Here is a 57,434-nt window from a genome sequence, read left to right as displayed (position 1 = left end):
AGGTGACGCCTGAAATCGAGGCGGCTGCCGGGAAGGGGTTTACGATCGCGTGGACATTTTTCGGTTATTCTCATGTCTATGAACTATTTATAGGTTTTGGTGAAATCCTGGCAGCTGTTTTATTGCTGATTCCGCGAACGGCTGCATTAGGGGCGGTTATTTTTATGCCCATTATTGTGAACATCGTCTTGATTAACTATTGTTTTGATATTGGCGTGCAGGATCTTAGCACGATATTAATGGTTATGTGTCTCATCCTGCTTTGGATGGACCGCCGCAAATTCATAGGCATTTTCAGGCAGGAACCGATAGACAGCAGGCAGGTGATGAAGCGATGACGCCCCTTATGATTACAGTGCTTGCCGGTTTGTTCGTATGCACAACCTGTTACTACTACATAAAAGAAAAATCATGAGACAACGCTCCTTCTGAGAATTTCACAAGCATCATAAAAGAACTTAGGCAGTGTGAAGAGTAAAATATGCAATGTGAGAAACACTAACAGTATCAGGAGGAGACGTATGATGAATACACTCAACATTGATTTTCAAAAAACAGCATTGGTTATCATTGATTTACAAAAGGGGATTGTGCCGATTGATCAAAGCGGCCAGGTTGTCCCGAACGCGAGAAAGCTCGTAGATGAATTTCGGAAACATAACGGGTTCATCAGCTTTGTAAATGTAGCCTTTCATGATGGAGCGGACGCCCTGAAGCCGCAAACGGATGAGCCTTCGCAGGGAGGTTCAGGGGGAATGCCGGCGGACTGGGCCGAATTTGTTCCGGAAATCGGTGTGCAGGATGGCGATTATACTGTGACAAAACGGCAATGGGGTGCTTTTTTTGGCACAGATTTAGACTTGCAGCTGAGACGTCGCGGCAGTGATACGATTGTATTGTGCGGCATCGCAACGAATATCGGGGTGGAAAGCACAGCACGGGAGGCATTTCAGCTTGGCTATCAGCAGATTTTTATTACAGATGCCATGTCCACATTTAGCGATGAAGAGCATGAAGCCACACTGCGCTTTATTTTCCCGAGAATCGGTAAATCGCGGACAACGGAAGAGTTTCTGGAACAAGTGAAATGATGTTATCGAAAAAAAGCCGGGCTGTTTTTTTAACAGCGGTGGCTTCGGGAACAATGCTGAATCCGCTGAACTCGTCTATGATCTCTCTTGCGCTCCATAGCATCCAGCATGAGTTTCACCTCTCGTTTACAACGGTTTCCTGGCTGATTTCCTCGTTTTACTTGGCGAGTGCCGTAGCGCAGCCCGTAACGGGAAAGCTCGGTGATTTGATTGGGCGGAAACGCTTGTTTTTATTCGGGCTTATTCTTGTTGCGGTTTCTGCCATCGGGGCGCCGTTTGCGCCGACGTTTATGACATTATTGGTCATGCGGCTGTTTCAATCGGTGGGGAGCAGTGCGATTTATCCGTCAGGTGTCGGCTTGATTCGGAATCATATTCATGAGCGCCAAGCTTCAGCCTTGGCTGTACTCTCTATTTTTGCGTCCGCCATGACGGCGCTGGGGCCGACAGTCGGCGGGTTTTTGATTGTATGGGGAGGCTGGCCGGCGATCTTTATCGTTAATTTGCCGTTTATTATCCTCAGCTTCTTATTGGGCCTGTATATGTTCCCGAAAGATCAGAAAAAAGGGGCAGGAATCAAAATCATTATTCGGCAGCTCGACATTCTTGGAATTGTTTTATTTGCCGGGGGAATCATTTTCCTTCTATCCTTTTTGCTGTCGTTCAGCACGTCGCCGCATGCGGTTGAAGGTGTGCTTGGCTTGCTTCTGCTCTGTGCGTTTGTCTGGCGCGAGCTGAAAACGGATAACCCGTTTATTGATGTCCGTCTGTTTAAAACACAGCGAAACCTGTCAGCCGTGTATGTTCAGTTTATTTTATTGAATGTTTTCTTCTATTGTTTATTTTTTGGTCTGCCAAGTTACTTTCAGGATGAAATGCATCTTTCTGTTCAAACGAGCGGCCTGTTTATGCTGTTTATGTCTGGAATGAGCATCGTTGTGTCACCTCTAACTGGCAAATGGATCGACCGATCTGGTGTCGTCAAGCCAATCTTTGCGGGAGCGCTTTTGATGACGGCTGGAGCCGTGCTCTTAACCATCTTTTTTATCAATGTCCAGACCATTGGTAAAGGGCTCATTCTGTCGCTCCTGGGTATAGGCTACGGACTGGGCAATGTCGCGCTTCAGGCAGCGATGCTGAAAACGAGTCCTTCCAACATGGTAGGAACGACTTCAGGCCTGTTTCAAACCTGCCGTTACCTAGGATCGATTTTGTCTTCGGTGATCCTTGGCATTCTTTTTGGTAAAGAAATCACGGCAGCCCATTTTGATATGATGGGAATCATTATGATCATAGCGGGCGGAGCAAGCCTGTTAATGGCTGTGAGATTTGCTGCATTAATGAAAACTGCATCTTAAGAAAGAGACGGGCTCTGAGGTCTGTCTCTTTTTCTTGTTTAAGCTGTTCAAATACAAACGGGAAAATTGTATATCATAGCCAGTGTTATTGTCTGACTTTTCAATTATATTAAGTGACATCTAATGTCAAAAAACATAACATATGACGACATATAGACAATATGGAAAGGGGAGCCGGCTATGAAATTAAAAGAGAGTCAGCAGCAATCCAACAGGCTGAGAAATGAAGATCTGGTGCCTTTGGGACAGGAAAAACGGACGTGGAAAGCAATGAACTTTGCCTCCATTTGGATGGGATGTATACATAACATACCGACCTACGCGACGGTGGGAGGATTAATTGCGATCGGCCTTTCGCCTTGGCAGGTGCTGGCGATCATTATTACGGCATCACTTATCCTATTTGGCGCTCTTGCCTTAAACGGCCATGCGGGGACAAAATACGGGCTGCCGTTTCCCGTGATCATTCGGGCTTCTTACGGGATATACGGCGCGAATATCCCCGCGCTTCTAAGGGCGTTTACAGCTATCATGTGGCTTGGCATCCAGACCTTTGCGGGTAGCACGGCACTGAACATTTTGCTTTTGAATATGTGGCCAGGCTGGGGAGAAATTGGCGGCGAGTGGAACTTTCTCGGCATTCACTTGTCTGGTTTGCTTTCCTTTGTATTCTTTTGGGCCATTCATTTACTTGTATTGCATCACGGCATGGAGTCGATTAAACGTTTTGAGGTGTGGGCAGGGCCTTTAGTGTATCTGGTATTTGGCGGCATGGTATGGTGGGCCGTTGATATTGCCGGAGGATTGGGCCCGATATACTCTCAACCAGGAAAGTTTCATACGTTTTCAGAAACATTCTGGCCGTTTGCTGCCGGAGTTACTGGCATCATCGGCATCTGGGCGACATTGATCTTAAATATACCTGATTTTACACGGTTTGCTGAAACACAAAAAGAGCAAATCAAAGGACAATTTTACGGTTTGCCGGGAACGTTTGCGCTGTTCGCATTCGCAAGTATTACGGTGACCTCCGGCTCGCAGGTCGCGTTCGGAGAGCCGATTTGGGATGTTGTCGATATTTTGGCGCGGTTTGATAACCCTTATGTCATCGTCTTGTCCGTGATCACACTCTGCATCGCCACGATCTCTGTAAATGTCGCGGCGAATATCGTATCACCCGCTTATGATATAGCGAATGCCCTGCCGAAATATATCAATTTCAAACGTGGCAGCTTTATCACAGCGTTGCTCGCTTTATTTACGGTTCCGTGGAAGCTGATGGAGAGCGCGACAAGCGTGTATGCGTTTCTTGGCTTAATAGGCGGCATGCTTGGACCGGTGGCAGGCGTGATGATGGCCGACTATTTTATCATTCGCAAACGTGAGCTCTCGGTAGATGACCTGTATTCCGAAACAGGACGGTATGTGTATTGGAAGGGCTACAATTACCGTGCGTTTGCAGCCACAATGTTAGGAGCGCTGATTTCGCTGATTGGCATGTATGTTCCTGTATTGAAGAGCTTATACGATATTTCTTGGTTTGTAGGTGTGCTGATTTCCTTTCTTTTCTACATTGTTCTGATGCGTGTTCACCCGCCTGCATCATTGGCAATTGAAACAGTTGAACATGCGCAGGTCCGCCAGGCTGAATAAGATCTATTTAGACGGTATATTTTCATATTTTTGAAATGGTTTTCCATAAATAGAACATTTATAATGGTTTTAGAAATCTATTCTAAAACGAAATGGGAATCGAAAATGAGAAAATGGTATTTTATTCTTTTGGCGGGTGTTTTAACGTCTGTCATCCTCGCTTTCGTTTATGATAAGACAAAAGCGAATGAGGAAGGATCTGGGGATTATCTGTATGTTTCGCCAAATGGCAGTGATCAAAATGAAGGAACAAAAGAAAAGCCGTTTCGTACATTGGCACACGCATCTGAGAAGGCTGCTGCCGGCACAACTGTCATGATTCGGGAGGGCACGTATCATGAGACCCTTGATGTAAAGCACAGCGGTACGGACGGAAAGCCTATCACATTCCGAAACTATGAAAATGAAAACGTCGTGATTAGCGGTGAATCCGTTGCGAACGCTGAATATGAAACACCGCTTATTCGTATTCACGATAAACATGACATTGCCATCAGCGGTTTAACAATTCAAGATCTTTCTGTTTCATCTGAGGAAGCAACTGCTATAGGGATTTATGTATCAGGGTCCAGCAGTCATATCGCCATTAAGGATAATCACATCCGGGGGATTAAGACAACAGCGGATGAAGGAAATGCTCACGGAATCGCAGTTTATGGGACTGGCAGCATGAAAGACATCCGAATCGAGGACAATACAGTTGAGAAACTGACGCTTGGAGCGAGTGAAGCAGTTGTGCTGAACGGTAATATCGACGGCTTCACAGTTGCAGGCAATGTGGTCCGCAACAATAATAACATCGGGATTGATCTAATTGGTTATGAGGGAACCGCGGATAAAAACGATTACGTGCGAAACGGAGTCGTAGAAAACAATACAGTTTATCAAAACTCGACTTACGGCAATCCTGCTTATGGAGATGAATACTCAGCGGGCGGGATTTATGTCGATGGAGGACACGATATCGAAATTAAGAACAACACAGTTTACGATAACGATATTGGGATTGAAGCAACGTCTGAACACAAAGGAAAGTATGCAAATGCCATTCAGATCACAGACAACAAAGTGTACAACAATGCGTACACCGGTATTTCAATCGGAGGATATGACAAAAAGCGGGGCGGCACCAGCAATTCTCTGATTGCCCGCAATATTATGTACCGGAATGACACAAAGGGACTGTACGGCGGACAGCTGCTGCTGCAGTACGATACGAAAAACAACACAATTGAAAAGAATATATTGACGGCCGGTGATTCCAGATTATTTATCGGAAACGACTTTACAGAAAACGAAGGTAATACGGTCAATCATAACGTGTACCACAAGGAAGCGGATCAAGACGGCATATGGATGTGGAAAAAGAAAGAATATGATTCATTTTCTTCGTATCGAAAAGCAACAAAAAACGATCAACAATCCATATATGCCGATCCGATGTTTCGTGATGAAGCGTCCTATGATTTTTCGTTAGATCCTGATTCACCTGCGCGGCCTGTCATTGAATAATTGCTATAAGCGGCGTTCTCTCGTTCAACCGAGAGGGCGCCGTGTTTTAATGGAAAAAAGACTGCCGGGATTTCCCGGCAGTCTGACAAGTTATTCTGCAATAGACACTTTTCCTTCAGCCTCAGCAGGTTTTTTCTGGCTCCACGTGTAGAGAAGCAGAGCAATTAAAACGAACAGCCCCGCTGTTAAATAAATGGCAGAGAAGCCGGCAGATGCTACAAACAATCCGAATACATACGATCCTACAGCAATTCCGCTGTCAAAGAAGGTAAAGAACGTTGCCGTCGCAAAACCGGAGCGGTGAGCCGGAGATTTCTGAATCGCCAATGTTTGCATGCAAGGAACGATTGATCCGTAGCCAAGACCGATAACCGCCCCTGAAAGCAGAAGCATTAAGCCGCTATGTGTGAAGGACAGCATGCAGAGTCCGACAGAGAAAATCAGGATTGATGGATAAATGACAATGCCCGGTCCGACTTTGTCGAACAATTTCCCTGTGAACGGGCGTGCAATCATCATTGTCACCGCAAAACAAACAAAGAAATATCCGCTGATATCCGAAAGGTCAACTGATTTGGCGAATACAGACAGATATGATGTGACTGTTGAATAACAGAAAGAAATAAACAAACCGACCGTCGCAATTTTGAGTGCGCCCTTTTCAAACATATCCGAGAACGCAAAACGGAATACAGTCGTACCGCTGTCCTTACTTTGCGGCACTTTTATCAAGAACGAAACAAGTAAGCCCGCAACCATAAACAGCGCAAAGGCTGTAAAGAATACAGGAAAGCTTACCACTCTCATCAAATTCAGACCAAGGAAAGGTCCGATCGCCATAGCGAGGTTCATAGACATGGCAAAGTATCCAAGCCCTTCACCGCGCCGTTTGGCTGGAATAATATCAGCGGCAATTGCACCTGTAACAGTCGTTAAAATGCTGAACCAAATTCCTTGGAAGAACCGCAATCCGAGCAGCAGGGAAAAGTTATGAATCGGCATATACAGAAAAGATGATAGGGCGAAGAGCGCCATTGATACAATCGCCATTCTTTTCTTCCCGAAACGCTCAACGATGGCTCCGGAGAAAGGCCGTGTAATGATCGCAGACAGAAGGAACAGGCTGATTAAAAGCCCGCCTTGTGATTCTGTGCCGCCAAGCTCTTGCAGCGTATAGATCGGCAATACAGTTAAAAATGTATAAAAGAACACAAACACAAATAAATTGACAAGCAGGACCATAATAAAATCCTTGGTCCATATCGCATCCGCTTTTTTCAAATGTATGTCACTTCCTTATTTTCATTGTTGTAAAAACATGCGGAATAAATGAGAAAAAGCTTCTTTGTCTTCATCCCGGAAATCAGCAAGCAGCTCTTCCTCGAATTTCAGCATTTTCACATTGATTTCTTCGTATTTTTTCTCGGCTTCTTTTGTGAGGACAACAAGTTTTTCCCGTTTGTCTTCACCTTGCCGTCTCTGAACCCAGCCGTTCTCCTCCAGGCGTTTGATCGTCCGAGTCACAGTCGGCGCTTCCACATTTAAATAGGACCAAATCTCTTTTTGAGTCATTGGTCCGATCGTACGCAAACAATATAAAACTGACCATTGGGATGAATAAAGGCCGAATGGCTCTAGCTGTTCATTGGCTTTCTTGGCAATCAGGCGGGCGCTTTGGTTGATTTGATGAATGAGGTGTCTGTTGACGTAGGACATGTCGGTCTCCTTCTAAAAAACTTACCTAAGTAACTAATTGCTTATTTCATTTTACAGGAGCGATCAATAGTTGTAAAGATGAAAATTTAGTGACGCGAAATAGTTTGCTGAATCTGAAAAAGTTCGTTTCACCCCTTGTCCTTATTGAGTTTTTAGCATATTCCCAAAAGAATGCTAATACACTGTTACAAACCTAACAAAGAGAGTGTTTGAGGTGAGGGATCGTGGGCATATTTCACAAACTTACTTTTAAAACCATACAACGAAGAAGCGGCATAATGAACGACTCTTTACAGAATACGGATCTCATTTCACACTTCTCACATCCATTTTAGGGAGGTCGAGTGGTGTGCACGATTACATCAAAGAGCGAACAATCAAGATAGGGAAGTACATCGTGGAGACAAAGAAAACCGTTCGTGTCATTGCGAAGGAATTTGGTGTTTCCAAAAGTACAGTACACAAGGATTTAACAGAGCGTCTGCCTGAAATTAACCCCGACTTGGCAAACGAAGTGAAAGAAATACTCGATTATCATAAATCCATCAGGCATTTAAGAGGAGGAGAAGCGACAAAGCTCAAATATAAAAAAGATGAAATTCTCGAAGGAGAGCCTGTTCAGCAATCGTAATCACCTGGCATTGCCTTCTTGAAATCGTTCATAAAACATCCGCAAAAATTTGTAAAGAACTTATTGTGCTTCCAACTTTTTTTCTATATTTTATGATAATATATATAATTAGGGCACAATGTGGATATTTACTGTGAAACAGATTTTCAAGGAGGATATAAATAGATGTTTGCAAGGGATATTGGTATTGACCTCGGTACTGCAAATGTACTGATCCATGTTAAAGGTAAAGGAATTGTTCTGAATGAACCTTCCGTTGTTGCACTTGATAAAAACAGCGGCAAAGTGCTGGCGGTTGGCGAAGAGGCAAGACGAATGGTTGGACGTACACCTGGGAATATTGTTGCGATTCGCCCGCTGAAAGACGGAGTTATTGCTGACTTTGAAGTAACAGAAGCAATGCTGAAACATTTTATTAACAAGCTGAATGTAAAAGGCCTGTTCTCAAAGCCGCGCATGCTCATTTGCTGCCCGACGAATATTACATCCGTTGAGCAAAAAGCAATCAAAGAAGCTGCAGAAAAAAGCGGCGGGAAACATGTGTACCTTGAAGAAGAACCTAAAGTTGCCGCTATCGGCGCGGGTATGGAAATATTCCAGCCAAGCGGTAACATGGTTGTAGACATCGGAGGCGGGACGACGGATATCGCGGTTATTTCAATGGGCGATATTGTCACCTCCTCTTCTATTAAAATGGCTGGGGACAAGTTTGACATGGAAATCTTAAATTATATCAAACGCGAGTACAAGCTGCTGATCGGTGAACGTACTGCGGAGGATATTAAGATTAAAGTCGCAACTGTTTTCCCAGACGCACGTCACGAGGAAATTTCCATTCGCGGACGGGACATGGTTTCCGGTCTTCCAAGAACAATTACAGTAAACAGTAAAGAAGTTGAAGAAGCCCTTCGTGAATCTGTCGCTGTTATTGTTCAGGCTGCGAAACAAGTACTCGAAAGAACACCGCCTGAACTTTCTGCTGATATTATTGACCGCGGCGTTATTATTACCGGCGGAGGCGCGCTCTTAAACGGCCTTGACCAGCTGCTTGCTGAAGAGCTGAAGGTACCGGTCCTTGTTGCTGAAAATCCTATGGATTGCGTAGCCATCGGCACAGGTGTCATGCTTGATAATATGGACAAGCTTCCTAAACGCAAACTAAGCTGATTTCACAAACCTCATTCTGAAAAAGAATGAGGTTTTTTTATGAAAAAGCCTTCACGAAAAGATGTTAAATGACGATAATAGGATAAAATACTGAGTTTTTATTATAGAACGAACGTTCCTATATGACAACTGGAAAAAATGCCATTTTTAGAGGTGGGAAATTTGTTAAAAGGATTATATACAGCAACATCCGCAATGATTGCCCAGCAGCGAAGAACGGAAATGCTTTCAAATAATATTGCTAACGCAAATACATCAGGATATAAAGCTGATCAAGGCTCTATGCGCGCGTTCCCTGAGATGCTGCTCAGCAGAATAGAATCAAAATCTCCGGCCGGGACATCAAGGACGGAAATCGGTTCCGTGAATACCGGAGTATATATGCAGGAGCTCAAGCCTCTCTTTACACAGGGAAGCCTGAAGTCCACAGACCAGCCTACAGACATTGCATTGATCGAAAATCAAGTTCCGATGAATGCGGAAACCAATGAAAAAGCTGCTCTTTTTTATCCGGTTCAAACAGCGGATGGAATCCGTTATTCAAAAAGCAGCACATTTTCACTAAATGAGAACAACCAGCTGACGATCAACGGACGCCCTATTTTATCGACGGATCGCCAGCCAATCACTGTTGATAATGAGAATTTTACTGTGTCTGAAAACGGTACTGTGACAACGAACGGACGCACAGCCGGCCAGATTGATGTCAGAATGGCGGAAGATGTCCGCAATCTCAAACGGGACGGAAATGATTTGTACAGCACGGCGGACGGTAATGATCTGCCAAGCGCAGCCGGAAATAATCAGGTATCCTATTCATTAAAACAAGGCGTCTCAGAGCTTTCAAACGTGGATGTGACAAGCGCCTATACAGAAATGACTGAAGCGTACAGATCGTTTGAGGCGAATCAGAAGGTTATTCAGGCTTACGATAAAAGTATGGATAAAGCAGCAAATGAAATTGGAAAAATTTAAGATAACGGAAGAAAAAACGGGGGACATCAACTATGCTCAGGTCAATGCTAACGGCATCAACAACCTTAAACCAGCTGCAGCAGCAGATTGACACAATCAGCAGCAACCTTTCAAACAGCAACACAACCGGCTATAAGGCAAAAGATACGAATTTTTCTGAGCTTGTCAGACAGCAATTCGATCAGGTTGATGAAAAAAACGAGGAAGTGGCAAAAGCCCGAAAAACGCCGCCCGGCTTGCGCCTTGGCGTCGGAGCGATGATGAATTCACGCCTGGTCTCTGATCAAGGAAGCATTCAGAAGACCGATCGCGATCTGGATATCGCATTTACGTCTCCATACCAGTATCTTCAGGTAAATGTAAATGGAAACCGCCAGTATACGAGGGACGGGGCGCTGTATGTAACGCCGTCCGCTGCGAATGCCAACCAGCTGCAGCTCGTCACTGGAAATGGGTATCCCGTACTTGATGAGAACGGCAATACAGTGAACATCGACAGCTCAATGAAGAATATCACCATCAATAAGAACGGCACCTTAACCGCATCTGACGGAAACGCGGTTCAGCGGTTTAATCTTGGCGTTGTCCAAGTGAATAACCCTCAAGAGCTGAAATCCGAAGGGAATAACCTTTTCTCTATTGATAATGCGGCAGCTTTTGAAGAGCTGAACGGCGCTAATAGACAAAACATCGGCATGCAGCAGGGCTCACTTGAGATGTCCAATGTCGATATTTCAGAACAAATGACAGATTTGATCACGTCCCAGCGTTCATATCAGCTGAACAGCAGAACGATCACAATGGGAGATCAAATGCTCGGTTTAATCAATTCAGTCAGATAATAAGAAAATGGGCGTTTTTCAATCAGCCGCGCATGATAAAAAAAGCGGCTTTTTCGAAATCGTCCTTTTTTTTGTAGTATTCCGTAATATCTTCTAACAGCACTTCTAAATCCACCCACGCCTCGATTTTTTCTAATTCAAGCACATATTCGAGCAACTGCTCATAAGGGTCTTCTGCTGATGTGTAGAGGGCTTCAAGCGTTTTTAATTTTAAATAAATGGTTTGAATGTCTACCTTTTCAGATAATTCTTTTCCTTTTTGAAGGACGGCTTTAGCTTCTGTGATGTTCCCTGTTTTAAAAAGCGCTCTGACAGACTCGTACACACAATGAAGATATGAGACTGGTGAATTCATTTCAAATTCTTGATTCTTTAATACTTTTCTAAAGTAAAGAAGCGCTTCCTGGTCTTTTTTCTCGGTCGCTTTTAAAAAGCCAAGGTTATAATAAGCGTGGCATAGCAGGTTTTCGTCATGTAGTTGCTGGGTTTTCTTAATGATTTCTTTGAAAAGCTGTTCAGCTTTTTCATAGCGTTCTTGATCAATATAATTTACGGCGAGCAAAAGTTTACAGGTGATTACCTTTTTGATATAGCCGAATTGGTGCAAATAGATGTGTAATGCCTTTTTGACGTATTGGACGGAAAGCGGCGGTGATTTCATCAAGTAATAGGCGCCGGCGGTTTGATAATATAAATCAGCGGCTTCAAACGTATTGTGAATGGCGGCCAGGTACTGTTCAGCTTTTTTAAAATGATGTACTGCATGTTTCGGAGCTGTTTTTACCATCTCATATAACCCAGAGAAAAAATACAGATAATATTTCAATTCATCATCCATTTTGTCTTCCAGGCCATATAGGTCATCGAACAATGAATCGAGTCCGTTCTGGTTTTCAAAAAGCAGCTGATGGCGGGCCTGAAACAATTGATAACGCATCCAAAGTTTTGTGTTCTTTTTGATCTTCGGAAGGTGCTGGTCAATTTTCTCTTTCAGTGTGCAAACGTGATTCATTTTGCGTTTGCTCATTGCGGAATACCACTCGTCTAACATGTTTAGCATTCTTTTTTCAATAAACTTCGAAATCATTTTCCTACCTCTTTGCTATTGGTAAAATCTATAATTATCATATCATAACTTTTGACGGCTCTCATTGACAGTTGGTTACATTTTAGCGCGGTTGAAAAAGAGATTAATTCATAATATACTTTTCAAATGTACAGATTGGATCTTTGATGATTGCTATACATACTAATGCAGATGAAGGAGATGTCAAGACAATGCTTGATACTCAGCAAATTAAAGAAATTATTCCTCACCGTTATCCGTTTTTGCTTGTGGATCGGATTACGGAAGTTGAAGAGGGCAAACGGGCAAAAGGCTATAAAAATGTAACCGCTAATGAAGAGTTCTTTAACGGACATTTTCCTCAGTACCCAGTTATGCCCGGCGTATTAATCGTAGAAGCACTCGCTCAAGTCGGAGCTGTTGCGATGTTGATTAAAGAAGAAAACCGCGGCAGACTGGCTTTTTTTGCAGGCATTGATAACTGCCGCTTTAAAAAACAAGTCAAGCCTGGTGACCAGCTTCACCTTGAGGTTGAAATCATTCGTGCCCGCGGCACAATCGGGCGCGGAAAAGGCGTTGCCACAGTTGATGGCGAAGTCGTTTGCGAAGTAGAACTGACTTTTGCCCTCGGAGAATAATTGAAAAAAGGCAGATGGCCAGCGGCACATTTGTCTTTTTTTCTTTACAAATATAGAAAAGCAGGTGATTGTATGTGGAATGAATTTAAAGCCTTTGCCATGCGGGGGAATATCGTAGACCTTGCGATTGGTGTTGTGATAGGCGGCGCTTTCGGAAAGATCGTCACATCTCTAGTAAATGATATCATTATGCCTTTGGTCGGTTTGCTGCTGGGAGGGCTTGACTTTTCAGGCCTGTCGTTTACGTTTGGCGATGCTGTAGTGAAGTATGGCAGCTTTATACAGACGATTGTGAACTTCTTAATTATATCGTTCTCCATTTTTATCGTCATTCGGACTTTGAATGGGTTAAGGCGCAAAAAAGAAGCAGCAGAAGAAGAGGCTGCGGAGGAAGCGGTGGATGCGCAGGAGGAGCTGCTGAAAGAAATCAGAGACCTGCTGAAGCAGCAAGCAAAGTCGCCGGAATAAAAAAGATGCCGTTAGAAACGGCGTCTTTTTTTATCTCAATTTTCGTTTAGGTTCGTTCTGTGTCCTTCAGTTCTTTAGGGCTTCCTGTTGTTTCAGCGAGATGAATGAGCATTGAGACAGAGGTGCCTGCATCCGGAGTGCTGCTGATCATCAACTCGCTTCCGCAAAAATGTTTCAGCCGCTGATTGATATTTTTCAATCCGACGCTGCGATCAAAATCCGTTGATAAGAGATCTATTTGTTTTTCCGGAGTTATCCCGGGACCGTTATCCTCTACTTTGATGTGATACTCATTTTTGCTTTGTTTTTTAGCTGTCAGTTTGATCCATCCTCCGCCTCTTTTCTTGCTGACACCATGAAGAACGGCATTTTCCACCAAGGGCTGAATCATTAAAGGCGGAAGGATAAAGTCAATGTCTTCATCTATATCGAAAAGAACCTCAAGCCGATTACCGAATCGCGTCTTTTCTATAGAAAGATAGGAATTGATAATCGAAAGCTCATGTCTGAAGGAACTGATGGCTGATGTATTTTGAAAGTCAAAACTCATTCTTAAATAGTTGGTAAATTCCTCTGTTACCTCCCGGGCCTTTTCAATATCCAAATGAGTGAGAGAAATAATCGTGTTTAATACATTATAAAGAAAATGAGGCTTGATTTGCGACTGGAGAAACGCCATTTCCATTCTAGTTGCTTGATTTGCTGTATGTTTCATCATGATCAGGTTTTGAATACGCACCATAAATTCAGAGTAATGATAAGGTTTTTGCAAAATGTCATTCGCTCCGGCATGAAAAGCCTTGTATTTGTCATGGGCGATAATGGCAGCTGTAATGATCAGAACCGGAAGATCAACCATGCTGAATCGTTCGCGAATTTTCATACAGACTTCGAAACCAGTCATATCCGGCATCATCAAGTCACAGCTTCAGGCCTTGCACCGGGACAATACGCTTTTGTTGAAACGAAAGCGCCAGTCGGTTATGTGCTGAACACTGAGAAAATAGAGTTTGAGATTTCTGATTCCTCTGAAGGAAAGCCTGAAGCTACAGATGCCGGGATCGCCATTAAAGCATTCCAATCAAGTGGAGAACGTCGAAAGCACGTGATTCACTTCACAATCAAGGCGGCGGATAACAATTAAAAGTGTCGATCTGGAGCTTCCGATCGTAAAAGGCACAACCAATGAAAATCTTTTGATAGGGGCGGCAACAATGCGCCCGGATCAAAAAATGGGTGAGGGAAATTATCCGTTGGCGGGCCATCATTTGAAGCAAAAGAATCTTCTGTTCGGACCTCTGGAAAACATAAAAACAGGTGCCCAAATTGTCATCACGGATTTTAAAAAGGATTATATCTATTCTGTAACATCTAAAGACATCATATCGGAAATGGGTGCAGATGTAATTGAGGAGACGAACAAAAAAGAGATTACGTTAATCACATGTGACAAGGCGGTCAAAACTGAAGGGCGCCTTGTTGTGAAAGGGGAATTGGTTGATTCTTTTGGCCATACAAATTAAATATGCAAGAGAGAAAGCACGAAAAGAAAAGCTGCCGTTCAAAACGGCAGCTTTTTTCATGCAGAACATATCTATTCAAAATGTCTATTGTGATGTTCTTCGGTTCTGTGTCTGTTTTGGGGAACATGCCCCCTCATATTTATAATTTTTGCTTAAATGCCTCAATGAGTTTTGTTCCTGTATAGCCCTCTTTTACAAGGGACTCGAGAATGGTTTCAGTGCCCTGCTGTTTTCTTGTGACCATTTGTCCGTAGAGTAAAACCTGGATGCTTTCTTCCAGCTTGACGATATTTTTCACTGCTGCTGTCAGCTGGGCGGGGCGATTGCTTTTTTTCGTGATCGTTACAAATACTTTGGCTTCAGATTGGCTGTTTTGAAGCTGTTCAAAAAAAGACATATGTTCTTTCTGTACAAGCGCCTCAATCAGCCAGTGATTTTCACCGTCTTCTTTATTTATAATCAGTCCGTCAATAAGGGGAAACTGTTCGATTGATTGTTCTTCCTTGTCCACTCGTTCCACATTCAGGTCAACCAGTTTAAAGGTTTTCATTTCTTCTCACCCCGATTACTTCCAAAGTTTTCTTGCCTTCCATTATAACATAAACGTTTTCGAGGAAAAAATCCTGCAATGCTGGGGCTAAAGAATTTTGTATGAGCGAAACATTTAATAATTTCTATTTTTTCATTATACTGTAACTGACTATGGATTACGGAGAGATGTGGTATGAATCAATTTCGTTTAAAAGAAATTTATATTGACGGCGCTCCTTCTGAAAGCCATTTGATTCAAAAGGAAGTAACATATATGTTAAGCCGTAAAGAAGTGTTTGAGGTTCATCTGAACAAAAAAGGAAGAATAAGTTTTTTATACGAAACACAAGATGGCATGGAGCAGTATAAAATCAAGCTGTCAATGCCGGAAAAAAAATTGAGCTTTCAGTGGTTTGCGTGGGATGGCTCTTCCTATGTGCGCATGAATACGCAAAACTGGCTGACAAAGCAAATCTTTTTCCGTTTTTTAAAAAGTACATATTTCTTCAAAGGAAAAAAGCAAAAGATGTTTTTAGCTGAAGGAAAAATGAAAACGAAAGATAAAAACAGAGGCTGAAAGCCATTTTTAAGCGTTTTTCTTTTCTTGTTGCATCATTTACAATACATACAACCGCAAGGAGAGGAGGAATCGCATGTTCAATCAGGTCATGCTTGTCGGACGTCTTACAAAAGATCCTGATCTTCGCTACACTTCAGCCGGTGCGGCAGTTGCACATGTTACGCTCGCGGTGAACCGCAGCTTCAAGAATGCTTCAGGTGAAATCGAAGCTGATTACGTCAATTGCACACTTTGGAGAAAAACAGCTGAAAACACGGCGTTGTATTGCCAAAAAGGTTCTCTCGTCGGCGTAAGCGGACGGATTCAGACAAGAAGCTATGAAAACGCGGAAGGCGTTAACGTGTATGTAACAGAAGTGTTGGCTGACACTGTTCGTTTTATGGACCCTAAACCCCGGGAAAAAGCTGCTGATTGACACCCCCTGCTCCTCCCGTTATCTATCCATTCACTATTATCCGGATCTTCGCATCATCCCCTCAAAATTGACCAGTCGACCAGACTGGTTCTTTCTTTTTGTCTACTTAGGAAAAATTGGTTCTCTCGACGCATTTTTACTTAAAATCACTTATTAATGTTGAATAAAATTAAACAAAAACTTATAATTACTTATAAATGATTGCTGAGAAAAGGAATGAGGGCGTGTACCAAGAAGAAAGATTAGTAGCGATTTTGGATTTTTTAAAACAGCATAACCGAATTACAACGGAGCAGATCTGTACGCTCCTGCAAGTGTCAAGGGATACAGCGCGACGAGATCTTGTGAAACTTGAGGAACAGAATGCCATCATCCGCACAAGAGGCGGCGCCATTTTACCGACTGTGCATCAGAAAATTCAAAGCTATTCCGGCCGCCTGAAAACAGTGTCTGAGGAAAAAAATAAGATCGGCAGGCTTGCAGCATCGCTTATTCATGATGGTGACCGGGTGATTTTAGACGCCTCTACAACTGTTCAGGCATGTGCAAAGCATTTGAATGCGGTTGATTGTACGGTAATCACCAATTCGATTAATCTTGCGGATGTGCTGTCCGATAAAGAGGGAATTGAAATTTATCTGCTGGGAGGCAAGCTGGAAAAGGAGCACCGCTTTCTGTACGGGTCCTCTGTGATTGAAAAGCTCTCAAGCTACCATGTTGATAAAGCGCTGATTGGTGTGGTCGGTATTTCCGAACATGGCATTACAATTGCGCATGAAGAGGATGGCATGGTGAAGCGGAAAATGATACAGCAGGCAAAGCAAGTCATCGCGCTTGCAGATCATTCGAAGCTGGGCAGCACCAGTTTTTATCAGTATGCGGAGCTGAATGAAATCGACCTTTTGATTACAGACAGGCTGCCGAATCAGGCATTTTGTGACTTGCTTGACCGAAACGGCGTTGAGCTTCTCGTGACAGAACAGGATGAAGGAAAGGACTGACAAACGTGAAATTAATTGCGATTGATTTAGATGGAACCTTACTCAACAGCAAGCATCAGGTAAGCTTGGAAAATGAAAACGCACTGCGGCAGGCGCAGCGGAACGGTATTGAGGTGGTGGTGTCAACTGGGCGCGCTCATTTTGACGTCATGTCAATCTTTGAACCGCTGGGGATCAAAACATGGGTCATCAGTGCAAACGGCGCCGTCATTCACGATCCCGACGGCATGCTTTATCATCACGAAACGATTGATACGAAACGGGCGTATGACATTCTCTCATGGCTTGAGTCGGAAAACTATTATTATGAGGTATTCACAGGTTCAGCGATTTATACGCCTCAAAACGGCAGAGAACTTCTTGATGTTGAGCTGGACAGATTCAGAAGCGCAAATCCGGAAGCGGATCTTTCTGTCCTTAAGCAGGCGGCCGAGGTGCAATACAGCCAATCGGGCTTTGCTTACATTAACTCCTTTCAAGAGCTGTTTGAAGCCGATCAGCCAATCGATTTTTACAATATTCTCGGCTTTTCTTTCTTCAAAGAAAAGCTTGAGGCAGGCTGGAAAAGATATGAGCATGCCGAAGATTTGACGCTTGTCAGTTCGGCTGAGCACAACTTTGAGCTTTCTTCCCGCAAAGCTTCCAAGGGGCAGGCGCTGAAGAGGCTTGCAAAACAGCTGAATATTCCGCTCGAGGAAACCGCTGCTGTAGGTGACAGTTTAAATGACAAATCGATGCTGGAGGCTGCGGGAAAAGGTGTAGCGATGGGCAATGCCCGGGAAGATATCAAATCGATAGCCGATGCGGTCACCTTAACCAATGACGAACATGGTGTCGCACATATGATGAAACATTTGATGTAGGTATATGTGCTGCTCCAAAAGCGCATTCTGTTGATAACCGGCGTAACGGATTTTTTGGAAATTCGGCGTGACGGCTATGAACGGAAAAAAGCTGGCTCTTTTAGAGCCAGCTTTTTTAGTCATGATTATTGCGCTGTAGCGCTTAATGTAAACAGTTCTTCGAGCTCCTGTGTGGAAAGCTCGGTAATCCAGTTTTCACTTTGGATAATTTGATCGTTCAGGGTTTGCTTGGATTCAAGCATGACATCAATTTTTTCTTCGATTGTTCCCGTCGTAATCATTTTATGAACGTGGACAAAGCGCTCCTGGCCTATGCGGTATGCACGGTCAGTCGCTTGATTTTCAACCGCCGGGTTCCACCATCTGTCATAATGGATGACGTGATTGGCGGCGGTTAAATTAAGTCCGGTGCCTCCAGCTTTGAGTGAAAGAATCAGTGTCGGATATTCTTTCCTTTGAAATTTCTCAACGAGTGTATCCCGCTCTTGCTTAGAGAGACTCCCATTTAAAAATTGCACAGGTTCCCCGAACGTTTTTTCAAGCAGCCGCTTCATCATGTTCCCCATCTGAATGTATTGCGTGAAAATCAGGCAGCTTTCGTTTTGGGCGCGAATCGCTGTCATCAGTTCCAGCAATTTTTCGAGCTTGACTGATCTGCCGGCCAGCAGCTCGGTTTGCTCTTCCTTTAAATAAAGCGCGGGATGATCGCATATTTGCTTGAGCCGTCCAAGCATGCTGAGGATCAGCGCTTTTCGCTGCATGCCGGTCAGGGATGTCATATGGTCAAAAGTGTCTTTGACGAGCTGCTCATAAAGGGATGCCTGCTCGGCTGACAGCGGGATAAATTCTTTTTCTTCCAGCTTCTCAGGAAGATTAAGCGCGACCTCTTCATCCCGTTTCGTCCGGCGGAGAAGGAATGGCCGGATTAATTGCTGAAGCTGTCCGATTCTCTTTTCGTCCCGGTCTTTTTCGATCGGCAGCACATAGCGTTTATGGAAGCCGGTCAAACTGCCGAGGTAGCCTTTATTCATGAAGTCAAAAATAGACCACAGCTCAGTCAGTCGGTTTTCCATCGGCGTGCCGCTCAGCGCGATATGGTGAAGCCCCTTCAGCTTCCTGATTGCGCGTGATTGCTTCGTATGCGCGTTTTTAATATTTTGCGCTTCATCAAGGCAGATCGTGTTCCATGTCACAGAAGAAAGCTCTTCAGTATCGGCATGTGACAGTCCATATGAAGTGAGCACCACGTCTGCGTTTTCATAATGCGCGGCGAAATCATCACCCTTTGGCCGGCGCGGCCCATAATGGAGCGCGACAGACAGATCAGGTGCAAAGGTTTGAAGCTCCCGCTGCCAGTTGCCAAGTACGGATGTCGGCGCAATAATCAAATGAGGCGTTTTTTGCCGGCCGCTTTCCTTCACGTGAAGGAAATAGGCGATCATTTGAATCGTTTTCCCAAGCCCCATATCGTCAGCTAGACAGGCGCCAAAACCGCTTTCCCGCAGAAACAGCAGCCAGTTCATGCCGTATTTCTGATAAGGGCGGAGCGTTCCTTTGAAAGAAGGACTGACTTCGTGCTCCGGCAGGTTTTCCGCGGCAGTGAGCTTTCGAATCAGTGACCTGAGCTGTTTAGACAGATCAAACTGAATGCCGGCGAAAGCGGATGTATCAATCAGATCCGAATCCTCAAGTCCGCCCTCCTGCTGATCCATTAGCTCGCGTGCCAGAATATCAGACATGTGGAGTCCCTCTGATTCTGCTTTTTCCATCAGGCGTTTCATCTGTTTGATAAACTGCGGATCGATTTTAACCCATTGCCCGCGGATATTAACAAGGCGCCTGTTGCTGGCGACAAGCTCATTAAATTCAGCCTCAGTCAGTTCAATTCCATTTGTCGCAAACCGCCAGTTGAAATCAAGCAGTGCATTCATGCCGACAAATGACTCGCCGCGCGGGGAGGACGACACCTTTGCTTTCAGCATCATGTTGCTGTCTCTGACAATCTGCCACCAGGACGGCAGGAGGATTTCTACCCCCATATCGACAAGCGTCTCACTTGCTTCTGACAGGAAGATCCAGGCTTCTTCCTCCGAGATCAGCGTTGTCCCGGCATCAAACGACAGCCACGGAACCGTTCTGTGAAAGCGGTCCTGCTCACGCGCGATTTTATCGCTGTACGCCTGCCACGATTTTTTGAGGCTTTTCAGTCCGTCAAAGAATTCTACAGCGCCGCTCTTTTTATCGCGTAAAAACATCTCGATCTTCCATTCGTCTCCGTCAAAGTCCGGTTCATTTAAGCGCAAGCCGACAGTAAATGGAGATTGGTCGTCAATCCAGCCAATGCCTTCCAGAAAATCCTCTTCATCAAGAAAATGGCCGCGGAATGACGTAACCGCAGGCGATTTCTCCTTGATATGTTCCCATTTCTCCCGCAGGTCATCGTCGTATTGGATGTAATCCTGTACGGCAGAGGAAAACCATTCCGCAGTAAAGCCTTCTAATATATTATCGCGGTCCTTCCAGCGAAAAACACCGTTTGTCCATGCGTCATAGTCAGGCATAAAATCGCCGTCTGCGATAAATTCATAGATGGTCGATGCCGCCTCGATCAGCGGCTCCGTTTCTTCTGTAAGCTGCACGGAGCTGAATGAGTTGAACGAGTTTTTGCCGAGAAGCTCTACAGTCATCCATGGCGATAGCAGGACAGCAGTCGTCCCGATGAAGCTGACATCCTCTAGAAAGGTTCCGTAAAATGAGGATTCATGCCATTGGAACAAATGCTTTTTCATATGGCTGTAGGGAAGAGGCTGCTCATTTTCATCAAAGGCTGAGAGCGTAAATGACCCATCTTCCATTTGTTCGACGTGGATGAGAATTTCTTTAAGACTCGCCATCAATCAACTTTCCTTTCTGCAGTTCTTCTTGAAGCGCACGCAGGCGCTTGTAATGCGAGCTCAGCAGCTGAATATACCGCTCCCACACCTTCTGCTTTTTCGCTTTTTTGTACAGGGTGCGCAATTTTTTCAAATACCGGGCGGCTTCCTTGTACGAGTTGCGGTTCTTCTGATCAATGAAAAAAGCCACTTCTCTATGGTAAGCCGGTATAAGCGCCTCAGGGTCGCTCGCTGCAATTTCCTTGAGCATCATTTTATCCATTTCATTGATGGAAAAGCCGACAAGGCTATGAATTTCAATCCACTCGGCATAGCGTTTTTTTTCATATAAATGATGGCTGTATTCTGTGAACGTATACGGCAGACAGCCCGCGGCAAAGCGCTCAAACAGCGCTTGATCATTGGTTTGCTGCACATAGGCATTCAACAGAAGGAACAGCTCGCCGATCACATCGCGAATCTCTTTAAACGGCTTATCCAGCTTCGTATAACCCATCGCAATTGGCTCAATTTGCTGGTACCATGTTTTAAGCCGTTTCCAGTCCTTCTTGGCAGTCATTTCACTCAGCCATTGGAACGTATAAGGGAGCGCTTCCGGTGGGAATTGATCCGCTTCCGCAAAAATAACGTCATCATTCTTTTGCAGGAATTCCAAATGCAGGCGCCCGAATTGCAATTCGGGAGAAAAACGCCGTCCTGCTTCTTTTTTCAATATCTCCTGTTCGCGTGCCACCCATTTTGGCCGCGACAGCAGCGCACTCCAAATTTCACCGAAGACGCGGATGCGTTCATATTGGAAAATTTCTTCTTTCAACAGCAAAGGTCGGATAACATCCGGTGTTTTATCCAAAAACGGATCAAGCGCAAAAGACAGCGCGTACGTTTTTAATTTATCAATAGAGCTGTAGATTGTATCCATCAGCTGTTCAACGTACGGATTGAGGGAATAAAAATCTTGTTCGGGGTTTAGCTTGCCCGCTTCAATCAATGTGAACATGCGAAGCCAAACCGCAATCGCGGAATGAATCTGATACAGGCTTTTCAGCTCCGGCTTGTTCGGCGCATGTTTTTTTAATGCGGACAGGTAGCCGTAATAGAGGCCCTGCATGTTTTGGCTGCCTTCTGGCGTACGTGCCTGCCAGAGAGAAAACTCTGAATCAAAAAAAGCAAGCCAGCTTGAAAGCGATTCTTCATTAGGCAGCACCTTTTCCTGAAACTGGCGGCGGACGAGCTCTTTGCTTTCCTCAAGCTTTTCCCTCTCCAGCCAATACTCTGTAAAAGTACCCACTCGCTCGAACATTGCATATACATATAAAAACACAGCCAGCATATGGCGGCAGATTCTTCCGGACGGACATGAACAGCCGCTTTTGACTATGACAAACAAGTTCAATGTGACCCGCACAGGCACAACATCCTGCACGTAAGCCGTAACTTCCGTCGGACTCACTGCTTGTAAACGATAGACTGAATCCTGCCGATATAAAATAAGGGCTTTTTTGATCAGCTGAACATTTTCCTCATTGTAAGGAAGAAGTTCTTTTAACTGTTCAGCAGATGCCAGCACATCGTCTTTGGAAATCATATTCTGAAGCATGATTATCGCTCCTAACCGAGTCACGTAATAAAAAGATCCAATTTCTCTATTATATCGCAACACATCGGCCTTAAAAAGTTTTTCCTAAAAAAGGACATAAAAAATGGGATGTGTCGAATGATGTATTAGAGATTGCAAATTGATAACCAGCATCATATAATAATCGTGTTTTCAACTTAATGGAAGCTGAAAGGAAAAAAAAGATGAGTGAAAAGAAATTGAATCAAGAAGAATTTCTGAAAATTTTGATGCATGCACATGAAATTGGTGAGCAGTCATCTGAGATGACGACGAAGGAAATGCTTGAAAATTTGATTTCTCATATTAAAAATGGATATGCAACATAAAAATCCCGCACGCCTTTTGCGGGATTTTTTTATGCGAGGTTACGTGACTGCACGAATAAGAGAAAATGAGACAGCGCTGTCAACACAGTAAATATAGCGCTTACATAAAAAAGAGTAACATTTCGTTTTGTAAAAAAATGTCGAATTATGTCACGTGAAAAGCTGGAGAAATGCGGTTTCAACGTTGTATAATCGTAGATGGAAAAGGATGTTATAAGAGATTTGGAGGTATCATGGGAGAATCTACAAGCTTAAAAGAGATATTATCAACGTTAACAAAACGCATACTTTTGATTATGATTGTAACCGCAGCTGCCACTGCTGCCGGCGGACTCATTAGTTTCTTCGCACTTACACCCATCTATGAAAATTCAACTCAGATTCTGGTCAACCAATCGAAAAATGAACGAAAAGAAGTCCAATTTAACGATGTCCAAACCAATCTTCAGTTAATCAATACGTACAATGTCATCATTAAGAGCCCTGCCATCTTAGATGAAGTCATTAAAGAAATGGGCCTGTCGATGACATCCCAAGAACTGAATGACAAAATTACCGTATCCAGCGAACAGGACTCCCAAGTGGTCAACATATCAGTCAGGGATGAAAACGCGGAAACAGCGGCTCATATTGCCAATACTATAGCATCTGTTTTTCAAGACAAAATCACATCCATTATGAATGTTGACAATGTCAGCATTCTGTCAAAAGCCGAGGTTTCAGAACATCCGTCCCCTGTATCGCCAAAGCCGCTTCTAAACATTGCCATCGCGTTTGCGGCCGGATTGGCGGGAAGCATCGGACTGGCCTTCCTGCTTGAGCATTTGGATAATACGATCAAATCGGAAGAGCAGCTCGAATCCTTGCTGGACATACCTGTTTTAGGGACAGTTTCCACCATTGCGAATGAGCAGAAAACAGCAAAGACCTTACAGGGTTTCCAATCTGAAAAAACGGGGAGTGGACATTTTGGCGCTTAGAAAAAACAGAGGCTCGCGGATGCGGAGAAATGTCATTGCAATGACAGAGCCGAAATCCTTGAACTCTGAACAATATCGGACGATTCGCACGAATATAGAATTTGCTTCAGTGGACCGGCAAATGAAATCAGTCATGATTACATCGGCTTGTCCGGGGGAAGGAAAATCAACAACGGCCGCCAATCTGGCTGTCGTATTCGCCCAACAGGGAAAAAAAGTGCTCCTGATTGATGCTGATTTGCGAAAACCAACAGTACATACGGCTTTTTTTCTTGAAAATACGGTTGGCTTAACATCTGTTTTATTAAAGAAAAGCTCTATGGAGCAGGCTGTACAAGCATCGAATGAAAAACATCTTGACGTGCTGACGAGCGGCCCGATCCCGCCAAACCCGGCCGAGCTTCTCTCCTCGAAGTGGATGAAGGAGCTTGCAGACGAAGCGTGTGCGGCATATGATATGGTCATTTTTGATACGCCGCCTATTCTTGCCGTAGCAGATGCACAGATTTTAGGCAACGTGGCAGACGGTTCTGTTCTGGTTATTTCAAGCGGGAAAACAGAAAAAGAACAAGCCGCAAAAGCGAAAGAGGCGCTTGAAACGTGCAAAAGCAAGCTTCTTGGGGCGATTATGAACGGCAAAAAGCTTTCGAAGCACTCTGAATACGGATATTACGGAAACAAGGACAATTTCATCCAAAATAAATAACGTGCATCGTGCCCGTTATTTATTTTTGCGAAAAAAGGGGGCTAGGACATGATCGATATTCACTGTCACATTCTTCCCGCAATGGATGACGGGGCAGGTGATTCGGCCGACAGCATAGAAATGGCAAGAGCCGCTGTTCGTCAGGGAATCCGGACGATCATTGCGACACCTCATCATAACAACGGTGTGTATAAAAACGAGCCAGCCGCAGTCAGAGAAGCAGCAGATCAGTTAAACAAACGTTTAATCAAAGAAGACATTCCTTTACATGTGCTTCCGGGACAGGAAATCAGAATCTACGGCGAGGTGGAACAAGACCTTGCCAAACAGCAGCTGCTTTCGCTGAATGATACAAAACACATCTTGATTGAGTTTCCGTTTGATCACGTTCCCCGATATGCGGAGCAGCTTTTTTATGATTTGCAGCTGAAAGGATATATTCCGGTTATCGCCCATCCTGAACGCAACAGGGAAATTCGCGAAAACCCGTCTTTGCTGTATCATCTTGTGGAAAAAGGAGCAGCATCTCAGATTACTTCAGGAAGTCTTGCGGGGACCTTCGGCAAGCAGCTGAAAGCATTTTCTCTCCGGCTGGTTGAAGCCAATTTGATCCATTTCGTAGCCTCAGATGCCCATAATGTGAAAACGAGAAATTTTCACACTCAAGAGGCTCTTTATGTTCTAGAGAAAGAATTCGGCTCGGAACTTCCTTATATGCTGACGGAAAATGCAGAGCTTCTCCTGCGGAATCAGACCATCTTCAGACAGCCTCCGCAACCGGTCAAAAGAAGAAAATTGTTTGGTCTTTTTTAACAGCCGATTCTCATTTCACCACTTTCTTTTTGAGAGCGATATAATAGTGTATTGTATGATTGAATCACATTTCAGAAATCTGTACAGGCTGTACCCGACAGGCTATGCGGGAGATCATTCGCATTCATGATAGGATGTTCTCATACGATATTACGGAAGCTGCAAAGCAGCAATTTAACTGTTGGAGGGAAACAATGAATATAACAGTCATCGGAACAGGCTATGTCGGTCTTGTGACAGGTGTTTCTCTTTCTGAGATTGGACATCATGTAACCTGCATTGATATTGACGCTCACAAGATTGATGAAATGAGAAAGGGCATTTCCCCCATATTTGAACCAGGTCTTGAAGAGCTGATGAGAAAAAATACAGCTGATGGACGGCTGAACTTTGAAACGAGCTATGAGAAAGGCTTGGCACAGGCAGACATCATTTTTATAGCGGTCGGCACACCACAGAAAAGCGACGGGCACGCCAATCTGGAGCAAATTACAGATGCGGCCAAACGCATCGCAAAGCATGTCAAACGAGATACAGTCGTGGTAACGAAAAGCACAGTGCCCGTTGGGACAAACGATTTGATTAATGGACTGATCACTGAACATCTAGCGGAGCCTGTCAGTATTTCGGTCGCATCCAATCCAGAATTTTTGCGTGAGGGGTCGGCGATCTATGATACCTTTCATGGTGACAGGATCGTGATCGGGACGGCCGATGAGAAAACAGCAAATACGCTGGAGGAGCTTTTCCGTCCTTTTCAAATCCCGATATACCAAACGGATATCAGAAGCGCCGAGATGATCAAATATGCCTCAAATGCTTTTCTGGCCACTAAGATCAGTTTTATAAACGAAATTTCGAATATATGTGAAAAGGTCGGCGCCGATATTGAAGCAGTCGCGTACGGGATGGGACAGGATAAGCGGATCGGGAGCCAGTTTTTGAAAGCGGGCATAGGCTACGGCGGCTCTTGTTTTCCAAAGGACACAAACGCCCTCGTGCAAATTGCCGGCAATGTCGAGCATGATTTTGAACTGCTGAAATCGGTTATCAAAGTCAACAACAATCAGCAGGCGATGCTGGTTGATAAAGCGCTGAACAGGCTCGGCGGGGTGACGGGAAAAACGATTGCCCTTTTAGGCCTGTCATTTAAACCGAATACCGACGATATGAGAGAAGCGCCGTCAATTGTTATTGCAGACCGTCTCGCTGCGCTCGACGCCCGTATCAGAGCCTACGATCCCATTGCAGTTGGTCATGCAAAGCATGTTCTCCCGCAAGCTGTTGAATATAAAGAGACGATCGAGGAAGCTGTCAAAGGGTCTGACGCCGTCATGATTTTAACCGACTGGGCTGACATTAAACAATTTCCGTTAGCGGCTTATCGGGATTTGATGGAATCGCCGCTCATATTTGACGGCAGAAACTGCTACACATTGGATGAGGCTTTGGCTGCAGGAGTGGAGTATTATTCTGTCGGACGAAAGGCGGTTGTGCCGTCAGGTGCAATTCAATAGATGAAAAAGAAAGGCTGGTTGCGCACCAGTCTTTTTTTCATCTATTGCGGGGTGCTGAATACATTTGCTACTATTTAACTATTGTTTGGAAAATTATGCAGAAGTAGGGCTTCTTTAAACAATCGTTTGAAAAACATTAGAAGAAACGAAGAAAACCAGAAAATAAAATCTTTCAAAAATAATTGGAGATGCCGGAAAAGGAGAGAATCTGATGAATCATCTGCCCGAAAAAATGAGACCGTACCGCGACTTGCTGGAGAAATCAGCGAAAGAATACGTGAAATTGAATGTCCGAAAAGGGAAAACAGGACGATATGACAGCAAAATTGCCGGTGATCCCTATTTCCCCAAGCATGAAACATACCCGACTGATGAAAATGGACAGCCGATGAAGCTTCTGTCACAGATTAATTTCTCGCACATTCCCCAGCTTGACGGCTACCCTTCTTCAGGTATCCTGCAGTTCTACATTTCTGTTCATGATGACGTCTATGGATTGAATTTTGACGATCGATGTGAACAAAAGGATTTCAGAGTGATCTATTTTGAAAATATCATAGAAAACGAAGACGAGCTTGTTTCTGATTTTTCATTTATTGGCACAGGCGAATGTGATTTTCCGATTTTATCAGAAGCGGCAGTCGAGCCTGTGAAATCTTCGGAATGGGTCCTGCCTACAGATTTTCAATTTGAGCAGTATACAGGCATGGAAACAATGGAGTTCTTTGGTCAGTTCGGCGAGGATGAAGAAGACATTTATAATGAACTGGCTGAAAACGGATTTGGCCATAAAATTGGCGGATACGCTTCTTTTACCCAGCATGATCCCCGGGAATACGCATATAAAGAACACACCATCATGCTTTTACAAATTGATTCAGACGATGATATCGATTCAATGTGGGGAGACGTCGGCATCGCCAATTTTTTCATCACACCTGACGATCTAAGGAAAAAAGACTTTTCAAACGTTCTGTATAACTGGGACTGCAGCTAATACAAGCTTTTGATCCAAAGGGTCAGAAGCGGGGAATAATAGAAGCCAAATGACAAAATCAGACGTGGCCGACCAGATGAAGAACATAAACATGAACAATAAGCTCAGCGCCGTAAGAGGCAGATCAACAACATCTGCCTCTTTCAAGTGCCTTTATAACTATGACATTAGGTATTTCAATTTAATAAAACGCTTTTATTAGCTGTATAACGAACAAAAACAAGATCAAATACCTACATTTCAAGAGCGTTATATGCCTAAATTAAGCCATTTACCCTATTTAAGCCGCCTTCTGGCTATTTTAAAATATAATATATGGAAATAAAGTATGGAAAAGTCTATCTTCATCAGCCCCTCCATACGACTTTTTGAGTATTAAGAGGTGATTCAGATGGGTTATGAAAGTATGCTAGCGGATATCAAAAGTTCGCTCAACGGAAAAATTTCCGACGTGGAAGACAAGATCGAAAAGCTGAAAAAAGCAAAAAAGGACATAGACACACTGCAAGAAGAGGCAATCACTGAAATCAAAGAAATTGTAAAACCAGAATTGGGCAAGCATTGGACGGGAACAAAAGCCGATGATTTCGACAAGGGAAGAGAAGAGGCGAAATCGGAAGCATCTAAGATTGTGAATGATAAATATAACGAGTATATGGCTTCGATTCAGATGGAGATTATTCAGTTGGAATCTATGAAATTTCTCTATGACAAAGAATTAAAGCTAGCGAATTTTGCTGGTCATACTCTTGCTAAGGGTGAAGAATTCTTGGAGGATGCTGTTAATCAAATTAAATCTATTAAATTGTGGTGATCTTTTTTATGTCAGAAATTAAATTGAAATACGATACTGTAATCAAAACATTAGATTCTGTCAAAGATGCGCTTGCTGACGTAACAATCGGCGCCGCGGGGTCCAATGGAAAAAATAAACTCGATTATACGAAAAAATATCATGAGCGTGAGGAGAACATCAAAACCATGCTCGGAGATTACAAAAAAGCGGTACAGAAAAATATCGAGGATACAAAGGATAACGTAGATTCACTCAAAGAGCAGGACGAGGCGATAGCGGTAAAATAGAACAGAAAGGGCAGTGCGATGAGTAAAGTATTTGAATCAAAATCTTTAATCGAAGAAGCGAAGAGCAGAAAAAAGCAATATGAGACGCTTGAAGAGCAGCTGAATACGCTGAAAAAAGCGTTTCAGGGAGTTGCAGATTTAGGCGACAATTTTAAAGGAAAAGGCGCGGACAATATTAAAGATTTTTTTCAGGGGCAGGCGGAAATCGTAGACAGCTGGCTGACGCTTGTCTCTGCTCAAATTGCGTTTTTAAACGGCATTTCAGGAGATATTAAAGATCAAGAACTCAATGATTCATATGTGGAAACTTCATTTTTGGATCATGAGCTGCCCAATGGAGACCTGAAAGCCTCAGAGATAGTCTCCGCTCATAAAGAAGAAATCGATTCTATTTTGTCAGGCATCAGCGATATTATTGATCTCGACATGTACACGCTTGACGAGTATGCAGATAAGATGGGCGATGCCCAAAAAGTCAGACGTGACACGATCACAGCTGTCGATAAGCTTGATGAATCCCTGACCACTGAATATCAAAATTTAGAATCTCTGGACAACGCAGTGCTCACCAAATATTCTGTTCTCATGCAGGCCACCAGCAATGGGAAGAGCGCATCCACTATGTACTATGACAAAAAAGCCTTCCACAGCAATGAAGTTTACAAAAGCGTGATTGAAGTAGAAAATCAAGGAACAACCTATATCGATGCAAAATCCCAGCAAGCAGAAGCAAGACGTCTCCAGGAAAAAGCCGAGGAAGAAGCAAACAAACCATGGTACGAAAAAACATGGGATGGAGTTTGCAACTTTACTGGAGAAGTCACTGGCTATTATGATTATAAAAGAGCAACTGAAGGCGTTGATCCGGTTACCGGAGAAAAACTCTCCACCGCAGAACGTGTGACAGCAGGAGCTATGACCGCAGCCGGATTTATACCAGTCGTCGGCTGGGCAGGCCGCGCCTTCAAAGGCGGAAAAGCCATCTACAAAACCGGAAAAGCTGCTATCGCGGCTGAACACGCTTTAGATGCCTACAAAACAGGCAAATCCTTAGACATTCTCAAAATGACAGAAATGGGCGCATACGGCCTTGTTGCGTCAAACGGATTCTCAGAAGCCGTCACGGGACGGGATATGTTTGGAAACAAAGTGTCTGAGGAGAAGCGGAAAACGGGTGCGCTGGAAGCGGCATTGAGCTTGGTTGGTGCTGGTGCATTGGCGAAGTCGGTTGACAATACGCTATCGATGGGAAGAAATCTTGATAAGAGTTATTCTTTTTCTAAAATTAAGCAAAGTGGTCATATAAATAAAGAACAGATTGTTACTTCGACTGGCCATACATTTGACTTAAAGCCAGAGAAGAAACAATTATATACGAAGAAAGTAAATAATGATAAGTTACAATCAAGTAAAAAATCTGTCGATCCTGTCGAACAATCAGTAAGTTATTACAGAGTTCAAGGCGGAGGAGCGGGAAATAAAACAAGTCAGTATAGAATTAAAGTAAATAGTGATGGAAGCATTGTTATTCCTATTAAAAATGCTGATTTAAACATAAGTGCTTACAATTTAGAACACGCTAAATATTATCGAGATGTAGCAAGACCAGGCGGAGAAATTGTAGAATTTAAGGTACCTAAAGAGGTTGATGATTTAATCAAGGAGACAGTAATTGATCAGTATGGATATACTAAAAACCCTCGTAACCAGGGGAGAACTGCTCCAAAGCTTGTTGATCCTACGACACCGGGAGTTAGTTATGAACTTCCGGCGGAACCATGGATAGAGTGGTTAGAGGAATATGGGCATTCAGCCAAAAAAATAGAATGAGAAAGTGGTGTTTTCGTTGTTATTAAAACCGGAGTATGCCCAAAATATAATAGTCGGGGTAAAGACTTCTTCTCAATTCTCATGGTATCTAACAGAAAGAGATGTTTGGATACTAGATATCGTGAAATATAAAGAAGCCTATGAAAAAAACGGGTTTAGTTTTGATATGGACTTTGCTCTTTCTCTAAGAAATAACATTTCAGTTGTAAATGAAGATAATTATCGTCTTTATTTAAAAGAATATACTGACTATATTATCCCGTCTTCAGAATTAAAGAAGTTAGTTGAACATCAGGATTATGAAAGTACTATTCTAGAATTAAGGCCATCATTATATATAGACTTTAATCAAAAAATGCTTCTTTCGCTGTATCCTGAGTTATTACCTTTTGAAAATTATGTTCCTAATAATTGGACAGGGGTTCGGGAAGACTTTACTAGTTATATTCCTGAAGAGGATAGATACTGGATTTTTGATGATGTAAATTATATAGACAAAGTTTTTAATGAGAAAGAAAGAGAGTAAAGGAGAAAATAAAATGTCAAAAGATGATAGCTTGGTAATAATAAATGAAAGTTTTAAAAAGGAGGGGAGTGAAGAAGATATAGAAGGATTAACAATAATGATTGATGGGGTTATAAAGCAGGTTTTTAATAAAATTAGAAATGAAAGAAATTATAACAGTAATAATGAAGTTATGAGAGATATTATATTTGAAGGAATTAATAGTATTGTTAAAAAATCTTAAGGCATTATTAAAAACAAATAAACGCTTCGAGTTGGTTTGATTTTCTACCTTGATTGGCACTGAAGCCTTTCAAGGTTTTTTTATTAGATTGTTGTCCACTGTTTTATATAGCGTAAATAAGTATAGGCTTTGAACGCGTCACAGTCGGCACCATGGCAGCCGTGGGATATATACCAGTCGTCGGCTGGGCAGGCCGGGCCTTCAAAGGCGGAAAAGCCATCTACAAAACCGGAAAAGCAGCTATCGCGGCTGAACACGCTTTAGACGCCTACAAAACAGGCAAATCCTTAGACATTCTCAAAATGACAGAAATGGGTGCATACGGCCTTGTAGCGTCAAACGGATTCTCAGAAGCCGTCACAGGACGGGATATGTTCGGAAACAAAGTGTCTGAGGAGAAGCGGAAAACGGGTGCGCTGGAAGCGGCATTGAGCTTGGTTGGTGCTGGTGCATTGGCGAAACATATTGATAAAGGCATCCCGCTTGCAACCCATTCAAAAGTCCAAAAAGCAAACAAAACACTAGAGAAAGTAAAACAATTCAAAGTCCCAACAAACGTCCGCGTGTACGCAGAACGCCCTGTAACTCCGGATGGCTTTACATTCGGAATCCCGACAGTACGTGTCGATGTGGAAAAGACGGCTGTTAAGGATCTTGGGATTGTGAAGATGGTTAGTGATGGCGGTCGTAAGGGAAGCTCTCATAGTCCTAACATTTCTAAAAATCACGATAAAGTAGCGCACGATGGATATTATGGTCGTAAAGAATTTAGAACGATGCTTAATAATGCTTCGTTTACTCCGCATGGCCATAAACATGTTAAGGCTAAAACACCTGAAGAAGCAAAACGTTTTAGTATGACAGGTAAAAAAGCTGCTCAGTACTTATCAGATGTGAATAACAAAGCTTTAGAAAAAGAGGCACTTCTAAAAGGTCATATTATTGATAATGGAAATAACAACTATTATTTCATTTATGATGCAGGAAAAACAGTCGGTTATGATCTAGGTACACCAACAAGCTGGATTAGAGCGGAGTTTTCTGGTGGTGAATATCATGGTCATCCGATTGCTGGAAGTCGATTAGATAAGTATTTAAAACAACTTGGTATTGATAAGTAATAGGAGGCTTTTATGAGAAAGATAAAAAAAATGCCAGAAATAAGTTTACAACCCTTAAGGATTCCAAAAGGATGGACCATAAATCAAAACAGTTTTAGAGAAATTGATCCGAAAAACCTAGCACCAGACGATGAAAAATGGTTGTTTTTTTCACAAGATTTAATGCAATTAACATACTCTCGTAAAAATTACTTACTTGATTTAGGTTGGTATCCAGATGCGGATGCTAATGGATTTTATCAACTAGTTATGATGCAAAATGAGGATTGGGATCAACCCATATATGAATTTCAGACAAATAGCCATATTGAAATAGTTAAAAATATAGAATTTATATTAAACAAAGTTACGAATAATGAAATGTAGTTAAACATTTAATTAGAACTATTAATAAAGTTTGCAGAACCTGGAGTTGTAAGTTTTCAAAGTAAAAATGAATACAAAGAAAAACAGACACTAGTTAACAGGAGGTAGGATTGATTTTAGATGCATGTTAAACAAATACATTCTTTCAACCTAAACAGAGAAGAATTTGTAAAAACACAACAATCCCTTATCCATAAAATCAACCTATCCACCTCCATCAACCTAGACTCCATCAACACCTGCGCAGGCGTCGATCTCGCCTATTGGGAGCAGAACGGAGAACCATACGGAGTGTGCAGTATTATCGTGATTGACGCTGATACAAAAGAAGTCATTGAAAAAGTGCATAGTATGGGGAAAATCAGCGTACCGTATGTTTCCGGTTTTCTTGCGTTTCGCGAGCTGCCTTTGATTATCGAGGCGGCGAAAAAGCTGGAGACGGAGCCGGATGTCTTCTTGTTTGATGGCAACGGATATCTGCCTTACAATCATATGGGCGTTGCCACCCATGCGGCTTTTTTTCTGGGCAAGCCGACGATTGGGATTGCGAAAACCTATCTCAAAATCAAAGGCTATGATTTCGTGATGCCTGAAAATGAAGTCGGTGCATACACCGATATTCTCATTGACGGCGAGGTATATGGCCGGGCGCTGCGAACGCGGGGGGACGTGAAGCCTATTTTCTTGTCTTGCGGTAATTATATTGATTTAGACAGCAGCTATCAGATCACGATGAGCTTGATCAATCAAGAAAGCAGGCTGCCGATCCCTGTCCGCCTGGCTGACCTTGAAACGCATGTTTTGCGAACGTTTTATCAGAAAAATCACATGTAACACTTGGGGCTCTAAGTCATCAAGTGTTTTTTTGTATGTGTGTGCTTTCCTGGTCTCAAAAACCTTGTCGTCCTTGTGGAGAGGTTTTATTTGAATGTTTTCCGTGTCAAATCGATAAAAGCCTTTAATGGCGCAGACATCCATTTGTCCTTATGCCATGCTAATTGAGTGAAAACGGGGCAATCACTCTGCCAATTGAGTTCTTTCATCCGGCCTGCTGCAATATCATCTTTTACTGTCATTTCAGGCAAGATTCCAATCCCAAGTCCGGCCATCACGCATTGTTTGATGGCTTCTATGCTGACGAATTCCAATTTGTTAGGATAGACACCGGAGTCATGCAAATTGTTCTCAAAGAGCGTGCGGTACGAGCAGCCGTCCTCTGTCAGCAGAAGAGTTTCGTTTTGAAGATCCTTCAATGTTATTGGTAAATCCGCAGGAAAAGGATGGTCATTAGCAGCCACCATTTTGATCTCATCCTGAATCAAAGATTCAACGTGCAGTGCGTCTTCCATCCGGTTCACATCCAAGATGAAGGTGATATCAAGCTGGCCCTGTAAGAGCTGTTCTTTCGCTTGTTCATTGGAGATATATGGTTTGAATATGAGCTTTACTTGGGGAAAAGCCTGTTTAAATTCTTTTATGATAGGGGGCAGGCGGTATGTGCACTGGCTTTCTGTCGCCCCGATTTTTAAGGTTCCGGTTGTTTCTCTTACTTGATTTGTGGCCATTTTCGCTTCTTCTGTTAACGCAATGATCTTCTGTGCATAAGATTTGAACGTTTTTCCTGCTTCTGTCAAGATAAGCCGCTTGCCGAGCCGTTCAAATAAAGGCGTCCCAATTTCTTCTTCAAGTGATTTGATCTGAGAGGTAACGCTTGATTGTGCATAATTAAGCATTTTGGCGGTTAGGGTGAAGTTTACATGTTCTGCCGCCGTAATAAAGGTGATCAGCTGCTTCAATTCCACTTGTTCTCTTCCTTTCTAAATCGGTTTTAGCGATTGGATTAATCGAAATAATCATCTGTCTTGATTGATGAATCCATTATAAGATGAAGAAAATCATTCGTAAACAAAGGAGCAGATGCATCATGAAAATTGCGGTTATTAACGGCGGAACTCGGTCTGGCGGAAATACGGATGTTCTTGCGGAGAAGGCTGTTCAAGGATTCGATGCGGAGCACATTTATTTGCAGAAATATCGAATTCGGCCAATTGAAGATCTGCGTCACGCCCAAGGCGGCTTTCGTCCTGTTCAAGATGACTACGATTCTATCATTGAACGGATATTGCAGTGCCATATTCTTGTATTCGCCACCCCAATTTATTGGTTTGGCATGTCAGGGACATTAAAGCTGTTTATTGATCGCTGGTCACAGACATTGAGAGATCCGAGATTTCCTGATTTTAAACAGCAAATGTCAGTGAAACAGGCATATGTAATAGCAGTGGGCGGAGACAATCCAAAAATAAAAGGGCTGCCGCTGATTCAGCAATTCGAACATATTTTTCATTTTATGGGAATGCCCTTTAAAGGTTATGTGCTGGGAGAAGGCAATCGTCCAGGCGATATTCTTCGTGATCATCAGGCGCTATCCGCTGCGAGCCGCTTACTGAAAAGAAGCGATGCGATATGAAGTTTTTGCTGTCGGTCGTTGCTGGCATGCTGATTCTTGCATTCTTTTTATTTTGGAAGGTCCAGCCTCCTGTTTGGATACAAGTTGAAACCAATTCGTCCCAGTTGAAGCAATATGTGAGAATGGCAGGAACCACGCTGCAAGTCAAGCACATCATCAAGAGTGACGCAGGAGAAGAAACAGCTGTCATATCAAACGGCATTTCTGGGCCAAAATAAATAAAGCACCTGTCAAGGTGCTTTTTTCTATAAATGAGGGATCACAAGGCCCCCATATAAAAACGCAGCGATAATCAAAAATGCCGGATGCATTTTGAATTTTGTCATGGCAAGGAGCGAAATTCCCGCAATCACGATCGATTGGATCCAGCCGATCGCTTTGATGCCGTCTGCGCTGATTTGCCAGGTAAGAATGAGCATCATGACCGCGATGACAGGCTGGACGGACAGCGTCATGCCTTTGATGACAGGTGATTGGCGGAAGCGCTGGATGATGCGCAGCAGGACGATCAATGCGAGCGCCGACGGTACGACGGTTGCGATCAGGGCAATTAGGAAGCCGGGCCACCCGCTTGCGCTGTAGCCGACATACGCAGCGATTTTCGTGGCGATCGGGCCCGGCAATGCGTTCGCAAGTGCGAGCATATTTGAGAATTGATCGTTTGAGAGCCAGCTGTATCTGTTTACGACTTCTTCAAACATTAGCGGGATAGACGCAGGTCCGCCGCCATATCCCAGTAGGTTTGCGATAAAAAACGCCATAAATAAATAGATCGATATCATGAGGCTGACATTCCTTTATCTTTTGAATGTTTATTTGTGATTTTGTCTTTCAGTTTAAAATGAAACGCCCCGTACGCTAAGAAAATGATAATGACCAGGCCGGGATTAATCTGTAAAGTTTGCAGGCCGATAAAAGCGATGATAAAAAACAGGATGCCGGTAACCCAGCCGAAACCTTTAAGCGCTTTTTGGCCAAACTCGTACGCCATGATTCCGAGCATGACCGCAATTACCGGCGTGACGGCACCGATCATACCTGCAACAATTGCTGAATGGCTTAACACATTTACAGCCGCAAACAAGCCCACCATCGCAAGACATGTAGGCAGAATGTGGGCGAGAGTCGCCACAACTGCACCTAATGTGCCTTTTAGCTTAAAGCCCAGATAAGCAGCCATTTTGGTGGCAATCGGTCCGGGAAGCGCATTAGCGATTGCTAATATTTCTCCGAATTCATCATCGTCAATCCATTTATATTTATTGACCGCTTCATGGCGGATCAGCGGAATCACGGAAGGTCCGCCGCCGAACCCTAATATGCCGGTGCGAACCATTGCGGCCGTCATATCCCGATAAGGATGGTTTTTCATTCGTTTCTCTCCTTTACAGCTTCATTCCCATACGGCTTTTGTATCGTTTGATCAGCATCTGGCAATCAACACTGACGACGCCTCGCAATGGATACAGCCGTTTTGTTAAGAATTCTTCCATTTCTTGATCGTTGGCAAAGATCCCATGCATATGCAGCTTGCTCGGGCCTGTCATGTGATAAAGGCTGGTGACCGCAGGCTCTTCCTCAAGCTTAAGAGCGACCTCTTCTAAAAATTGCGGTTCTACCTCGACATTGAAAAACACGGAAACATGAATGCCGATTTTAGCGGGATTGATGACAGCGGTGAATTTTTCAATAACACCGGCTTCAATTAATTGGTTGATACGGGCCTGGACGGCGACCCGTGACAAATCGACTCTTTTGCCAAGATCCGTATAAGAAATTCTGCCTTCTTCATGCAAAATCGTGAGAATTTGTTTATCAGTCTCATCAAGTACAAGGTTGGGGATTTGATATTCATGACTCAATTGCTCCACCTGCTTTCGTAGCCTTTTAGCAATCATTTTAACATAAAAGTTACGTATCGAAATAATAATTTTTTATTTGTTTTCGAAATGAATGCGAAAATATCTTATTATTTGCGAAAAGTAGAAAGTTCGTCAGTTTTTCTGCCGGATCAGTAGATGTGAAAAATCAGGCTCCCTATACTGAAGAAAATTTCTTAAAAAAGGGGACTTGTGATGAACAAATCTGTCATCGGTACAAAGCAAATGGTCGTCAGTCCGCATTACCTCGCTTCTCAAGCCGGAAACCGCATACTGGATAAGGGAGGCAACGCGTTTGACGCCGCTGTTGCGGTGAGTGCTTGTCTTGCGGTTGTGTACCCGCATATGACCGGACTTGGCGGGGATTCCTTTTGGCTGACCTTTCACCAGGAAACAAAGGCGGTAAAAGTCTACAATGGCAGCGGCCGTTCAGGAAAAAACGTAACGAGAGATGTATATAAGGGAAAAAGCGTGATTCCGCTACGGGGAATTGACAGTGCCATTACCGTGCCGGGAATGGTTGATAGCTGGGATGCGGTCCTGAAGGAGTACGGGCGTCTGTCTCTTGCAGATGTATTGGAGCCCGCACGCGATTATGCCCAAAATGGGTTTCCTGTATCAGCTGATCAGTGTCGTCACACAGAAAAGAATATTGAACTGCTGGCTTCCACGCCTTACACGGCTGACATCTTCACGAGAAGGGGCAAAGCACCTGTCCCGGGAGAGCGGTTTGTGCAAAAAGAGCTTGCAGACAGTCTGAATGTGATTGCTGAAAAAGGAAGAAGCGCATTTTATGAAGGAGATCTCGCTCAGCGGATTGTCTCACATTTACAGAATAACGGCAGTTACATGACAATCGATGATTTTAAAGCGCATCGGAGTGAGTGGGCAGCGCCTGTATCAAGTGATTATCGAGGATACAGTGTGTATCAGGCGCCGCCGAATTCTCAGGGATTTACCGGTTTATTAACACTGAACATTTTGGAAAACTATGATTTCACCCAAATCGAGCACGGTTCATTTGAGTTTTATCATGTGCTTGTGGAGGCGTTGAAAAAGAGTTTTGTAGATCGGAATGCCTTTTTGACTGACCCTGCGTTTGCTGACATTCCGCTTGAAAGGCTTTTAGATAAAAATTATGCGAAACGATTGGCGGGAGAAATCGGCTATCTGGCAGAACCGGCAGAAAGCAGGCCGGTGGGAAGTGATACGGCATATGCGGCCGTAATCGATGCGGATGGCAACGCAGTGTCATTCATTCAAAGCCTGTACTTTGAATTTGGCTCGGCAGTCACTGCCGGTGATACAGGCATATTACTGCAAAACCGCGGATCATTTTTCTCACTGGATGAAAATCATGTCAACACGCTTGAACCGAGAAAGCGCACCTTCCATACGTTGATGCCGGCTATGGTCTGTAAAGGTGGAAAGCCAAAAATTCTGTACGGCACACAAGGCGGCGAAGGCCAGCCGCAGACTCAGACGGCCATCATTACCCGAATGCTGGACTACGGAATGCATCCACAGCAGGCAATCAGCGAACCGCGCTGGGTATGGGGCAGAACGTGGGGAGAGGAATACGAAGGTCTCAGAGTCGAGGGCAGATTCACAGACAAAACAATCCAAAAACTGAAAGACAGCGGGCATCTCGTGGAGGTTGTCGGTGACTATGATCCGCTGATGGGACAAGCGGCTGCAATCAAAGTTGATGAAGAAGGCTTTCTCCAAGGCGGAGCCGATCCTCGGGGAGACGGAGCGGCTGTGGGGATTTAAATAACTATAGGGTACAAATATAAATCAAAAGCATAAACATAAGGGAGACCTCTACAATGTGGTACATATACTGTTTATCTTCAGGTCTATAATGCCACTCCATAAAAATTCGTATTGAGTCAATCACAATAAAAAATAAAAGAAGCAAATATTCAACGGGAAAAAAGGAGAGTGAAAACACAAACAAAATAAGTAAAGTGATTTCGATCCATTTGTGTGTATTGCTGACATGCTTATATCGCCAGCCGGATTTATCAATACCGTATTTTTTCTTTATAAAAAATTGAGAGGCGAGACTGATGGTAATAGCGATCAGCATTAAAATCCAAAAGTTTGTCATTCCAATTCCTCCTAATCTACCTTTATACGAAGAAAAAGGAAAAACGTTTCATAAAAGAACACCCCGAGCTTACTCTGGGTGTTCTTTTTTTGATATTTTTTTAGTTATTTACAGGCGATATTTTGTAATCATAAGGTCTTTTTGACTAGTTTCTTCTATTTAAATAGTCCTTCTCTTCAGCTGGGACGAATCAGTGTGAATTCTTCCCCGAGTTTAGCATAGTGATTTCCCGCCAATCGTGAGGCAGGCTTTAATTCATCCGTTAAAATATATCCCTTTTCTGCATCATACACCTTTTCATCTAGGTGGAAGCAGACAACTCTTCCGATGAGCATATCTGCTGTAGTGACGCCTTGATCATTGTCAAAGGTAATATGCCGCTCTAATTTGCACTCAAAGCGAACGCGGGCTTCCTTAATGCCGGGAACTGAAACAGCTTTGCTTTCAACAGGATGAAGCGAGGTGCGTGTAAGCTCGCTTTCATCCGGCCTTAAGCTTGCAGCTGTTTCATTGATATCTTCAATGATGGCTTCATCACTGACATGAACGACAAATTCTCCGTTCTCCACTGCGTTTCGCGCTGTATCTTTTTGGCGTCCTTCCGTCCTGTTAACAGAAATACTGAGAAGCGGAGGATCTGAGCTGACAACGTTATAAAAACTGAAAGGCGCGGCATTGACCGCTCCTCCTGAAGAAAGTGTTGTCACAAATGCAATGGGGCGGGGAATAACGGTACCTGACAATAGCTTGTATGTGTCTTTGGCACTAAGCTGATCAGCTTGAAATATGTACATAGCAACAACCGCCTTTATCGTTAGGATACCTTGATTATAACGAAATGGTTTAAAGGAAACCAAATGATGCGGGTTGCATATGTTATGTCATGACATATATCTAATACAGGGCAAATAAAAAAATAGGCTTCCGTACCTCCGCCGGCAGCCTATTGAAACAATGAAAACTTAGATTATTTGTATTTCTTTTTGACTACCCAGCAATTGCCGTCTTTCCAGTATTCTTTTTTGCTGTCATAATCATCGTGTCTTTTGTAGTCGTCGCAGTGGTGGTACGGTTTTTTGTAGTATTTCTTATGGGAACGATAAGATTTTTTGTGTGTGCGGCATGACTTTTTATAGCTGCGAGATTTTTTCTTGTGAGAACAGTATGACTTTTTGTAGCTGCGAGATTTTTTGTAAGAACGGCAAGATTTTTTATAGCTGCGAGATTTTTTGTAAGAACGGTAAGATTTTTTATAGCTGCGAGATTTTTTGTGAGAACGGTACGATTTTTTGTGGCTGCGAGATTTCTTGTGAGAGCAGTATGATTTTTTGTGGCTGCGAGATTTTTTGTGAGAACAGAATGATTTTTTGTGACTGCGAGATTTTTTGTGAGAGCAGTATGATTTTTTATGGCTGCGAGATTTTTTGTGAGTGCGGTGCGACTTTTTATGACTGCGTTTTTTTCCATGAGGCTCTTGGTATAAATAATCCTTTAAACCTTCTTTTTTTGCGGATTTCACCGCTTCTTCGATGTCAGAATGGGAATAGTGGCCCAATTTGAAATCCTCCTTTTAAAAATATGTTAAGGATGAAGATCCTTACTACCCTCATAGTACGCGCGGTTTTAAAAAGTGTATAAGTGTTCCGCTGAGATCTTATAAAAATAAAAGCCTAAAATTTGTAAGGAGGATTATGGATGAAGAATCAATCCAATTTACCGCTTTATCAGCTGTTTGTTCATCCAAAAGACTTGCGTGAATTAAAAAAGGATATATGGGACGATGATCCGGTGCCAGCTGTGATGAAGGTAAATCAAAAAAGGCTGGATATTGATATCGCTTATCGGGGATCACATATCAGAGACTTCAAAAAGAAGTCATACCATATTTCCTTTTATCAGCCGAAAACATTCCGCGGCGCGCGAGAGATTCACTTAAATGCGGAGTATAAAGATCCTTCCTTGATGAGAAACAAATTGTCTCTGGATTTTTTCTCGGAGCTAGGGACACTGTCTCCAAAGGCAGAGTTTGTGTTTGTAAAGATGAATGGGAAGAATGAAGGGGTTTATCTTGAACTTGAATCCGTAGATGAATATTATTTGGCGAAAAGGAAGCTGGCTGATGGCGCGATTTTTTATGCGGTGGATGATGATGCCAACTTTTCTCTGATGAGCGATTTAGAAAGGGAAACGAAAACATCGCTGGAGCTTGGATATGAAAAGAAAACAGGGACTGAGGAGGATGATTTTTATTTACAGGATATGATTTTTAAAATTAATACGGTCCCTAAAGCTCAGTTTAAGTCAGAAGTGACAAAGCATGTGGATGTCGACAAGTATTTGCGCTGGCTTGCCGGTATTGTATTCACCTCAAACTATGACGGGTTTGTCCACAACTACGCATTATACAGAAGCGGGGAAACCGGATTATTTGAGGTGATTCCTTGGGATTATGATGCGACTTGGGGCAGGGATATCCATGGAGAGCGGATGGCTGCCGATTATGTAAGAATTCAAGGATTTAATACACTAACCGCCCGGATATTGGATGAATCCGAGTTTCGCAAGTCCTACAGGCGCCTGTTAGAAAAAACGCTCCAATCTCTTTTTACAATAGAATATATGGAACCGAAAATCATGGCGATGTATGAGCGGATTAGGCCTTTTATCTTGATGGACCCATATAAAAAGAATGATGTTGAGCGTTTTGACCGTGAGCCGGATGTGATCTGCGAGTATATTAAAAACCGTTCACAATACCTCAAAGATCATTTAAGTATTTTATGAATGCGTGAAAATGGGTATTCGCGGAAAAAGCGACAATTAGGCTATTGAATTAGTTCAACAAATAAATGTGACACGTATATATGCAGTATGTTTATCATCTATGTATAAGTGACTAGGAGGAATTTGAATGAGCAAGAGGAGAATGAAATATCATTCAAATAATGAAATATCGTATTATAACTTTTTGCACTCAATGAAAGATAAAATTGTTACTGTATATCGTGGAGGTCCGGAATCTAAAAAAGGAAAATTAACAGCTGTAAAATCAGATTATATAGCTTTACAAGCTGAAAAAAAAATAATTTATTATCAGTTGGAGCATGTGAAAAGTATTACTGAGGATACCAATAATAGCACCACAACAATTGAGACTGAGGAAATGCTCGATGCTGATGATTTTCATAGCTTAATCGGACATTTAATAAACCAATCAGTTCAATTTAACCAAGGGGGTCCGGAATCTAAAAAAGGAAGATTGGTCTGGCTGGGAGATGATTACGCTGCGTTAAACACAAATGAGGATGGGGTAGTGTATTTTAATATCCATCACATCAAAAGTATAAGTAAACACGAGCCTGATTTGAAAATAGAAGAGCAGACGCCAGTTGGAGTTTTGGAAGCTGATGATTTAAGCGAGGTTTTTAAGAGTCTGACTCATAAATGGGTTTCAATTAATCGTGGAGGTCCGGAAGCCATTGAGGGTATCCTTGTAGATAATGCCGACGGCCATTATACTATAGTGAAAAATCAAGAGGTGCTTCGCATCTATCCTTTTCACATAAAAAGCATTAGCTTAGGTCCAAAAGGGTCGTACAAAAAAGAGGATCAAAAAAATGAACAAAGTCAGGAAGACAATAATGATAAGGACAGCAATTCGTTCATTTCTTCAAAATCATATAGCTCATCAAAATCATCTAAACAATCACTAAAATCTTCGGATTATCAATCATCCAAATCTGGCCGTTCGTCACGTTCAAAAAGTTCTTCAAAATCATCTAAACGATCACTAAAATCTTCGGATTATCAATCATCCAAATCTGGCCGTTCGTCACGTTCAAAAAGTTCTTCAAAATCATCTAAACGATCACTAAAATCTTCGGATTATCAATCATCCAAATCTGACCGTTCGTCACGTTCAAAAAGTTCTTCAAAATCATCTAAACGATCATTAAAATCTTCAGATTATCAATCATCCAAATCTGACCGTTCGTCACGTTCAAAAAGTTCTTCAAAATCATCTAAACGATCATTAAAATCTTCAGATTATCAATCATCAAAATCATCTAAACGATCACCAAGATCATCAGATTATCAATCATCAAGATCACCAGGTTATTCAAGTTCCTTCAAAAGTTCAGAAAAACAAAAGGATGATTATAGCTATGAAACGATTGTCAGAACGATAGACTATCACTGGAAACGTAAATTTTAATAGATAATGGAGGAGCATCAGATTAAGTGATGCCCTTTTTCAGTTAAAGGAGGAGAATCGTGAAAGGTTTGAATCAATTCCTTAACACAGATGTTGAGGTTGTCATTTCAGGAGATACAAGGTTTGTCGGCACCCTCATAGATATCGGACAGGATATTTTTGTTATTTTTGATGGCTGCAATTATCTTTATATTCCCTTGTTGCATCTTCATCAAATGAACAAGGCGAAAATAATGACCAGTACTGAGAAGCCATTTTTGATCAATCCGGAAGATGCAATGATAGAGGCAGAAACTCAAGCTTTTTCATATAGAAATACATTAAACAAGGTCAAAGGCCAGTTTATTGAAGTTTATGTAACTGGGGGTCGATCGATCCATGGGTATGTTACAAATGTTTTAAACGATTATATTGTATTTTTCTCACCCGTATTTAAAATACTTTTTATATCTATGCATCATTTAAAATGGTTTACCCCTTATTCAACTGAACAAACACCGTATACTCTTGACAACTCACAATTGCCGGTCGTGCCTTCCAAAGTTCCTCTTGTGCGTAATTTTGAGGAGCAGATCAAAAAAAATATTGGTGAATTGGTCATATTTGATATGGGAGAGGTGCCAGAAAAAGTTGGTCTATTAAAGGATGTCTCTAATAATATCATTGAGCTTATTAACGCAAGTGGAGAGCCAGTCATTTGGAAGTTAAATCATCTAAAGACAATGCATCTTCCCTAGTGTATACAAAACTGCCCTCTTGAAAAGCAGAAGGCAGTTTTTCGTTTCATACTGTGCTAAAGAAATAACCAACTGATCCAAAAATATAAACATGTTAACGTAAAAAGAACAGTCAGCGGAATGATGATAATGGTCGTTTTTATATATTCGCCCCATGAAATACTTTCATCATGCTGTTTTAATATATGCATCCAAATAAGCGTTGCTAAGGTTCCCATAGGTAATAATAATGAACCGATATCACTGCCGATAATATTGGCCAAGTAGATGATTTTTGTTGCTGAAGGATTCAGGGTCATTTCAGTTAAGGTAAAAGTACTGATCATTAACGCTGGATGGTTGTTAAAGAGATTAGAAAAAACTGAAGTAGAGATACCTGATGCGAAAGTTGCATGGGCGAGGCTTCCAGAAACCACAGGTTCAAAATAATTCACAAGTAACTCTGTGAATCCAATATTATGCAGACCATAAATTAAGACATACATAGTAAAAGCGAATATAAAAATGTGCCAAGGCGATTTATATAACAAGTCTCTTGGGGAGGTTTTGAAATAAATCCATCTCCAGCTCAACAGGATAAAAGATCCGATGACAGCGACTAGAGGAACAGAAATACCGGTATATGATGCTGCAAATAGACTCATTCTGACGAGAAAAACAAATGCAAGCACAAACAACATGATTTTTGTTTGATTTCGTTCTGGTAAAGGAGCTGATGGCGAATGAAGAGGATGGTACCTTCTATGCCGCAGAGACTGAAAATGGCCCGGTATATCTGGCAGGTTCTTGGGAAGACGTTTATAAAAGAACATAAACAGTAGACAAGTCATAAAAATGAGTCCCATCATACTAGGGACAAACATCATGGCGGTGTGAAGATATAGATCCATTCCAATGATTTTGAGAGAAATTAAATTAACAATATTACTTACGCCAATCGGTGCGCTAGAGGCTGTGGCTATTAAAACACCGCTTAATAAATATGGGGCTTTTTGATGTTTTTTTAAACCTAAATATTTTAGTACAAGCAAAAGGATTGGAGTTGTGATCAAAATGCTCCCATCATTATTCAGGAAAATGGTCATGAGAAAGCAGAGCAAATTGGTTAGCCAAAAAAGCTTGATGCCTGAACCCTTGGATTGTTGGAGCAGTTTTGCAGCCACCCAATAAAAGAAACCAAAGCTTTCTAGTGCAATGGCCATAATCATAGTGGCAAGGATTGTAACCGATGCACCCGTGACTTTTGTTCCGATTTCCCCTAAGTCTGCCAATGACACACTTCCGCACAATAAAACCATTAAAGCGCCAAATGTGGCGGGGATAGCTTCATTTAGTCCTTTTGGTCTCCAGAAAATAAAAATCATTGTTACGAAAAAAGCGAGCAATGTGAATATGCCGGTGAACTCAATAATTTACTTCACCTCTCTATCTTTCATTTTTAAAATCAAACTAATGTCCTGCGCTTACTGATGTCCTTGCCAACTATTTGTACTGTATGTATACGTATACTGATATAAAGTTGTACTAAGCGATTATATTAAATTAATAAAAATTCCATAAGAATCCCAAAAGAAAAAAGAGATTGCAAGTATTGTTCATGTACCTGCATCACTCTCTTTAGTTCTTGTCTGCTGACAATTTGAAATATGAATAAAATGCTTTATAAGCGGATTATGATTGTCTTTGCGGTAAGCGATAACCCATTCTGCATTAAGCTGTATTTGGTCCATTTTTCGATAAGTAACATCCAAATTAAATAATTTTTTGGCTGAGGAAGGAACAAATGTCATACCAATTCCGGCACTGACTAAACCAATCACCATTTGATATTCTGTGGCTTCCTGGACAATGTTGGGTCTGAAGCCCGCTTGTTCACAGAACTGAATAAAATCCATGTATAGAGTAGGCCATGCTTCTTTAGCAACAGTAATAATTGGTTCATCTCTTAAATCCTCAATCGTAATTGATTCCTTAGAAGTCAATGGGTGTTGCTTAGGCAAAGCTAAAACACAAGGGCTGCTTTGGGCGGTTTCGATATGTAAAGCTGTATGCTGTAAGGGAGGATGAAGTATACCAATATCAATGTTGCCCTTTAGTAGCTCCTCCTGCTGCCTAGACGAGGATATTTCACGCAGTTCTATTTTCACAGATGGGAATTTTTTACGATATTCCCGGACAATCGGCGGCAGAAATTCATATGTAGCTGATCCGACAAAACCGATTACGAGAAGGCCTTGCTCGCCGCGGGCCGTCCGCTGTGCCAGTTCAATTCCTTGTCCGATTTGCATCAATGCCATGCGGCAATGATTTAAAAAGATTTCTCCTGCTGCGGTAAGCTCGACAAATCGTTTTGTCCTTTTCAGAAGCGTAACTCCGACTTCTTCCTCCAGCTGTTTGATCTGCTGGCTGAGAGGAGGCTGCGTCATGTTCAGCCGCCGGGCAGCCTTTCCGAAATGAAGCTCTTCGGCTACTGCGATAAAGTATTGAAGATGGCGAAGCTCCATTCAATATGCATTCCTTTCCATAGGTTAATAATTCGTATTACATATTAATCATAAGGCGAATCGATATTGGAGGTCAATTTCCAAAGAGTGTATAGTGAAACTTATCACAAGATATTTAAAATTTTACGTTTAAAATGCATAATAAGGAGTGAGGGTGTTGACAAAAGCAACAAAAGAACAAAAATCCCTTGTAAAAAACAGAGGGGCGGAGCTTGTTGTTGATTGCTTAGTGGAGCAAGGTGTCACACATGTATTTGGCATTCCAGGTGCAAAAATTGATGCGGTATTTGACGCTTTACAAGATAAAGGACCTGAAATTATCGTTGCCCGGCACGAACAAAACGCAGCATTCATGGCCCAAGCAGTCGGCCGTTTAACTGGAAAACCGGGAGTCGTGTTAGTCACATCAGGACCGGGTGCCTCTAACTTGGCAACAGGTCTGCTGACAGCGAACACTGAAGGAGACCCTGTCGTTGCGCTTGCTGGAAACGTGATCCGTGCAGATCGTTTAAAACGGACACATCAATCTTTGGATAATGCGGCGCTATTCCAGCCGATTACAAAATACAGTGTAGAAGTTCAAGATGTAAAAAATATACCGGAAGCTGTTACAAATGCATTTAGAATAGCGTCAGCAGGGCAGGCTGGGGCCGCTTTTGTGAGCTTTCCGCAAGATGTTGTGAATGAAGTCACAAATACGAAAAACGTGCGTGCTGTTGCAGCGCCAAAACTCGGTCCTGCAGCAGATGATGCAATCAGTGCGGCCATAGCAAAAATCCAAACAGCAAAACTTCCTGTCGTTTTGGTCGGCATGAAAGGCGGAAGACCGGAAGCAATTAAAGCGGTTCGCAAGCTTTTGAAAAAGGTTCAGCTTCCATTTGTTGAAACATATCAAGCTGCCGGTACCCTTTCTAGAGATTTAGAGGATCAGTATTTTGGCCGTATCGGTTTGTTCCGCAACCAGCCTGGCGATTTACTGCTAGAACAGGCAGATGTTGTTCTGACGATCGGCTATGACCCGATTGAATATGATCCGAAATTCTGGAATGTCAATGGAGACCGGACAATTATCCATTTAGACGAGATTATCGCTGACATTGATCATGCTTACCAGCCTGATCTTGAATTGATCGGTGACATTCCGTCCACGATCAATCATATCGAACACGATGCTGTGAAAGTAGAATTTGCAGAGCGTGAGCAGAAAATCCTTTCTGATTTAAAACAATATATGCATGAAGGTGAGCAGGTGCCTGCAGATTGGAAATCAGACAGAGCGCACCCTCTTGAAATCGTTAAAGAGTTGCGTAATGCAGTCGATGATCATGTTACAGTAACTTGCGATATCGGTTCGCACGCCATTTGGATGTCACGTTATTTCCGCAGCTACGAGCCGTTAACATTAATGATCAGTAACGGTATGCAAACACTCGGCGTTGCGCTTCCTTGGGCAATCGGCGCTTCATTGGTGAAACCGGGAGAAAAAGTGGTTTCTGTCTCTGGTGACGGCGGTTTCTTATTCTCAGCAATGGAATTAGAGACAGCAGTTCGACTAAAAGCACCAATTGTACACATTGTATGGAACGACAGCACATATGACATGGTTGCATTCCAGCAATTGAAAAAATATAACCGTACATCTGCGGTCGATTTCGGAAATATCGATATCGTGAAATATGCGGAAAGCTTCGGAGCAACTGGCTTGCGCGTAGAATCACCAGACCAGCTGGCAGATGTTCTGCGTCAAGGCATGAACGCTGAAGGTCCTGTCATCATCGATGTCCCGGTTGACTACAGTGATAACATTAATTTAGCAAGTGACAAGCTTCCGAAAGAATTCGGGGAACTCATGAAAACGAAAGCTCTCTAGCACTCTGCGCATCACGACACTGTTTTATGAACAGCACTAAATAAAAGGAGTGAAGGGAAATATGAAACGAGAAAGCAACATTCAAGTGCTCAGCCGTGGTCAAAAAGATCAGCCTGTGAGCCAGATTTATCAAGTATCAACAATGACTTCTCTATTAGACGGAGTATATGACGGAGATTTTGAACTGTCAGAGATTCCGAAATATGGAGACTTCGGTATCGGAACCTTTAACAAGCTTGACGGAGAGCTGATTGGGTTTGACGGCGAATTTTACCGTCTTCGCTCAGACGGAACCGCGACACCGGTCCAAAATGGAGACCGTTCACCGTTCTGTTCATTTACGTTCTTTACACCGGACATGACGCACAAAATTGATGCGAAAATGACACGCGAAGACTTTGAAAAAGAGATCAACAGCATGCTGCCAAGCAGAAACTTATTTTATGCAATTCGCATTGACGGATTGTTTAAAAAGGTGCAGACAAGAACAGTAGAACTTCAAGAAAAACCTTACGTGCCAATGGTTGAAGCGGTCAAAACACAGCCGATTTTCAACTTCGACAACGTGAGAGGAACGATTGTAGGTTTCTTGACACCAGCTTATGCAAACGGAATCGCCGTTTCTGGCTATCACCTGCACTTCATTGACGAAGGACGCAATTCAGGCGGACACGTTTTTGACTATGTGCTTGAGGATTGCACGGTTACGATTTCTCAAAAAATGAACATGAATCTCAGACTTCCGAACACAGCGGATTTCTTTAATGCGAATCTGGATAACCCTGATTTTGCGAAAGATATCGAAACAACTGAAGGAAGCCCTGAATAAAAGAAAAAAAGAAAGCCCCTTTTAGCAGGGCTTTCTTTTTATTTGGCTCTTTTCCTGATTTTAGATAAAATAACATCAAAACAGTAAAGGTGTGGTCTGATGAAAATATTGGTTTTGGCAGTGCATCCTCATATGGAGACCTCAGTTGTTAATAAGGCGTGGGCTGAGGAATTGAGTAAACATGACAATATCACAGTACGGGATCTTTATAAGGAATACCCGGATGAAGAAATAGATGTTGCGAAGGAACAGCAGCTGTGCGAGGAATACGATCGGATTGTCTTTCAATTCCCGCTATATTGGTACAGCTCTCCGCCGCTCTTGAAAAAATGGCAGGATCTTGTGCTGACTTACGGCTGGGCTTTTGGTTCAGAAGGAAATGCCTTGCATGGCAAGGAGCTGATGCTGGCTGTATCAACAGGGAGCGAAGCGGAAAAATATCAAGCGGGCGGAGCAAATCATTACTCGATCAGTGAGCTATTGAAACCATTTCAGGCCACGAGTAATCTGATCGGTATGAAGTATCTGCCTCCATATGTGTTCTATGGCGTGAATTATGCAGCTGCAGAGGATATTTCTCACAGTGCAAAACGGTTAGCCGAATACATTCAGCAGCCTTTTGTTTAAAAGAAAGCCCTGTCGAACATACGGCAGGGCTGTATTTGTTTAAAAATCCGGCAGCTCAGACAGGTTATTTTCCTTGATGCCGTCCGGTTCACTTCGCAAAATGTCACGCCCGTATTTATGGAAGACATCAACATGAGCGAGTTTTCCTGATTTTGCTTCTGACAGCGCAGTAGGATAGTCGAGCTCTCTTCCTGTATTGGTTTTCACTGCGATAATATTGTCTTCCTCATTTCTTCTAACCGCAATAATTTCTTCTTTTCCAGATGGAACATTTTCTTGATCGACAGTTGTTTGCCGGGCTTTATACGATTCATATGCTGCTTCAAATTGATCCATATTTACACCTCCGCTTTTTAGCGTGAACAAAAATGTTGATGATCATGTAAGTTTTCGACACAGCATACGACAATATTTCCTGAGAAATATCTTGGGAATGTGACAAATCAATTCATAATAAAAGGGATTCCGCATAAATGCGGAATCCCTCTCAGTTATTTTGTCATGTGTAAATCCTTTGATTTCATATAACCTGTCGCACCGCCGTAATCAACGAATACCCAATCAAAATCAAAACCGCCTTTATTCGTTTTACTCCAGCCTAAAAAAGAAACGCTTGTGCCTGCTGGAAGAGTCTTAATGCTCTTTCCGTCAGCGGATGTATATACTTTTGTTTTTGTTTTGGTTTTTACCGTTGTCGCTGCTTTAACAATGTAATGAGTGGATACAAATCCTGTTTTTCCATTTTTATACTGAACCTTTGCCCAGTCAGCATTTGAGAAGGAAATCAGCTTTAGGCTATCTCCTAAGTGCAGCGTATCGGCTTTTTGGCTTGATGCGGAAGCCTTCGTTCTGACATTTAGAGCCTCTGCTGATACCAAATAAGAATCAATCGGATAACTGTATAAATCATCAATGCTTACCGTTGTTTCTGGCTGTTGTGCATGGATCGTGCCAGCGCTCCCTACAGTAGCCGCAGTCATTCCAGCCGCAAGTGCTAAAGTTGAAAATAGTTTTGTTGGTTTGTTCATGCCGTTCCTCTCCTCACGTAAGAGAAATAATTCATTCTATAACTCTATTCACGTTATCGCAGGTTCCTAAACATCAGACAATTATTTTTGTGTTTCTAGTTTGAGAGGCGCGGATATTGTTTTTTGCACTTTTTTTCCGTGCAAAATATCATCTGCTGCTTCTGTAGCCAGTTTACCGATTAACTCAGGCTGCTGAGCGACGGTGGCTGACAGCTTTCCGTCTTTAATGGAAGCGAGCGCATCTTTATTGCCGTCAAAACCGATCACCAATATGTCTTTCCCCGAGCTGTTAATTGCCTCGAGAGCACCGAGCGCCATTTCATCGTTGTGAGCAAAAACAGCTTGGATATCAGGATGTCCCTGCAGCAGGTTTTCCATGACAGTCAGGCCTTTCGTGCGATCAAAATCAGCTGATTGTTTTGTGACAACATGGAGCTTTTGGTCTGCGATGTTATGGAAGCCTGAGCCGCGTTCCCGTGTGGCAGATGCGCCGGGGACGCCTTCAAGCTCTGCCACCTTTGCTCCTTTTCCAAGTTTGTCGGCAATAAACGCCGCGGCCATTTCACCGCCTTTTACATTATCGGAAGCAACGAGGGTTTCAACTTTTCCTTGTTCGGCAGATCGATCGATTGTTACGACGGGCACACCGACTGCGTTTGCAGATTCTACTGCCGTTGAGATCGCCGAAGAATCAGTCGGGTTGATTAATAATGCATCAACACCTTGCTGAATTAAATCTTCCACGTCACTTGTCTGTTTCGATGAATCATTTTGTGCATCAACAATGATGACTTTCATTCCCCGTTTTTTAGCTTCTTTTTCGATACCCTTTTTTAATGATACAAAAAAAGGATTATTAAGCGTTGAGACGGACAAGCCAATGGTGAATTCCTTTTTGTTCCCCGAGTTTGACGGCTTTGCCCATTGGGGAGGCTCAAGCGAACAGGCGGTTAACAAAAATAATGATAACGTTAAAATGACGGATACAGCCTTTTTCATGTGAAAACCCTCCTAAGCTGACTTCTTGCGGTCTAATAATACCGCAATTAAGATAACAATCCCTTTGACAACCAGCTGATAAAATGATGAAACGCCAAGCAGATTAAGTCCGTTATTAAGTGTGCCGATGATCAGGACCCCGATCAAAGTGCCGACAATGCGTCCGCGGCCGCCAGAAAGACTTGTTCCGCCTAAGACGACTGCCGCGATAGCATCAAGTTCGTACGATTCCCCCGCAGTCGGCTGGGCCGAATGCAGGCGGGAAGTCAATATGGCACCTGCAAGAGCGGATAAAAGCCCGGCTAAAGAATAGATCATCACTTTCACGCGCGTCACTTTGATGCCTGAAATGAGCGCGGCTTTTTCGTTGCCGCCGATAGCGTACGTTCGGCGTCCGAATGGTGTTTTATGAAGAAGCACCCAAAGGATGACAAAGGCAAGAACCATCGTAATTGCCGGTACAGGAATGCCTAAAAAGTAACCGCGTCCGAACATCTGAAAACCGTAGTTTGTGCCAAGTCCGGTAATCGGATTTCCATCTGTATACACTAGCGTCAGTCCGCGAAACACAGTCATGGTCGCAAGCGTGGCGATAAAGGGCGCCATTTTTCCTTTAGTAATCAATAATCCGTTGATCATGCCTAGTACGGCACCAATGATACAGCCAAGGATGATCGCGAGAACCGGATCGACACCGGACACAATCATCCCCGCAACTAAAGCGCTGGACAGGGCAAGAATAGCGCCAACAGAAAGATCAATGCCGCCTGTCAAAATGACAAAGGTCATCCCGAACGCGATTAATCCGTTAATGGCGACCTGGCGAAGCAGGTTTAAAATATTCAGCGGTTCAAGAAAGCTGGGATTTAAAATAGATACAATGATAACGAGAATAAATAAACCAAGAAACGGGCCGAGTTTTTGCATGACTCCGTCGAAGTTAATCCGTTTTTGTTCTGTTTGCAGTTGTTCCGTTTTCATATTACCGCCCTCCCGTGGCAAGTGTCATAATTCGTTCTTGCGTTGCTTCTCGCGCATGGATTTCTCCGCTGATTCTGCCTTCATGGACAACGATAATCCGATCGCTCATTCCCAGAATTTCAGGAAGCTCTGATGACACCATGATGATAGCGACGCCGCGTTCGGTCAGCTCATTCATCAGCGTATAAATCTCTCGTTTGGCGCCAACATCCACACCTCTGGTTGGCTCATCCAAGATAAGCACTTTCGGTCCGATGCCGATCCACTTGGCTATCACCACTTTTTGCTGGTTTCCTCCTGATAAATGGCGTGCGTGCGTTTCCGGTGATGCTGTTTTGATAGTGAGGCGTTTGATTAACAGATCGACAAATTCAGCCTCCCGCTTATGATCAATGAGACCCTTTGGTGAGAAGCTGGACAGATTGGGCAGGGCAATATTTTCGCGGATTGAGGTGTCGAGCAGGAGCCCTTCATCCTTGCGATTCTCTGTAATAAAGCCGAGACCTTTTTTCACGGCTTCCTGCGGGTTCTTAATAGCCGTTTTTTTCCCAGCGATCCATATCTCACCCGTGTCCAGCCTGTCAACGCCGAACAGCGCTCTCATCATTTCTGTCCGGCCGGCTCCCATTAATCCTGAAACACCGACGATCTCACCGGAACGCACATAAAAGCTGACGTCCTCAAAACTCCCTTTTACGGAAGCATTTTTCACCTCGAATACTTTGTCACCGAGAGAAGGAGTGCGTTTTGGATATCGTTCAGTCAGCTCCCGTCCGACCATTTTTTTGACGACTTCATCAAAATCAGTTTCTGAGATGTTTGTTGTATCTACCGTTTTTCCGTCACGCATGATGGTAATTCTGTCGCAAATCGCAAAAATTTCTTCCATGCGATGCGAAATATAGACAATGGAGACGCCGTTCTTTTTTAACGCTGTAATGACCTCAAAGAGCTTGCTGATTTCACGTTCAGTCAACGCTGCGGTCGGTTCATCCATAATGATGACCTCGGCATTTGTCATAAGCGCTTTTGCGATTTCGATCATTTGCTGCTGTCCGACGGAACATTCGCCGGCTTCTTGATCAAGAGAAAGAGAGACGGAGAGTTTGTCAAATTGCTCTTTTGCTAGCGCTTTCATTTTTCTTGTTTGTAAAACGCCCAGCTTGGAGGATATCTCCTTACCAATAAATAGATTCTCAAGAACGGTCATTTCCGGCCAGATATTCAGTTCCTGATGGATAAAGGCTATTCCATGCTGTTCCGCTTCTTTTGGATTGGAAAAATACGTTTCGTTTCCGTTTATGCTGATTTGACCATGATCCGATTTGTGCAGGCCTGTCAAAATGTTCATAAGCGTGGACTTGCCGGCGCCGTTTTCTCCCATTAATGCGTGAACCTCGCCAGGCATGAGCTGAAAGGAAACACCTGACAGCACCTGGTTTTTTCCGAATGCTTTATGAATGTCTTTCATTTCAATCTGCATGTTTCATCTTCCTTTCTAGAAAAGTACACCTGCCTGCAGGATGCAGTTGGCATATGGTGTGAATTCTCCTGTTCTTATGACTGCCTTTGCATCTTTTGTCAGCAGCTTAAACTCCTCGTGAGAAAGGTATTCAATCTCTTGTTCAGAGAAAAGATTTTCTAGAAATTTCGCATTCTCCTGATTGGATGCTTTTATTTCAGCTGCAGCAATGACTTTTTCGACCGCCATTTCCTCAGCCAGTACTGCCGCTGTATCTTGGAAAGCCGGAAGGCCCGGCTTCAGTGAAAGATCAATTTTCAAAACGCCGTCAGGAACCGGCAGTCCGGCATCCGCGATGACAATTTTATCAGTGTGGCCAAGGTCGGCTAAAATCTTGGCAAGATGGCTGTTCAGTATACCGTGTTTTTTCATGACAGCAGCTCCTCTACTTCATTTCTTGTCGGCATTCCGCCTTGGGCACCGAAGGAGCAGACAGAAAGGGAAGCGGCACGATTGGCAAACCGCAATGCGGCTTCAATGTCTTTTCCCTCAGCCAGGGCCACGGCAAATGCTGCGTTAAACGTATCACCGGCTCCGGTTGTATCAACGGGTTCTACAGGGAAGGACGGGATGAGCACCTCTTTGCTGCCAGCCGAATAGCGGACGCCTTGTTTTCCTTCCGTAATAAAGAGCTTTGCCGGATAAAGCGCCAGAGCTTCGGAAATGGTAAGCTCAGGGAATAAAATCGAAGCCTCGTGTTCATTCGGCGTCAGATAGGTAGCGTGATCAATTGTTTCCTGCTTGAGCGGGCGGGCCGGTGCTGGGTTTAGTATGATCGGGATATCGTGAGAATGGCAGTATTTGCACACCTCATCAACCGTTTCTTCTGGGATTTCCTGCTGAATCAGCACCATATCGACCTTTTCAATCTGTTCGAGCGCGTTTAACGCATACGCTGGGGTGATGTCATCGTTCGCGCCTTTGACAACGACAATGCTGTTGTCGCCTTCAGCAAGCACAATATGAGCGGTTCCGCTTTCCGTATGTGTAACCGGTTCCATATAATCAGTGCGAACGCCGTTAGCTTTGAGATTATTCAAAATAGCTGTTCCATAATGATCGTCTCCAACTTTGCCGACCATAAACACTTGCGCCCCAAGTCTGGCTGCGGCAACGGCCTGATTTGCTCCTTTGCCGCCCGGCACAGTCTGAAATGACGTGCCAAGAACCGTTTCACCGGCTTTTGGGCGTTTGTCCGAGGTGACCACTAAATCCATAGAACAGCTACCAATCACACAAATATTACGCATCTTAATCTTCCTTTCTTGTCGTCTTTCTTCCTATATAGGTGACAGGCATTTGAATTGCCGTTTCTGCCAGCGGCTGTTTTTTGATGATACCCAAAAGCAGTTTGGCAGCTTCTCTCCCCATATCATATGCGGGCTGTTTAATTGTAGAAAGTGGCGGGAACAGAAGTCCGCTTTGCGGAATGTCATCATAGCCGATAATTTGAATGTCCTCCGGCACGTTTTTTCCGCGCCGCAATGCTTCATGTAAAACGGCAGCGGCTTGAATATCATTACTCGCGATCACACCATCTGTCGCTGGATAAGCGGCAAACAGCTCCTTCGCCATCGATTGTGCATCTTTAATTGAAAATGAAGCTGTCTCAATGACCTGAAAATCAACTTCAGCCTGCTTTAAGATTTCCAAAGCGCCGTTAAATCGGTCTTGAGCGGTCGGCAGGTGAGCAGGTCCTCTCAAGAGCGTAATGCGCTGGCTTTTTCCGTGAATGATAGCCTGAGCGGCTAACTTTCCTCCTGTATAGCCGTCACTGGACACAGAAGGAGCCCCTTCAAGTGTTCTGTCCAGAAAAACAACTGGATAATTCATGCCGCTGTATTCCTCGAGATCCGGGTAATTTGTTGCGGCAATAATGCCTGCGACATGATTTTGCTTAAAGGTTTGAAGGTATTCAAGTTCTTTTTTCAATTCCTCGTCACTGTTGCCGAAAATAAGGCGATAGCCTTCCCGGTTCAATTCATCCTCCGCACCGCGGGCAAGCTGGGGGAAGAAAGGGTTTGTGATATCCGGGAGCAAAAGTCCGATCAGTCGGGATTCTCTTTTATATAGAGATCTGGCGACTTCATTCGGGTAATAGTTCAGCTTCGCCATCGCCGCTATGACACGCGTTCGCGTTTCTTCGTGTACATAGCCATTATCATTCAGGACGCGGGAAACCGTCGCAACTGAAACGCCCGCCGCTCCGGCGACATCTTTAATTGTAGCCAAAACAGCTCCTCCTTGTTTATGTAACCGTTTACACAGATAGATTATCATGAACAATCCGAAGTTAGCAATAAAAATATCAAAAGAAATCTACTTGTAAATTGTATATAAAATTGAAAAATTTAAGGTTTTCACTCTTTTTTTGACAAAGTCTTCACAAATATGGATGAAGATTTCTTGAACAAATATTAAGTTTTATTAAAATTGTTTCAAAGTCATGCGTTTAGACCTGTAAATGGTGAGAAACAGAAAAGACTATCATCCCAGAAAATGTTTAATTATGTTAGAGAATTCGGACTCGTATGTTTAGCGTTTTCATCTCGAACCTCCTTAGTCATTTTGGAATGGGCCTCATATTGCTTATTCCATGCAGAAAGGATGACATTATGACCTTGTCCT

General features: G+C 43.1%; 63 protein-coding genes and 3 pseudogenes (1 of these 66 only partly in view). 42 read left to right on the top strand and 24 right to left on the bottom strand.

Features of this window, described 5'->3' with window-relative positions; translation table 11 throughout:
• From NSU05_RS18460 to NSU05_RS18440, 5 genes are all read left to right on the top strand, one after another.
• Positions 1–338: the 3' portion of a hypothetical protein gene (locus NSU05_RS18460; protein ID WP_082200981.1), read on the top strand. Its footprint begins 127 nt before the window's first position; 338 of the gene's 465 nt are visible here — the last part of the coding sequence; the start codon falls outside the window, past its left edge; it ends in the stop codon at positions 336–338.
• A gap of 183 nt (positions 339–521) precedes the next feature.
• Positions 522–1,091 (top strand): isochorismatase family protein, encoded by a 570-nt coding sequence (locus tag NSU05_RS18455; RefSeq protein WP_339204224.1) that lies wholly within the window; start codon positions 522–524, stop codon positions 1,089–1,091.
• Entirely contained in the window at positions 1,091–2,449 is a 1,359-nt protein-coding gene (locus NSU05_RS18450; protein WP_038430055.1) for an MFS transporter, read from the top strand. Before NSU05_RS18455 ends, NSU05_RS18450 begins: the two co-directional genes overlap by 1 nt.
• A gap of 180 nt (positions 2,450–2,629) precedes the next feature.
• Positions 2,630–4,102 carry an allantoin permease gene (gene pucI / locus NSU05_RS18445; protein ID WP_038429762.1) on the top strand — a complete coding sequence of 491 codons (1,473 nt, stop codon included), beginning with the start codon at positions 2,630–2,632 and terminating at the stop codon, positions 4,100–4,102.
• Between the two features lie 105 nt (positions 4,103–4,207).
• Positions 4,208–5,614, top strand: coding sequence for a right-handed parallel beta-helix repeat-containing protein (locus NSU05_RS18440; protein WP_003243080.1), 1,407 nt, complete (start codon positions 4,208–4,210; stop codon positions 5,612–5,614).
• Between the two features lie 90 nt (positions 5,615–5,704).
• On the opposite strand, the gene NSU05_RS18435 is transcribed toward NSU05_RS18440, so the two are convergent.
• Both NSU05_RS18435 and NSU05_RS18430 read right to left on the bottom strand, forming a co-directional pair.
• Positions 5,705–6,895 (bottom strand): MFS transporter, encoded by a 1,191-nt coding sequence (locus NSU05_RS18435; protein WP_003227769.1) that lies wholly within the window; start codon positions 6,893–6,895, stop codon positions 5,705–5,707.
• 21 nt (positions 6,896–6,916) lie between these two features.
• Complete coding sequence (locus NSU05_RS18430) at positions 6,917–7,330, bottom strand: MarR family transcriptional regulator (RefSeq protein ID WP_003227771.1); 414 nt, start codon at positions 7,328–7,330, stop codon at positions 6,917–6,919.
• A gap of 224 nt (positions 7,331–7,554) precedes the next feature.
• Here NSU05_RS18430 and NSU05_RS18425 point away from each other — a divergent pair, with 224 nt between their 5' ends.
• The 5 genes from NSU05_RS18425 to flhP all read left to right on the top strand — a co-directional run bounded on the left by NSU05_RS18425 (position 7,555) and on the right by flhP (position 10,945).
• Positions 7,555–7,665 carry a protein usd gene (locus NSU05_RS18425; RefSeq protein ID WP_010886628.1) on the top strand — a complete coding sequence of 37 codons (111 nt, stop codon included), beginning with the start codon at positions 7,555–7,557 and terminating at the stop codon, positions 7,663–7,665.
• Between the two features lie 14 nt (positions 7,666–7,679).
• Entirely contained in the window at positions 7,680–7,961 is a 282-nt protein-coding gene (spoIIID, locus tag NSU05_RS18420) for a sporulation transcriptional regulator SpoIIID (protein WP_003221804.1), read from the top strand.
• Between the two features lie 165 nt (positions 7,962–8,126).
• On the top strand, positions 8,127–9,128 hold the full coding sequence (mbl, locus tag NSU05_RS18415; protein WP_003227776.1) for a cell shape-determining protein Mbl: 1,002 nt from the start codon (positions 8,127–8,129) through the stop codon (positions 9,126–9,128).
• 162 nt (positions 9,129–9,290) lie between these two features.
• Complete coding sequence (gene flhO / locus NSU05_RS18410) at positions 9,291–10,103, top strand: flagellar hook-basal body complex protein FlhO (protein WP_015251036.1); 813 nt, start codon at positions 9,291–9,293, stop codon at positions 10,101–10,103.
• Between the two features lie 32 nt (positions 10,104–10,135).
• Positions 10,136–10,945: a flagellar hook-basal body complex protein FlhP gene (gene flhP / locus NSU05_RS18405; RefSeq protein ID WP_014478212.1), complete on the top strand. Its 810-nt coding sequence runs from the start codon at positions 10,136–10,138 to the stop codon at positions 10,943–10,945.
• Positions 10,946–10,967: 22 nt separating this feature from the next.
• On the opposite strand, the gene rapD is transcribed toward flhP, so the two are convergent.
• Complete coding sequence (gene rapD, locus NSU05_RS18400; RefSeq protein WP_029318731.1) at positions 10,968–12,032, bottom strand: aspartate phosphatase RapD; 1,065 nt, start codon at positions 12,030–12,032, stop codon at positions 10,968–10,970.
• Between the two features lie 191 nt (positions 12,033–12,223).
• Between rapD and fabZ the strand changes: the two genes are divergently transcribed.
• Together fabZ and mscL are read left to right on the top strand one after the other, a co-directional pair.
• A complete protein-coding gene (gene fabZ, locus NSU05_RS18395; RefSeq protein ID WP_003221796.1) occupies positions 12,224–12,649 on the top strand; it encodes a 3-hydroxyacyl-ACP dehydratase FabZ in 426 nt (141 codons plus the stop codon).
• A 72-nt stretch (positions 12,650–12,721) separates the two neighbouring features.
• On the top strand, positions 12,722–13,117 hold the full coding sequence (gene mscL / locus NSU05_RS18390; protein WP_021445844.1) for a large conductance mechanosensitive channel protein MscL: 396 nt from the start codon (positions 12,722–12,724) through the stop codon (positions 13,115–13,117).
• Between the two features lie 46 nt (positions 13,118–13,163).
• On the opposite strand, the gene NSU05_RS18385 is transcribed toward mscL, so the two are convergent.
• Positions 13,164–14,000, bottom strand: coding sequence for a histidine kinase (locus NSU05_RS18385; protein ID WP_038430054.1), 837 nt, complete (start codon positions 13,998–14,000; stop codon positions 13,164–13,166).
• Between NSU05_RS18385 and NSU05_RS18380 the strand changes: the two genes are divergently transcribed.
• Positions 13,884–14,261 carry a prealbumin-like fold domain-containing protein gene (locus tag NSU05_RS18380; protein WP_250540523.1) on the top strand — a complete coding sequence of 126 codons (378 nt, stop codon included), beginning with the start codon at positions 13,884–13,886 and terminating at the stop codon, positions 14,259–14,261. The two genes, NSU05_RS18385 and NSU05_RS18380, sit on opposite strands and share 117 nt — an antisense overlap.
• Positions 14,248–14,640: pseudogene (locus NSU05_RS18375) on the top strand (class A sortase); the annotation flags it as partial. The gene NSU05_RS18380 and the pseudogene NSU05_RS18375, both read left to right, overlap by 14 nt.
• A 139-nt stretch (positions 14,641–14,779) precedes the next feature.
• On the opposite strand, the gene NSU05_RS18370 reads toward NSU05_RS18375, so the two are convergent.
• Complete coding sequence (locus tag NSU05_RS18370; RefSeq protein WP_015251046.1) at positions 14,780–15,190, bottom strand: YwpF-like family protein; 411 nt, start codon at positions 15,188–15,190, stop codon at positions 14,780–14,782.
• A 174-nt stretch (positions 15,191–15,364) separates the two neighbouring features.
• Between NSU05_RS18370 and ywpG the strand changes: the two genes are divergently transcribed.
• From ywpG to ywpJ, 4 genes are all read left to right on the top strand, one after another.
• Entirely contained in the window at positions 15,365–15,748 is a 384-nt protein-coding gene (ywpG, locus tag NSU05_RS18365; protein WP_014478204.1) for a DynA interaction protein YwpG, read from the top strand.
• A gap of 76 nt (positions 15,749–15,824) precedes the next feature.
• Complete coding sequence (ssbB, locus tag NSU05_RS18360; RefSeq protein WP_014478203.1) at positions 15,825–16,166, top strand: single-stranded DNA-binding protein SsbB; 342 nt, start codon at positions 15,825–15,827, stop codon at positions 16,164–16,166.
• Positions 16,167–16,390: 224 nt separating this feature from the next.
• Positions 16,391–17,167, top strand: a complete 777-nt coding sequence (glcR, locus tag NSU05_RS18355; RefSeq protein ID WP_003244075.1) for a transcriptional regulator GlcR — start codon at positions 16,391–16,393, stop codon at positions 17,165–17,167.
• 5 nt (positions 17,168–17,172) lie between these two features.
• Positions 17,173–18,030 (top strand): phosphatase YwpJ, encoded by an 858-nt coding sequence (gene ywpJ, locus NSU05_RS18350; protein ID WP_038429760.1) that lies wholly within the window; start codon positions 17,173–17,175, stop codon positions 18,028–18,030.
• Between the two features lie 125 nt (positions 18,031–18,155).
• Here ywpJ and NSU05_RS18345 read toward each other — a convergent pair whose 3' ends face one another.
• Positions 18,156–20,924, bottom strand: a complete 2,769-nt coding sequence (locus NSU05_RS18345; RefSeq protein ID WP_038429759.1) for a DEAD/DEAH box helicase — start codon at positions 20,922–20,924, stop codon at positions 18,156–18,158.
• A complete protein-coding gene (locus NSU05_RS18340; protein ID WP_038429758.1) occupies positions 20,911–22,521 on the bottom strand; it encodes an SWIM zinc finger family protein in 1,611 nt (536 codons plus the stop codon). The genes NSU05_RS18345 and NSU05_RS18340 overlap by 14 nt, the downstream gene beginning before the upstream one ends.
• A 203-nt stretch (positions 22,522–22,724) precedes the next feature.
• Between NSU05_RS18340 and NSU05_RS18335 the strand changes: the two genes are divergently transcribed.
• From NSU05_RS18335 to NSU05_RS18265, 15 genes and pseudogenes are all read left to right on the top strand, one after another.
• Positions 22,725–22,868 (top strand): hypothetical protein, encoded by a 144-nt coding sequence (locus NSU05_RS18335; protein WP_003242876.1) that lies wholly within the window; start codon positions 22,725–22,727, stop codon positions 22,866–22,868.
• A 233-nt stretch (positions 22,869–23,101) separates the two neighbouring features.
• Positions 23,102–23,848 carry a protein-tyrosine kinase activator TkmA gene (gene tkmA, locus NSU05_RS18330; protein WP_003227811.1) on the top strand — a complete coding sequence of 249 codons (747 nt, stop codon included), beginning with the start codon at positions 23,102–23,104 and terminating at the stop codon, positions 23,846–23,848.
• The gene (gene ptkA, locus NSU05_RS18325) at positions 23,838–24,554 is read left to right on the top strand and encodes a tyrosine-protein kinase PtkA (protein ID WP_038429757.1); all 717 of its coding nucleotides are present in this window, start codon (positions 23,838–23,840) and stop codon (positions 24,552–24,554) included. Before tkmA ends, ptkA begins: the two co-directional genes overlap by 11 nt.
• A 48-nt stretch (positions 24,555–24,602) precedes the next feature.
• Complete coding sequence (locus NSU05_RS18320; protein WP_014481136.1) at positions 24,603–25,367, top strand: tyrosine-protein phosphatase; 765 nt, start codon at positions 24,603–24,605, stop codon at positions 25,365–25,367.
• 194 nt (positions 25,368–25,561) lie between these two features.
• Positions 25,562–26,884: a UDP-glucose 6-dehydrogenase UglF gene (gene uglF, locus NSU05_RS18315; RefSeq protein ID WP_038429756.1), complete on the top strand. Its 1,323-nt coding sequence runs from the start codon at positions 25,562–25,564 to the stop codon at positions 26,882–26,884.
• A 211-nt stretch (positions 26,885–27,095) separates the two neighbouring features.
• On the top strand, positions 27,096–27,881 hold the full coding sequence (locus tag NSU05_RS18310) for a YwqG family protein (protein WP_038429755.1): 786 nt from the start codon (positions 27,096–27,098) through the stop codon (positions 27,879–27,881).
• A gap of 49 nt (positions 27,882–27,930) precedes the next feature.
• Positions 27,931–28,053 (top strand): annotated as a pseudogene (locus tag NSU05_RS18305) (hypothetical protein); the annotation flags it as partial.
• Positions 28,054–28,272: 219 nt separating this feature from the next.
• Entirely contained in the window at positions 28,273–28,695 is a 423-nt protein-coding gene (locus NSU05_RS18300; protein ID WP_017696586.1) for a DUF5082 family protein, read from the top strand.
• Between the two features lie 8 nt (positions 28,696–28,703).
• The gene (locus NSU05_RS18295) at positions 28,704–28,964 is read left to right on the top strand and encodes a YwqI/YxiC family protein (protein WP_014478191.1); all 261 of its coding nucleotides are present in this window, start codon (positions 28,704–28,706) and stop codon (positions 28,962–28,964) included.
• 18 nt (positions 28,965–28,982) lie between these two features.
• Positions 28,983–30,794, top strand: a complete 1,812-nt coding sequence (locus NSU05_RS18290; RefSeq protein ID WP_038429754.1) for a T7SS effector LXG polymorphic toxin — start codon at positions 28,983–28,985, stop codon at positions 30,792–30,794.
• 7 nt (positions 30,795–30,801) lie between these two features.
• A complete protein-coding gene (locus NSU05_RS18285) occupies positions 30,802–31,320 on the top strand; it encodes a hypothetical protein (protein ID WP_038429753.1) in 519 nt (172 codons plus the stop codon).
• 13 nt (positions 31,321–31,333) lie between these two features.
• Positions 31,334–31,543: a hypothetical protein gene (locus tag NSU05_RS18280; RefSeq protein WP_021480772.1), complete on the top strand. Its 210-nt coding sequence runs from the start codon at positions 31,334–31,336 to the stop codon at positions 31,541–31,543.
• A gap of 131 nt (positions 31,544–31,674) precedes the next feature.
• Positions 31,675–32,664, top strand: a pseudogene (locus NSU05_RS18275) (transposase); the annotation flags it as partial.
• 12 nt (positions 32,665–32,676) lie between these two features.
• Entirely contained in the window at positions 32,677–33,030 is a 354-nt protein-coding gene (locus NSU05_RS18270; protein ID WP_014481129.1) for a hypothetical protein, read from the top strand.
• A 120-nt stretch (positions 33,031–33,150) separates the two neighbouring features.
• Positions 33,151–33,864: an endonuclease V gene (locus NSU05_RS18265; RefSeq protein WP_038429752.1), complete on the top strand. Its 714-nt coding sequence runs from the start codon at positions 33,151–33,153 to the stop codon at positions 33,862–33,864.
• 86 nt (positions 33,865–33,950) lie between these two features.
• On the opposite strand, the gene NSU05_RS18260 is transcribed toward NSU05_RS18265, so the two are convergent.
• Entirely contained in the window at positions 33,951–34,832 is an 882-nt protein-coding gene (locus NSU05_RS18260) for a LysR family transcriptional regulator (protein ID WP_029726024.1), read from the bottom strand.
• A 122-nt stretch (positions 34,833–34,954) separates the two neighbouring features.
• Between NSU05_RS18260 and NSU05_RS18255 the strand changes: the two genes are divergently transcribed.
• Both NSU05_RS18255 and NSU05_RS18250 read left to right on the top strand, forming a co-directional pair.
• On the top strand, positions 34,955–35,500 hold the full coding sequence (locus NSU05_RS18255; RefSeq protein ID WP_024572836.1) for a flavodoxin family protein: 546 nt from the start codon (positions 34,955–34,957) through the stop codon (positions 35,498–35,500).
• A complete protein-coding gene (locus NSU05_RS18250; protein WP_024572835.1) occupies positions 35,497–35,718 on the top strand; it encodes a hypothetical protein in 222 nt (73 codons plus the stop codon). Before NSU05_RS18255 ends, NSU05_RS18250 begins: the two co-directional genes overlap by 4 nt.
• Positions 35,719–35,745: 27 nt before the next feature.
• Here the strand turns inward: NSU05_RS18250 and chrA are convergent, their stop codons facing one another.
• The 3 genes from chrA to chrS are packed head-to-tail and all read right to left on the bottom strand — an operon-like array spanning position 35,746 to position 37,362.
• A complete protein-coding gene (chrA, locus tag NSU05_RS18245) occupies positions 35,746–36,282 on the bottom strand; it encodes a chromate resistance efflux protein ChrA (RefSeq protein ID WP_038429751.1) in 537 nt (178 codons plus the stop codon).
• Complete coding sequence (chrB, locus tag NSU05_RS18240; RefSeq protein ID WP_015251064.1) at positions 36,279–36,872, bottom strand: chromate efflux transporter subunit ChrB; 594 nt, start codon at positions 36,870–36,872, stop codon at positions 36,279–36,281. Before chrB ends, chrA begins: the two co-directional genes overlap by 4 nt.
• A 13-nt stretch (positions 36,873–36,885) precedes the next feature.
• Positions 36,886–37,362: a chromate efflux transcriptional regulator ChrS gene (chrS, locus tag NSU05_RS18235; protein WP_014478181.1), complete on the bottom strand. Its 477-nt coding sequence runs from the start codon at positions 37,360–37,362 to the stop codon at positions 36,886–36,888.
• A 213-nt stretch (positions 37,363–37,575) separates the two neighbouring features.
• Between chrS and ggt the strand changes: the two genes are divergently transcribed.
• Positions 37,576–39,153 (top strand): gamma-glutamyltransferase, encoded by a 1,578-nt coding sequence (ggt, locus tag NSU05_RS18230; protein ID WP_029726021.1) that lies wholly within the window; start codon positions 37,576–37,578, stop codon positions 39,151–39,153.
• A 4-nt stretch (positions 39,154–39,157) separates the two neighbouring features.
• Here ggt and NSU05_RS18225 read toward each other — a convergent pair whose 3' ends face one another.
• From NSU05_RS18225 to cotG, 3 genes are all read right to left on the bottom strand, one after another.
• Entirely contained in the window at positions 39,158–39,493 is a 336-nt protein-coding gene (locus NSU05_RS18225) for a DUF4181 domain-containing protein (protein WP_014481121.1), read from the bottom strand.
• A 176-nt stretch (positions 39,494–39,669) separates the two neighbouring features.
• On the bottom strand, positions 39,670–40,287 hold the full coding sequence (locus NSU05_RS18220; protein ID WP_029726020.1) for a flavin reductase family protein: 618 nt from the start codon (positions 40,285–40,287) through the stop codon (positions 39,670–39,672).
• A gap of 173 nt (positions 40,288–40,460) precedes the next feature.
• Positions 40,461–41,048 (bottom strand): spore coat protein CotG, encoded by a 588-nt coding sequence (cotG, locus tag NSU05_RS18215; RefSeq protein WP_072692783.1) that lies wholly within the window; start codon positions 41,046–41,048, stop codon positions 40,461–40,463.
• A 140-nt stretch (positions 41,049–41,188) separates the two neighbouring features.
• Between cotG and cotH the strand changes: the two genes are divergently transcribed.
• The 3 genes from cotH to NSU05_RS18200 all read left to right on the top strand — a co-directional run bounded on the left by cotH (position 41,189) and on the right by NSU05_RS18200 (position 44,446).
• Positions 41,189–42,277 (top strand): spore coat protein CotH, encoded by a 1,089-nt coding sequence (gene cotH, locus NSU05_RS18210; RefSeq protein WP_015714831.1) that lies wholly within the window; start codon positions 41,189–41,191, stop codon positions 42,275–42,277.
• 127 nt (positions 42,278–42,404) lie between these two features.
• Positions 42,405–43,709, top strand: coding sequence for a spore coat protein CotH (locus NSU05_RS18205; RefSeq protein ID WP_326253740.1), 1,305 nt, complete (start codon positions 42,405–42,407; stop codon positions 43,707–43,709).
• A 59-nt stretch (positions 43,710–43,768) separates the two neighbouring features.
• Entirely contained in the window at positions 43,769–44,446 is a 678-nt protein-coding gene (locus NSU05_RS18200) for a DUF2642 domain-containing protein (RefSeq protein WP_038429749.1), read from the top strand.
• A 56-nt stretch (positions 44,447–44,502) separates the two neighbouring features.
• Here the strand turns inward: NSU05_RS18200 and NSU05_RS18195 are convergent, their stop codons facing one another.
• Positions 44,503–45,831 carry an arsenic transporter gene (locus NSU05_RS18195; protein WP_080529885.1) on the bottom strand — a complete coding sequence of 443 codons (1,329 nt, stop codon included), beginning with the start codon at positions 45,829–45,831 and terminating at the stop codon, positions 44,503–44,505.
• A gap of 210 nt (positions 45,832–46,041) precedes the next feature.
• On the bottom strand, positions 46,042–46,950 hold the full coding sequence (gene alsR / locus NSU05_RS18190) for an acetoin biosynthesis transcriptional regulator AlsR (RefSeq protein WP_003227859.1): 909 nt from the start codon (positions 46,948–46,950) through the stop codon (positions 46,042–46,044).
• 157 nt (positions 46,951–47,107) lie between these two features.
• Here alsR and alsS point away from each other — a divergent pair, with 157 nt between their 5' ends.
• From alsS to NSU05_RS18175, 3 genes are all read left to right on the top strand, one after another.
• The gene (gene alsS, locus NSU05_RS18185) at positions 47,108–48,820 is read left to right on the top strand and encodes an acetolactate synthase AlsS (protein ID WP_014478171.1); all 1,713 of its coding nucleotides are present in this window, start codon (positions 47,108–47,110) and stop codon (positions 48,818–48,820) included.
• Positions 48,821–48,881: 61 nt separating this feature from the next.
• A complete protein-coding gene (gene budA, locus NSU05_RS18180; RefSeq protein WP_003244457.1) occupies positions 48,882–49,649 on the top strand; it encodes an acetolactate decarboxylase in 768 nt (255 codons plus the stop codon).
• Positions 49,650–49,748: 99 nt separating this feature from the next.
• The gene (locus NSU05_RS18175) at positions 49,749–50,276 is read left to right on the top strand and encodes an NAD(P)H-dependent oxidoreductase (RefSeq protein ID WP_015714827.1); all 528 of its coding nucleotides are present in this window, start codon (positions 49,749–49,751) and stop codon (positions 50,274–50,276) included.
• Between the two features lie 39 nt (positions 50,277–50,315).
• On the opposite strand, the gene NSU05_RS18170 is transcribed toward NSU05_RS18175, so the two are convergent.
• From NSU05_RS18170 to NSU05_RS18135, 8 genes are all read right to left on the bottom strand, one after another.
• Complete coding sequence (locus tag NSU05_RS18170; protein ID WP_003227867.1) at positions 50,316–50,612, bottom strand: DUF3892 domain-containing protein; 297 nt, start codon at positions 50,610–50,612, stop codon at positions 50,316–50,318.
• Positions 50,613–50,767: 155 nt separating this feature from the next.
• The gene (locus NSU05_RS18165) at positions 50,768–51,304 is read right to left on the bottom strand and encodes an SH3 domain-containing protein (RefSeq protein WP_038429748.1); all 537 of its coding nucleotides are present in this window, start codon (positions 51,302–51,304) and stop codon (positions 50,768–50,770) included.
• A gap of 81 nt (positions 51,305–51,385) precedes the next feature.
• The gene (rbsB, locus tag NSU05_RS18160) at positions 51,386–52,303 is read right to left on the bottom strand and encodes a ribose ABC transporter substrate-binding protein RbsB (protein ID WP_015714825.1); all 918 of its coding nucleotides are present in this window, start codon (positions 52,301–52,303) and stop codon (positions 51,386–51,388) included.
• A 12-nt stretch (positions 52,304–52,315) separates the two neighbouring features.
• Positions 52,316–53,284 (bottom strand): ribose ABC transporter permease RbsC, encoded by a 969-nt coding sequence (gene rbsC, locus NSU05_RS18155; protein WP_038429747.1) that lies wholly within the window; start codon positions 53,282–53,284, stop codon positions 52,316–52,318.
• A gap of 1 nt (position 53,285) precedes the next feature.
• The gene (gene rbsA / locus NSU05_RS18150; RefSeq protein ID WP_032726997.1) at positions 53,286–54,767 is read right to left on the bottom strand and encodes a ribose ABC transporter ATP-binding protein RbsA; all 1,482 of its coding nucleotides are present in this window, start codon (positions 54,765–54,767) and stop codon (positions 53,286–53,288) included.
• Positions 54,768–54,782: 15 nt separating this feature from the next.
• A complete protein-coding gene (gene rbsD / locus NSU05_RS18145; RefSeq protein ID WP_003244175.1) occupies positions 54,783–55,178 on the bottom strand; it encodes a D-ribose pyranase in 396 nt (131 codons plus the stop codon).
• Positions 55,175–56,056 (bottom strand): ribokinase, encoded by an 882-nt coding sequence (gene rbsK, locus NSU05_RS18140; protein ID WP_009968280.1) that lies wholly within the window; start codon positions 56,054–56,056, stop codon positions 55,175–55,177. Before rbsK ends, rbsD begins: the two co-directional genes overlap by 4 nt.
• A 1-nt stretch (position 56,057) precedes the next feature.
• The gene (locus NSU05_RS18135; protein WP_015714821.1) at positions 56,058–57,038 is read right to left on the bottom strand and encodes a LacI family DNA-binding transcriptional regulator; all 981 of its coding nucleotides are present in this window, start codon (positions 57,036–57,038) and stop codon (positions 56,058–56,060) included.
• Positions 57,039–57,434: the final 396 nt, after the last annotated feature.

This window comes from Bacillus sp. EU52 (genome assembly GCF_037964975.1).
Lineage (GTDB): Bacteria > Bacillota > Bacilli > Bacillales > Bacillaceae > Bacillus > Bacillus subtilis.
This window is presented reverse-complemented; position numbering and strand designations above follow the sequence as displayed.

Coding starts and splice junctions, on each gene's coding strand:
- budA (WP_003244457.1), top strand. CDS start 48,882: ATGAAACGAGAAAGCAACATTCAAGTGCTCAGCCGTGGTCAAAAAGAT.
- NSU05_RS18165 (WP_038429748.1), bottom strand. CDS start 51,304: ATGAACAAACCAACAAAACTATTTTCAACTTTAGCACTTGCGGCTGGA.
- ywpG (WP_014478204.1), top strand. CDS start 15,365: ATGAATCAATTTCGTTTAAAAGAAATTTATATTGACGGCGCTCCTTCT.
- NSU05_RS18450 (WP_038430055.1), top strand. CDS start 1,091: ATGTTATCGAAAAAAAGCCGGGCTGTTTTTTTAACAGCGGTGGCTTCG.
- NSU05_RS18340 (WP_038429758.1), bottom strand. CDS start 22,521: ATGCTTCAGAATATGATTTCCAAAGACGATGTGCTGGCATCTGCTGAA.
- chrA (WP_038429751.1), bottom strand. CDS start 36,282: ATGATATCGATCTATTTATTTATGGCGTTTTTTATCGCAAACCTACTG.
- NSU05_RS18265 (WP_038429752.1), top strand. CDS start 33,151: ATGCATGTTAAACAAATACATTCTTTCAACCTAAACAGAGAAGAATTT.
- uglF (WP_038429756.1), top strand. CDS start 25,562: ATGAATATAACAGTCATCGGAACAGGCTATGTCGGTCTTGTGACAGGT.
- NSU05_RS18270 (WP_014481129.1), top strand. CDS start 32,677: ATGAGAAAGATAAAAAAAATGCCAGAAATAAGTTTACAACCCTTAAGG.
- NSU05_RS18280 (WP_021480772.1), top strand. CDS start 31,334: ATGTCAAAAGATGATAGCTTGGTAATAATAAATGAAAGTTTTAAAAAG.
- rbsA (WP_032726997.1), bottom strand. CDS start 54,767: ATGCAGATTGAAATGAAAGACATTCATAAAGCATTCGGAAAAAACCAG.
- NSU05_RS18170 (WP_003227867.1), bottom strand. CDS start 50,612: ATGGATCAATTTGAAGCAGCATATGAATCGTATAAAGCCCGGCAAACA.
- NSU05_RS18225 (WP_014481121.1), bottom strand. CDS start 39,493: ATGACAAACTTTTGGATTTTAATGCTGATCGCTATTACCATCAGTCTC.
- NSU05_RS18310 (WP_038429755.1), top strand. CDS start 27,096: ATGAATCATCTGCCCGAAAAAATGAGACCGTACCGCGACTTGCTGGAG.
- NSU05_RS18455 (WP_339204224.1), top strand. CDS start 522: ATGATGAATACACTCAACATTGATTTTCAAAAAACAGCATTGGTTATC.
- NSU05_RS18250 (WP_024572835.1), top strand. CDS start 35,497: ATGAAGTTTTTGCTGTCGGTCGTTGCTGGCATGCTGATTCTTGCATTC.
- NSU05_RS18175 (WP_015714827.1), top strand. CDS start 49,749: ATGAAAATATTGGTTTTGGCAGTGCATCCTCATATGGAGACCTCAGTT.
- rbsB (WP_015714825.1), bottom strand. CDS start 52,303: ATGAAAAAGGCTGTATCCGTCATTTTAACGTTATCATTATTTTTGTTA.
- fabZ (WP_003221796.1), top strand. CDS start 12,224: ATGCTTGATACTCAGCAAATTAAAGAAATTATTCCTCACCGTTATCCG.
- NSU05_RS18335 (WP_003242876.1), top strand. CDS start 22,725: ATGAGTGAAAAGAAATTGAATCAAGAAGAATTTCTGAAAATTTTGATG.
- NSU05_RS18320 (WP_014481136.1), top strand. CDS start 24,603: ATGATCGATATTCACTGTCACATTCTTCCCGCAATGGATGACGGGGCA.
- NSU05_RS18430 (WP_003227771.1), bottom strand. CDS start 7,330: ATGTCCTACGTCAACAGACACCTCATTCATCAAATCAACCAAAGCGCC.
- NSU05_RS18220 (WP_029726020.1), bottom strand. CDS start 40,287: ATGTACATATTTCAAGCTGATCAGCTTAGTGCCAAAGACACATACAAG.
- NSU05_RS18205 (WP_326253740.1), top strand. CDS start 42,405: ATGAGCAAGAGGAGAATGAAATATCATTCAAATAATGAAATATCGTAT.
- chrB (WP_015251064.1), bottom strand. CDS start 36,872: ATGAAAAACCATCCTTATCGGGATATGACGGCCGCAATGGTTCGCACC.
- cotH (WP_015714831.1), top strand. CDS start 41,189: ATGAAGAATCAATCCAATTTACCGCTTTATCAGCTGTTTGTTCATCCA.
- NSU05_RS18370 (WP_015251046.1), bottom strand. CDS start 15,190: ATGAAAACCTTTAAACTGGTTGACCTGAATGTGGAACGAGTGGACAAG.
- mscL (WP_021445844.1), top strand. CDS start 12,722: ATGTGGAATGAATTTAAAGCCTTTGCCATGCGGGGGAATATCGTAGAC.
- rbsK (WP_009968280.1), bottom strand. CDS start 56,056: ATGCGTAATATTTGTGTGATTGGTAGCTGTTCTATGGATTTAGTGGTC.
- NSU05_RS18255 (WP_024572836.1), top strand. CDS start 34,955: ATGAAAATTGCGGTTATTAACGGCGGAACTCGGTCTGGCGGAAATACG.
- flhP (WP_014478212.1), top strand. CDS start 10,136: ATGCTCAGGTCAATGCTAACGGCATCAACAACCTTAAACCAGCTGCAG.
- alsR (WP_003227859.1), bottom strand. CDS start 46,950: ATGGAGCTTCGCCATCTTCAATACTTTATCGCAGTAGCCGAAGAGCTT.
- ggt (WP_029726021.1), top strand. CDS start 37,576: ATGAACAAATCTGTCATCGGTACAAAGCAAATGGTCGTCAGTCCGCAT.
- NSU05_RS18385 (WP_038430054.1), bottom strand. CDS start 14,000: ATGAAAATTCGCGAACGATTCAGCATGGTTGATCTTCCGGTTCTGATC.
- NSU05_RS18440 (WP_003243080.1), top strand. CDS start 4,208: ATGAGAAAATGGTATTTTATTCTTTTGGCGGGTGTTTTAACGTCTGTC.
- rbsC (WP_038429747.1), bottom strand. CDS start 53,284: ATGAAAACGGAACAACTGCAAACAGAACAAAAACGGATTAACTTCGAC.
- tkmA (WP_003227811.1), top strand. CDS start 23,102: ATGGGAGAATCTACAAGCTTAAAAGAGATATTATCAACGTTAACAAAA.
- ssbB (WP_014478203.1), top strand. CDS start 15,825: ATGTTCAATCAGGTCATGCTTGTCGGACGTCTTACAAAAGATCCTGAT.
- NSU05_RS18345 (WP_038429759.1), bottom strand. CDS start 20,924: ATGGCGAGTCTTAAAGAAATTCTCATCCACGTCGAACAAATGGAAGAT.
- rbsD (WP_003244175.1), bottom strand. CDS start 55,178: ATGAAAAAACACGGTATACTGAACAGCCATCTTGCCAAGATTTTAGCC.
- NSU05_RS18295 (WP_014478191.1), top strand. CDS start 28,704: ATGTCAGAAATTAAATTGAAATACGATACTGTAATCAAAACATTAGAT.
- NSU05_RS18300 (WP_017696586.1), top strand. CDS start 28,273: ATGGGTTATGAAAGTATGCTAGCGGATATCAAAAGTTCGCTCAACGGA.
- mbl (WP_003227776.1), top strand. CDS start 8,127: ATGTTTGCAAGGGATATTGGTATTGACCTCGGTACTGCAAATGTACTG.
- pucI (WP_038429762.1), top strand. CDS start 2,630: ATGAAATTAAAAGAGAGTCAGCAGCAATCCAACAGGCTGAGAAATGAA.
- NSU05_RS18290 (WP_038429754.1), top strand. CDS start 28,983: ATGAGTAAAGTATTTGAATCAAAATCTTTAATCGAAGAAGCGAAGAGC.
- rapD (WP_029318731.1), bottom strand. CDS start 12,032: ATGATTTCGAAGTTTATTGAAAAAAGAATGCTAAACATGTTAGACGAG.